This window comes from Streptomyces sp. NPDC046881, assembly GCF_040645015.1.
GTDB lineage: Bacteria > Actinomycetota > Actinomycetes > Streptomycetales > Streptomycetaceae > Streptomyces.
In genome coordinates, this window is sequence record NZ_JBEYXJ010000003.1 from 55876 (window position 1) to 113546 (window position 57671).

47 protein-coding genes and 1 pseudogene (2 of these 48 only partly in view) are annotated in these 57671 nt (G+C 73.7%); 21 read left to right on the top strand and 27 right to left on the bottom strand.

Going from position 1 to position 57671, the window contains the following annotated elements; translation table 11 throughout:
- Both ABZ923_RS02920 and ABZ923_RS02925 read right to left on the bottom strand, forming a co-directional pair.
- Positions 1 to 87: the 5' end (the start) of a cytochrome P450 gene (locus ABZ923_RS02920; RefSeq protein ID WP_361465941.1), read on the bottom strand. Its footprint begins 1179 nt before the window's first position; 87 of the gene's 1266 nt are visible here — the first part of the coding sequence; its start codon is at positions 85 to 87; its stop codon lies off the left edge, out of view.
- Complete coding sequence (locus ABZ923_RS02925; protein ID WP_361465944.1) at positions 84 to 911, bottom strand: alpha/beta hydrolase; 828 nt, start codon at positions 909 to 911, stop codon at positions 84 to 86. The genes ABZ923_RS02920 and ABZ923_RS02925 overlap by 4 nt, the downstream gene beginning before the upstream one ends.
- A gap of 152 nt (positions 912 to 1063) precedes the next feature.
- Between ABZ923_RS02925 and cyc2 the strand changes: the two genes are divergently transcribed.
- Positions 1064 to 3226, top strand: coding sequence for a germacradienol/geosmin synthase Cyc2 (gene cyc2, locus ABZ923_RS02930; RefSeq protein ID WP_361465946.1), 2163 nt, complete (start codon positions 1064 to 1066; stop codon positions 3224 to 3226).
- Positions 3227 to 3338: 112 nt separating this feature from the next.
- On the top strand, positions 3339 to 5255 hold the full coding sequence (gene phsA / locus ABZ923_RS02935) for an O-aminophenol oxidase PhsA (protein ID WP_361465949.1): 1917 nt from the start codon (positions 3339 to 3341) through the stop codon (positions 5253 to 5255).
- A 12-nt stretch (positions 5256 to 5267) separates the two neighbouring features.
- Here the strand turns inward: phsA and ABZ923_RS02940 are convergent, their stop codons facing one another.
- Positions 5268 to 5990 carry a hypothetical protein gene (locus ABZ923_RS02940; RefSeq protein ID WP_361465952.1) on the bottom strand — a complete coding sequence of 241 codons (723 nt, stop codon included), beginning with the start codon at positions 5988 to 5990 and terminating at the stop codon, positions 5268 to 5270.
- A 93-nt stretch (positions 5991 to 6083) separates the two neighbouring features.
- On the opposite strand from ABZ923_RS02940, the gene ABZ923_RS02945 reads away from it, so the two are divergent.
- The 4 genes from ABZ923_RS02945 (at position 6084) to ABZ923_RS02960 (ending at position 10092) form a co-directional block, all read left to right on the top strand.
- Positions 6084 to 6965, top strand: a complete 882-nt coding sequence (locus ABZ923_RS02945; RefSeq protein ID WP_361465954.1) for a LysR family transcriptional regulator — start codon at positions 6084 to 6086, stop codon at positions 6963 to 6965.
- Between the two features lie 138 nt (positions 6966 to 7103).
- Positions 7104 to 7661, top strand: a complete 558-nt coding sequence (locus ABZ923_RS02950) for a PDZ domain-containing protein (RefSeq protein ID WP_361465957.1) — start codon at positions 7104 to 7106, stop codon at positions 7659 to 7661.
- A gap of 312 nt (positions 7662 to 7973) precedes the next feature.
- Complete coding sequence (locus ABZ923_RS02955) at positions 7974 to 9101, top strand: aminopeptidase P family protein (RefSeq protein ID WP_361465960.1); 1128 nt, start codon at positions 7974 to 7976, stop codon at positions 9099 to 9101.
- 52 nt (positions 9102 to 9153) lie between these two features.
- The gene (locus ABZ923_RS02960; protein WP_361465962.1) at positions 9154 to 10092 is read left to right on the top strand and encodes an aminoglycoside phosphotransferase family protein; all 939 of its coding nucleotides are present in this window, start codon (positions 9154 to 9156) and stop codon (positions 10090 to 10092) included.
- A gap of 78 nt (positions 10093 to 10170) precedes the next feature.
- Here the strand turns inward: ABZ923_RS02960 and treZ are convergent, their stop codons facing one another.
- Entirely contained in the window at positions 10171 to 11916 is a 1746-nt protein-coding gene (treZ, locus tag ABZ923_RS02965; RefSeq protein WP_361465965.1) for a malto-oligosyltrehalose trehalohydrolase, read from the bottom strand.
- Between the two features lie 177 nt (positions 11917 to 12093).
- Here treZ and ABZ923_RS02970 point away from each other — a divergent pair, with 177 nt between their 5' ends.
- Both ABZ923_RS02970 and ABZ923_RS02975 read left to right on the top strand, forming a co-directional pair.
- Positions 12094 to 12645: a DUF1707 and FHA domain-containing protein gene (locus ABZ923_RS02970; protein WP_361465968.1), complete on the top strand. Its 552-nt coding sequence runs from the start codon at positions 12094 to 12096 to the stop codon at positions 12643 to 12645.
- 108 nt (positions 12646 to 12753) lie between these two features.
- Positions 12754 to 13167 carry an SSI family serine proteinase inhibitor gene (locus ABZ923_RS02975; protein WP_361465969.1) on the top strand — a complete coding sequence of 138 codons (414 nt, stop codon included), beginning with the start codon at positions 12754 to 12756 and terminating at the stop codon, positions 13165 to 13167.
- A gap of 84 nt (positions 13168 to 13251) precedes the next feature.
- On the opposite strand, the gene ABZ923_RS02980 is transcribed toward ABZ923_RS02975, so the two are convergent.
- Both ABZ923_RS02980 and lpdA read right to left on the bottom strand, forming a co-directional pair.
- Positions 13252 to 14502 carry a M14 family zinc carboxypeptidase gene (locus ABZ923_RS02980; RefSeq protein ID WP_361465972.1) on the bottom strand — a complete coding sequence of 417 codons (1251 nt, stop codon included), beginning with the start codon at positions 14500 to 14502 and terminating at the stop codon, positions 13252 to 13254.
- Between the two features lie 137 nt (positions 14503 to 14639).
- Positions 14640 to 16109 carry a dihydrolipoyl dehydrogenase gene (lpdA, locus tag ABZ923_RS02985; protein ID WP_361465974.1) on the bottom strand — a complete coding sequence of 490 codons (1470 nt, stop codon included), beginning with the start codon at positions 16107 to 16109 and terminating at the stop codon, positions 14640 to 14642.
- A 118-nt stretch (positions 16110 to 16227) separates the two neighbouring features.
- Between lpdA and ABZ923_RS02990 the strand changes: the two genes are divergently transcribed.
- A complete protein-coding gene (locus tag ABZ923_RS02990; protein WP_361465976.1) occupies positions 16228 to 17163 on the top strand; it encodes a LysR family transcriptional regulator in 936 nt (311 codons plus the stop codon).
- A gap of 9 nt (positions 17164 to 17172) precedes the next feature.
- Here ABZ923_RS02990 and treY read toward each other — a convergent pair whose 3' ends face one another.
- Together treY and glgX are read right to left on the bottom strand one after the other, a co-directional pair.
- Entirely contained in the window at positions 17173 to 19542 is a 2370-nt protein-coding gene (treY, locus tag ABZ923_RS02995; RefSeq protein WP_361465979.1) for a malto-oligosyltrehalose synthase, read from the bottom strand.
- A 144-nt stretch (positions 19543 to 19686) separates the two neighbouring features.
- Positions 19687 to 21807 carry a glycogen debranching protein GlgX gene (gene glgX / locus ABZ923_RS03000; RefSeq protein WP_361465982.1) on the bottom strand — a complete coding sequence of 707 codons (2121 nt, stop codon included), beginning with the start codon at positions 21805 to 21807 and terminating at the stop codon, positions 19687 to 19689.
- A 198-nt stretch (positions 21808 to 22005) separates the two neighbouring features.
- Here glgX and ABZ923_RS03005 point away from each other — a divergent pair, with 198 nt between their 5' ends.
- The 4 genes from ABZ923_RS03005 to ABZ923_RS03020 all read left to right on the top strand — a co-directional run bounded on the left by ABZ923_RS03005 (position 22006) and on the right by ABZ923_RS03020 (position 26395).
- Positions 22006 to 22818 (top strand): Tat pathway signal sequence domain protein, encoded by an 813-nt coding sequence (locus ABZ923_RS03005; protein WP_361465984.1) that lies wholly within the window; start codon positions 22006 to 22008, stop codon positions 22816 to 22818.
- 53 nt (positions 22819 to 22871) lie between these two features.
- Positions 22872 to 24212, top strand: a complete 1341-nt coding sequence (locus tag ABZ923_RS03010; protein ID WP_361465987.1) for a copper amine oxidase — start codon at positions 22872 to 22874, stop codon at positions 24210 to 24212.
- 116 nt (positions 24213 to 24328) lie between these two features.
- Positions 24329 to 25567, top strand: a complete 1239-nt coding sequence (locus ABZ923_RS03015) for an SAV2148 family HEPN domain-containing protein (RefSeq protein WP_361465989.1) — start codon at positions 24329 to 24331, stop codon at positions 25565 to 25567.
- 102 nt (positions 25568 to 25669) lie between these two features.
- Positions 25670 to 26395: a 3'-5' exonuclease gene (locus ABZ923_RS03020; RefSeq protein WP_361465992.1), complete on the top strand. Its 726-nt coding sequence runs from the start codon at positions 25670 to 25672 to the stop codon at positions 26393 to 26395.
- Between the two features lie 58 nt (positions 26396 to 26453).
- Here the strand turns inward: ABZ923_RS03020 and ABZ923_RS03025 are convergent, their stop codons facing one another.
- Positions 26454 to 27317: an aminoglycoside phosphotransferase family protein gene (locus tag ABZ923_RS03025; RefSeq protein WP_361465994.1), complete on the bottom strand. Its 864-nt coding sequence runs from the start codon at positions 27315 to 27317 to the stop codon at positions 26454 to 26456.
- A gap of 196 nt (positions 27318 to 27513) precedes the next feature.
- Between ABZ923_RS03025 and ABZ923_RS03030 the strand changes: the two genes are divergently transcribed.
- The 4 genes and pseudogenes from ABZ923_RS03030 to mgt all read left to right on the top strand — a co-directional run bounded on the left by ABZ923_RS03030 (position 27514) and on the right by mgt (position 31904).
- On the top strand, positions 27514 to 28437 hold the full coding sequence (locus tag ABZ923_RS03030) for a sugar ABC transporter permease (protein ID WP_361466194.1): 924 nt from the start codon (positions 27514 to 27516) through the stop codon (positions 28435 to 28437).
- Positions 28434 to 29312, top strand: a complete 879-nt coding sequence (locus ABZ923_RS03035; protein ID WP_361465996.1) for a carbohydrate ABC transporter permease — start codon at positions 28434 to 28436, stop codon at positions 29310 to 29312. Before ABZ923_RS03030 ends, ABZ923_RS03035 begins: the two co-directional genes overlap by 4 nt.
- Positions 29312 to 30592, top strand: coding sequence for an extracellular solute-binding protein (locus tag ABZ923_RS03040; protein WP_361465999.1), 1281 nt, complete (start codon positions 29312 to 29314; stop codon positions 30590 to 30592). The genes ABZ923_RS03035 and ABZ923_RS03040 overlap by 1 nt, the downstream gene beginning before the upstream one ends.
- Before the next feature lie 45 nt (positions 30593 to 30637).
- A pseudogene (gene mgt, locus ABZ923_RS03045) lies at positions 30638 to 31904 on the top strand (macrolide-inactivating glycosyltransferase).
- A gap of 149 nt (positions 31905 to 32053) precedes the next feature.
- On the opposite strand, the gene ABZ923_RS03050 reads toward mgt, so the two are convergent.
- Positions 32054 to 34297: an MMPL family transporter gene (locus ABZ923_RS03050; protein WP_361466001.1), complete on the bottom strand. Its 2244-nt coding sequence runs from the start codon at positions 34295 to 34297 to the stop codon at positions 32054 to 32056.
- Between the two features lie 427 nt (positions 34298 to 34724).
- Between ABZ923_RS03050 and ABZ923_RS03055 the strand changes: the two genes are divergently transcribed.
- The 4 genes from ABZ923_RS03055 to ABZ923_RS03070 all read left to right on the top strand — a co-directional run bounded on the left by ABZ923_RS03055 (position 34725) and on the right by ABZ923_RS03070 (position 38647).
- Positions 34725 to 35741, top strand: a complete 1017-nt coding sequence (locus ABZ923_RS03055; protein WP_361466004.1) for a 2-dehydropantoate 2-reductase N-terminal domain-containing protein — start codon at positions 34725 to 34727, stop codon at positions 35739 to 35741.
- Between the two features lie 97 nt (positions 35742 to 35838).
- Complete coding sequence (locus ABZ923_RS03060) at positions 35839 to 36510, top strand: DsbA family protein (RefSeq protein ID WP_361466007.1); 672 nt, start codon at positions 35839 to 35841, stop codon at positions 36508 to 36510.
- Between the two features lie 221 nt (positions 36511 to 36731).
- Positions 36732 to 38258, top strand: coding sequence for a hypothetical protein (locus tag ABZ923_RS03065; RefSeq protein ID WP_361466010.1), 1527 nt, complete (start codon positions 36732 to 36734; stop codon positions 38256 to 38258).
- A 65-nt stretch (positions 38259 to 38323) separates the two neighbouring features.
- A complete protein-coding gene (locus ABZ923_RS03070) occupies positions 38324 to 38647 on the top strand; it encodes a hypothetical protein (RefSeq protein ID WP_361466013.1) in 324 nt (107 codons plus the stop codon).
- Positions 38648 to 38688: 41 nt separating this feature from the next.
- On the opposite strand, the gene ABZ923_RS03075 is transcribed toward ABZ923_RS03070, so the two are convergent.
- The 17 genes from ABZ923_RS03075 to ABZ923_RS03155 all read right to left on the bottom strand — a co-directional run.
- Positions 38689 to 40026 carry a protein kinase gene (locus tag ABZ923_RS03075; protein WP_361466016.1) on the bottom strand — a complete coding sequence of 446 codons (1338 nt, stop codon included), beginning with the start codon at positions 40024 to 40026 and terminating at the stop codon, positions 38689 to 38691.
- Positions 40027 to 40977 (bottom strand): PP2C family serine/threonine-protein phosphatase, encoded by a 951-nt coding sequence (locus ABZ923_RS03080; protein WP_361466019.1) that lies wholly within the window; start codon positions 40975 to 40977, stop codon positions 40027 to 40029.
- Complete coding sequence (locus ABZ923_RS03085) at positions 40971 to 41639, bottom strand: tellurium resistance protein (RefSeq protein ID WP_361466197.1); 669 nt, start codon at positions 41637 to 41639, stop codon at positions 40971 to 40973. Before ABZ923_RS03085 ends, ABZ923_RS03080 begins: the two co-directional genes overlap by 7 nt.
- Before the next feature lie 196 nt (positions 41640 to 41835).
- Entirely contained in the window at positions 41836 to 43533 is a 1698-nt protein-coding gene (locus ABZ923_RS03090) for a hypothetical protein (RefSeq protein ID WP_361466021.1), read from the bottom strand.
- Positions 43530 to 46037: a GTPase-associated protein 1-related protein gene (locus ABZ923_RS03095; protein WP_361466024.1), complete on the bottom strand. Its 2508-nt coding sequence runs from the start codon at positions 46035 to 46037 to the stop codon at positions 43530 to 43532. The genes ABZ923_RS03090 and ABZ923_RS03095 overlap by 4 nt, the downstream gene beginning before the upstream one ends.
- Positions 46034 to 47299, bottom strand: a complete 1266-nt coding sequence (locus ABZ923_RS03100) for a hypothetical protein (RefSeq protein ID WP_361466026.1) — start codon at positions 47297 to 47299, stop codon at positions 46034 to 46036. Before ABZ923_RS03100 ends, ABZ923_RS03095 begins: the two co-directional genes overlap by 4 nt.
- Positions 47300 to 47302: 3 nt before the next feature.
- Positions 47303 to 49498 carry a hypothetical protein gene (locus ABZ923_RS03105; RefSeq protein WP_361466029.1) on the bottom strand — a complete coding sequence of 732 codons (2196 nt, stop codon included), beginning with the start codon at positions 49496 to 49498 and terminating at the stop codon, positions 47303 to 47305.
- Positions 49499 to 49643: 145 nt separating this feature from the next.
- Entirely contained in the window at positions 49644 to 50396 is a 753-nt protein-coding gene (locus tag ABZ923_RS03110; protein WP_361466031.1) for a sirohydrochlorin chelatase, read from the bottom strand.
- Between the two features lie 5 nt (positions 50397 to 50401).
- On the bottom strand, positions 50402 to 51280 hold the full coding sequence (locus tag ABZ923_RS03115; RefSeq protein ID WP_361466034.1) for an ABC transporter permease subunit: 879 nt from the start codon (positions 51278 to 51280) through the stop codon (positions 50402 to 50404).
- Positions 51267 to 52046 (bottom strand): ABC transporter ATP-binding protein, encoded by a 780-nt coding sequence (locus ABZ923_RS03120; protein ID WP_361466035.1) that lies wholly within the window; start codon positions 52044 to 52046, stop codon positions 51267 to 51269. Before ABZ923_RS03120 ends, ABZ923_RS03115 begins: the two co-directional genes overlap by 14 nt.
- A gap of 34 nt (positions 52047 to 52080) precedes the next feature.
- Positions 52081 to 53193, bottom strand: coding sequence for an aliphatic sulfonate ABC transporter substrate-binding protein (locus ABZ923_RS03125; RefSeq protein ID WP_361466038.1), 1113 nt, complete (start codon positions 53191 to 53193; stop codon positions 52081 to 52083).
- A 234-nt stretch (positions 53194 to 53427) separates the two neighbouring features.
- The gene (locus tag ABZ923_RS03130) at positions 53428 to 54762 is read right to left on the bottom strand and encodes a GTP-binding protein (RefSeq protein ID WP_361466040.1); all 1335 of its coding nucleotides are present in this window, start codon (positions 54760 to 54762) and stop codon (positions 53428 to 53430) included.
- A gap of 2 nt (positions 54763 to 54764) precedes the next feature.
- Positions 54765 to 55700, bottom strand: a complete 936-nt coding sequence (gene cysD, locus ABZ923_RS03135; RefSeq protein WP_361466043.1) for a sulfate adenylyltransferase subunit CysD — start codon at positions 55698 to 55700, stop codon at positions 54765 to 54767.
- Positions 55697 to 56233, bottom strand: a complete 537-nt coding sequence (gene cysC, locus ABZ923_RS03140) for an adenylyl-sulfate kinase (protein ID WP_358641255.1) — start codon at positions 56231 to 56233, stop codon at positions 55697 to 55699. The genes cysD and cysC overlap by 4 nt, the downstream gene beginning before the upstream one ends.
- 23 nt (positions 56234 to 56256) lie before the next feature.
- Entirely contained in the window at positions 56257 to 56976 is a 720-nt protein-coding gene (locus tag ABZ923_RS03145) for a phosphoadenylyl-sulfate reductase (protein WP_361466046.1), read from the bottom strand.
- On the bottom strand, positions 56973 to 57155 hold the full coding sequence (locus ABZ923_RS03150) for a hypothetical protein (RefSeq protein WP_361466049.1): 183 nt from the start codon (positions 57153 to 57155) through the stop codon (positions 56973 to 56975). Before ABZ923_RS03150 ends, ABZ923_RS03145 begins: the two co-directional genes overlap by 4 nt.
- A protein-coding gene (locus ABZ923_RS03155) for a nitrite/sulfite reductase (RefSeq protein ID WP_361466051.1) crosses the window boundary here: on the bottom strand, positions 57152 to 57671 show its final stretch. Its footprint extends 1181 nt past the window's final position; only the last 520 of its 1701 coding nucleotides appear in the window; its start codon lies off the right edge, out of view; its stop codon occupies positions 57152 to 57154. Before ABZ923_RS03155 ends, ABZ923_RS03150 begins: the two co-directional genes overlap by 4 nt.

Genomic DNA, 57671 nt, shown 5'->3' on the forward strand with positions numbered 1-57671 from the left:
GAGGCGGTAGTCGTCGTAGGGGACGCCGGTGGCGTACCGGCGGGGGTCGAAGACGTCCGGGACCGGCGGCGCCGCGCGCACGCTCACGCCGGCTCGCCCTCGCGCTCCCCGGCCGCCCGGTCCGGCTCTTGCGCCGCGTCCGCCGCGTCCGCCCGCAGGAAGTCCTCGACGGTACGGATCAGTTCCAGCGGGGTCTCGTCCATGGCGTAGTGGCCGGCTCCGGACAGCACGGCGAGCCGCGCGCGCGGGTACCAGCTCATCCAGGTCTGCCGCATGACCTCCGGCGACAGCGCCGGATCGAGCGCGCCGGCCACCGCGAGCGCCGGCACCTCGCTGCCCACGACGTCGGCGCTGAAGTCCTCGCCCGCCCACGAGTCCAGCCAGGCGCGGAACGCCTTGGGGTCGCTGCGCTCCAGCGAGCGCGCGACCATCCGGTCCAGCCAGGCGGCGGGCCGCCGGCCACCGGTGGTGACGTCGATGATCGCGCGCCGGTTCTCCGCCCGGTGCGCCGCGTCCGCGAACAGCGCCGCCTGCTCCCCGGCCAGCGGCATGCCCGAGGCAGGCACCGGCGAGACACCGGCGATCCGGCGCACCCGGTGCGGGGCCACGGCGAGCAGCCGCTGCGCCACCGCGCCGCCCATGGAGTGCCCGATCACCGAGAACCGCTCCCAGCCCAGCCGGTCGGCCAGCTCCACCAGGTCAACGGCAGCCTCGGCCGTCGTGTACGCGCCCGTGGCCTCCCGGGCCTCGCCGTACCCGCGCAGGTCGACCAGCGCGTAACCGAAGGATGTGCGGTCGAGGTCGGGCAGGACGGCCGCGTAGGCGGACCGGTCGGCGAACCAGCCGTGCACGGCGAACACCTTGTGGGGGCCGTCGCCGTGCACCTCATGGGGCAGCACGAAGGAGGTCATGCGCCTACCGTGGCCCCCGCGCGCGGGCACGGCAAGGGAACCAACGCCACAACCCCCCGCCGGAGTTCCTCGTCACGCGGACGGTTCACGCGATGGTGTGATCATGTACTCCCGGGCGGATGGGTGTCCGGGGCCCCGGGTAGGGCCCGGCCATGACGCAGCCGTTCGAACTTCCGCACTTCTACATGCCGTATCCCGCGCGGCTCAACCCGCATCTGGACGAGGCCCGGGCGCATTCGACCGCGTGGGCTCGGGAGATGGGCATGCTGGAGGGCTCCGGAATCTGGGAACAGGCCGACCTGGAGGCGCACGACTACGGCCTCCTGTGCGCCTACACCCATCCCGACTGCGACGGCCCCGCCCTCTCGCTGATCACCGACTGGTACGTGTGGGTGTTCTTCTTCGACGACCACTTCCTCGACATGTACAAGCGCACCCCGGACCGCGTCGCCGGAAAGGCGCACCTGGACCGCCTGCCGCTGTTCATGCCGCTCGACCCGGCCACCCCCGTACCGGAACCGGAGAATCCGGTGGAGGCGGGGCTCAAGGACCTGTGGGCGCGGACGGTGCCGTCGATGTCCGTGGACTGGCGCCGCCGCTTCTCCGTGGCCACCGAGCACCTGCTCAACGAGTCGATGTGGGAGCTGTCCAACATCAACGAGGGGCGGATCGCCAATCCGGTCGAGTACATCGAGATGCGCCGCAAGGTCGGCGGCGCCCCCTGGTCGGCCGGGCTCGTGGAGTACGCGACCGCCGAGGTGCCCGCCGCGGTCGCCGGCACCCGGCCGCTGCGCGTCCTCATGGAGACGTTCTCCGACGCCGTCCACCTGCGCAACGACCTGTTCTCCTACCAGCGCGAGGTCGAGGACGAGGGCGAGAACAGCAACGGCGTGCTCGTCCTGGAGAAGTTCTTCGGCTGCACCACACAGGAGGCCGCCGACACCGTCAACGACGTCCTCACCTCCCGGCTCCACCAGTTCGAGCACACCGCGCTGACCGAAGTGCCGGCCGTCGCCCTGGAGAAGGGCCTGACCCCCGGTGAGGCCGCCGCGATCGCCGCCTACACCAAGGGACTCCAGGACTGGCAGTCCGGCGGCCACGAATGGCACCTGCGCTCCAGCCGCTACATGAACAGGGGCGCGCGCTCCGGTTCGCCCTGGCAGCCGGGGAACGGCCCCGGCACCTCCGCCGCCGGCATCGGCGCGCTCCTCGCCTCGGCCGCCCAGGAACGCCTGCGCGCCTACTCGCACGTGCCGTACCAGAAGGTCGGCCCGTCCCGCATCCCCGACCTGTACATGCCCTACCGGCTCCGGCTCAGCCCCCACCTCGACCGGGCCCGCGGCCGCCTCGTCGGCTGGTGCCACCGGACGGGCATCCTCCAGGAGGGCGTCTGGGACGAGGACAAGCTCGCCGCGTACGACCTCGCGCTGTGCTCCGCCGGCCTGGACCCGGACGGCACGCCGGAGGCTCTCGACCTCAGCGCGCAGTGGCTCGCCTGGGGAACCTACGGCGACGACTACTACCCGCTCGTGTACGGCCACCGCAGGGACCTGGCCGCCGCCCGGCTGACCACGGCCCGGCTGTCGCAGTGCATGCCGGTCGACGGCGAGCCGGCCGTCGTCCCCGGCAACGCCATGGAACGCGGGCTGATCGACCTGTGGACACGCACCACGGCCGCGATGACCGCCGACCAGCGGCGCACCCTCAAGGCGTCCGTGGACGTGATGACCGAGAGCTGGGTGTGGGAGCTGTCCAACCAGCTCCAGAACCGCGTCCCCGACCCGGTCGACTACCTGGAGATGCGCCGCGCCACCTTCGGCTCCGACCTCACCCTGAACCTGTGCCGCATGGGCCACGGACCGGCGGTCCCACCGGAGGTGTACCGCAGCGGCCCGGTGCGCTCGCTGGAGAACTCCGCCATCGACTACGCGTGCCTGCTCAACGACATCTTCTCGTACCAGAAGGAGATCGAGTACCAGGGCGAGTTCCACAACTCCGTCCTGGTCGTGCAGAACTTCTTCGGCGTGGACTATCCGGCCGCGCTCGCCGTCGTCCACGATCTGACCACCCAGCGCATGCAGCAGTTCGAGCACGTGATCGCGCACGAGCTCCCCGTGCTCTACGACGACTTCCGGCTCTCGGCGGAGGCACGCGCCGCCATGGACGGCTATGTGCTCGGCCTGCAGAACTGGCTGGCCGGCATCCTGCACTGGCACCAGAGCGTCGACCGCTACAAGGCCGAGTGGCTCGGCCGCCGCGCCCACGGCTTCCTGCCCGACCGGGCACCCGCCGTGCCCGCCCTGGCGCTCGGCTGACGGTCGCCGAATCTTCTCGTCCGGAATCGGGCATTCAGGGAACTTCGGTGAGCCCTCGGGAGTCTTGGGGAGTAAGGGGAACAACAGATCACGAACACGGGGGTGTTCGGCCTTGACCGAGACCATCGAGAGGCTCACCGCGGAGACCACGGGGGGCGGCACAGGGGAGCAGGACAAGGAGAGCAAGAGGGCGCCCGAGGTCGCGCCCGAGGCGTACGAACTCACGCCGTACATCGCGCCGTTGACCGTGCCGCCGGTCCTGCGGCCCGCCGCCGACGACGTGCTGCGCGAGACGGAGATCGCCCTGCGCCCGGCCTGGGTGCGCCTGCACCCGCAGCTGCCACCGACCCTGATGTGGGGCTACGACGGACACGTGCCGGGCCCGACCATCGAGGTGCGGCGCGGCCGGCGGATCCGTATCGCCTGGACCAACCGCATCCCCAAGGACAGCGAGTACCCGGTCACCTCCGTGGAGGTGCCGCTGCGCACCGACGGCCGCCCGCAGGCCACCACCGAACCCGGCCGCGAGGGCGTCGAGCCGAACAAGGACGTCGCCGCCCTGCCCGCCTGGTCGGTGACCCACCTGCACGGCGCGCAGACCGGCGGCGGCAACGACGGCTGGGCGGACAACGCCGTGGGCTACGGCGACGCCCAGCTGTCGGAGTACCCGAACGACCACCAGGCGGTCCAGTGGTGGTACCACGACCACGCGATGAACATCACCCGCTGGAACGTGATGTCGGGCCTGTACGGCACCTACCTCGTGAGGGACGACGAGGAGGACGCCCTCCACCTGCCCTCCGGCGAGCGGGAGATCCCGCTCCTCATCGCCGACCGCAACCTCGACACCGACGAGGACGGCCGCCTCAACGGCCGGCTGCTGCACAAGACGGTGGTCGTCCAGCAGCGCAACCCGGAGACGGGCAAGCCGGTCTCCGTCCCGTTCACCGGCCCGTACACCACGGTCAACGGCCGTATCTGGCCGTACGCCGACGTCGACCCGGCCTGGTACCGGTTCCGGCTGGTGAACGCCTCCAACGCGCGCATCTTCGAGCTCGTCCTGATCGACGAGGACGGCGAGCCGGTGCCGGGGGCCGTCCACCAGATCGGCAGCGACGGCGGGCTGCTGCCGCGCCCGGTGCCGGTCGACTTCGACGCGGAGCTGCCCGCCCTCACCGCCGCACCGGCCGAGCGCTTCGACCTGCTGGTCGACTTCCGCGGGCTGGCCGGGCGGACGCTCCGCCTGGTGAACAAGGGCCCCAACCAGCCGGCGGGCGTGCCCGACCCGGCCGGTGACGTGCCCTACCCGGCCGTACTGGAGTTCCGGGTCGGCGAGAGCTGTGAGGAGGACACCTTCGAACTGCCCGAGGTGCTCTCCGGCTCCTTCCGCCGCCTCACCCACGACATCCCGCACGGCCACCGCATGATCCTGCTCACCCCGCCCCCCACCACAGGCGGCGGCGGGCACCCGGAGATATGGGAGATGACCGAGGTCCACGACACCGCCGGCCTCCAGCTCCCGGCCGACGGCATCGTCCAGATCACCGGACCCGACGGCACCACGAAGACGTACCGGCGTACCGCGCGGACGTTCAACGACGGGCTCGGCTTCACGATCGGCGAGGGCAGCCACGAGCAGTGGAGCTTCCTCAACCTCGCGCCCATCGTGCACCCCATGCACATCCACCTGGCCGACTTCCAGCTGCTGGGCCGGGACGCCTACGACGTCTCCGGCTTCGACCCGGCGGTCGGCGGCACCCGCACCCCCATCCGCCACGACGCGGGGACGGCGATCCCGCTCGCACCCAACGAGCGCGGCCTCAAGGACGTCTTCCGGGTCCCGGGCAGCCAGATGCTGCGGGTCATGGGCCGCTTCGACGGCGCGTACGGCCGGTTCATGTACCACTGCCACCTGCTGGAGCACGAGGACATGGGCATGATGCGGCCCTTCGTCGTCATGCCGCCCGAGGCCCTGAAGTTCGACCACGGCGGGGCGCACGGCGGCCACGGCGAGGGCCACACGGGCTGAGGCCGGCCGGGGTCACACCGGCAGGGCGGCCCGGGCCGCCGCGTGCTCGACCGCGGCTCGCGCCAGCGCCCGGATCATCGGGTGCGGGCGCGAGCCGTCGCCGGCCAGCTCGGGCTGGAACAGCGAGGCCAGGAAGAACGGATGGCCGGGCAGCTCGGCCATCCGGACATGGCCGTCCTCGTCGTGGCCGGAGAACCGCAACCCGTGGGCGCGGAGCGTGTCGAGGTGGCGGGAGGGACCGTAGGAGCAGAAGTACCGCTCCACCGTGCGCGCCGAGCCGATCACCGACGCGGCCAGCGAGCCGGGTTCGACCGTCACCGCCGCCTCGTGGCCCACCAGCGAGCAGGCCAGCGGCTCGATGAGCGGGTCCGCGGCGTCGGGGTCGTTCTCGGCGTGCGCGACGCCGGTCAGCCCGCACGCGTTCCGGGCGTACTCCAGCAGCGCGTGCTGGAAGCCGCCGCACGTGCCCAGGAAGGGAATGCCCTCCTCGCGCGCGGTGCGCACGGCGGCGAGGACGCCCGCCTCGCTGCGGTACGGGCTGCCCGGCAGCACCCACACGGCGTCGAACCCGCGCACCGCGCCCTCGGCCTCGGCGTCCTCCGAGGGGATCCAGTACGCGTCCAGGACCAGCCGGTCGCGGGCGGCCAGGGCGTCCAGCAGGAGCGGGACGCGGGTGTGCGAGACGACGTGCGGGGAGCGGTCCCCGACGAGGGCGAGGGTGGCGGTGTTCGTCATGGGCACCATCCTCGGTACGGCGGGACGTTCACGTCCAACGATGGTTTGTGCACGATCGATAAGCATCGCTGATGCAGTGGGATGCTGGGCGGCATGGACCCGCATCTGCTGCGCACGTACGTCACCGTGGCGCGTCTCGCCTCCTTCTCGGAGGCCGCGCGCGAGCTGGGCTACACCCAGTCCGCGGTCTCCCAGCACATCGCCGCCCTCGAACAGGACCTGGGCGCACCCCTGCTGACCCGCCGGCCGGTCGCGCCCACCGCGGCGGGCGAGCGGCTGCTGGAGCACGCGGGCCCGCTGCTGCTGCGGCTCGAGGCCGCCCGCGCCGACGTCGTCCGCATGGCCGCCGCGCCCCAGCACGGCCTGACCCTGGTCACCACCGCGACCGCGCTCGGCCCCGCCGTCCTCGGCGCGCTCCCGCCGGCCGGCGTCACCCTGCGCGTCCTCACCCGCGCGGAGATCCCCGCCGCCGTCGCCACCGGCACCGCCGACCTGGGCCTCGTCGACGGGCTGGCCGCGCCGAGCGATCCGCTGCGGCTGCCCGACGTGGCGCCGCTGACCACGTACGGCGTCGCCGAGGAGCCCGTCAGCGTCCTGCTGCCCGCCGGGCACCCCCTCGCCGGACGCCCCGGCCTGCGCCTCGGCGACCTCCGCGACGCCCGCTGGCTCGACGCGCCCGACGCATCCCTCCCGCTGGCGCACCTGCGCGCCGCGACCGCCGGCGGGGCCTTCCGGTCCGCCCTGCGCTACGAGGGCACCGACGTCCGCACCCTCACCGCCCTCGCGGCCGCGGGACACGGCCTGACCCTGCTGCCCCGCTCGGCGGCCACCACCCACCCCGGCACGACCGCCGTCCCCCTCACCGCCCCCCGCCTCGTCCACCGCACGGAACTCCTCCACAGCGGCAGCCCCGGGGGAGCGGCGGAGGAGGTGATGCGGCTCCTGGTCCGGCGGCGCAGCCCGGTGGTGCCGTGAGGGCCGGCCGCCGCCCGCCGGTGCCGCAGTGGCGTGCGTCCATGGCTACCCTCCGCCACCCTTCGGCCATTCTCACTCGTTCGTGTCTCGTCGCGGACCGTCGCCCCGGGTAGAGCACCAGCCGGAGGCGAGCGAACCATGGAACAGACTGCGTTGCGGCCCAAGCCGATGCCAGGTCAGGACCGGCGGGAGGACGGCACCCCGGCCCCCGCCCGCCGGCCGCATGCCGCGCCCCGGCGCGGACGGCGGCTGCGCACCCTGCTGTGCGGCCTGTGCGCGGGCATCCTGCTGGTGCTCTCGGGCGTCGGCATCGGCACGGTCGGCGCCACGGTGATCGGCATGAGCAGACTCGCCGAGCTGCAGCGCAAGGCCACGCCGCCCGCCCCCTCGGCCGACGCCACCCCCACGGCCGCCCCCGCCCCGGCGACGCCCGGCGCGGCACTGGGCGTGGAGGCCGTCGACGCCGAGAAGGCGGGCGCGCTGGTGGTGGGCGTGCACGTGCCCGGCCCCGGCTACGCGGCCGGCCTGGTCCGGGGGGACGTCGTCCTGCAACTCGGCGCGGCCCGCGTCGACACCGCCGCCGACCTCGCCCGCGCCGTCACCCGGGCCCGCCCCGGAAAGGCACTGCTCCTCACCGTGCGCCACAGCAGCGGCGGCTACCAGCAGTTGACGGTGACCACCGCGGCGGTGATCTGACCGGGCCGCGCCCCGGCCAGGGCCGAACCGCCCCCGCAGGACCGGGCGCCGAGGCGAGGGCGACACCGGGAATCCGGCCGCGGGCCCGTGACCCCGGCGGCGGCCCGCCAAGGCCCCCGCCGTCTCGTACACGCCGGGAAACCCGCTGGTCACCGCCCGTCCCGCGCGTCATCATGGGCCCATGCCGAGCCGCTTCCCCACGGACCGCGGGGCACCGGTTTCCGGGACCGGCTCGCGTCGTCCCGCCCGGGCGGGCAGGATGCTGCCCGAGACGCCGTCGCCCCGTTTCCTCACCCGTGCCCGGAGGCCCGGATGACCGGTACCACGCCCGCGCCCTTCACCGCCGCCGACTACCGCGCCCGCATGGAGCGCGCCGCGCGCGCCGCCGCCGACGCCGGCCTCGCCGGGCTGCTCGTGGCCCCGGGACCGGACATGGTGTGGCTCACCGGCTACACGCCCACCGCGGTCACGGAACGGCTCACCGTGCTGGTCCTCGCCCCCGGCCGGGACCCCGTGCTCGTCGTGCCCACCCTGGAGGCCCCGGACGCCGAGCACGCGGCCGGCGCCGCCGCGCTGACCCTGCGCGACTGGACCGACGGCAAGGACCCCTACGCCGTCACCGCCGGCCTCCTCGACGACCGCGGCCGGTTCGGCATCAGCGACAACACCTGGGCGATGCACCTGCTGGGCCTCCAGCGGGCCCTGCCCGACACCTCCTACGCCTCCCTCACCGACGCCCTGCCCATGCTCCGCGCGGTGAAGGACGCGGCCGAGCTGGAACTCCTCGCAGCCGCCGCAGCGGCTGCCGACGCAACGTTCGAGGCGATCCGGAAGGTTCCCTTCGCCGGCCGCCGCGAGTCCGACGTCGGCCAGGACCTCGCGAGCCTGCTGCGCCGCTTCGGCCACTCCCAGGTCGACTTCACCATCGTCGGCTCCGGCCCGAACGGCGCCAACCCGCACCACGAGGTGGGCGACCGCGTCATCCGGCCCGGCGACATGGTCGTCCTCGACTTCGGCGGCCTGAAGGACGGCTACGGCTCCGACACCACTCGCACGGTCCACGTCGGCGAGCCGACCGAGGAGGAGCGCCGGGTCCACGACGTCGTGCGCGCCGCCCAGGAGGCCGGCTTCCGGGCCGTACGCCCGGGCGTGGCCTGCCAGGAGGTCGACCGCGCCGCCCGCGCGGTGATCGCGGACGCCGGGTACGGCGAGTACTTCGTCCACCGCACCGGGCACGGCATCGGCGTCACCACGCACGAACCGCCGTACATGATCGAGGGCGAGCAGCAGCCGCTGGTGCCCGGCATGTGCTTCTCCGTGGAGCCCGGCATCTACCTGCCCGGCCGTTTCGGGGTGCGCATCGAGGACATCGTCACGGTGACCGAGGACGGCGGCCGCCGCCTCAACGACACCACCCGTGAGATGGTCATAGTGGACTGAGAGGCCCGAGGAGACCACTCTCGACGACACCCGGAACGGCGACGCGCGACCCATGACCCAGGCACCGACACCCACCGCGGACACCGTCCGCAGACTGGTCCGTTCGCTGCTCAAGGAGGGCGGCGGCGACGGCACCGGGGGACCCGACGTACGGCCCGTGACGGAGGACCGCGAGCACACCTGGTGGATCGGCGACCGCCATGTGCTGCGCCTCGCGCCCGACCGTGAGGCCTCCGTCCGCCGCCGCCGGGAACTGCGCCTGCGCGACCTGGTCCGCCCGCACGTGCCCGTCGCCGTGCCGACCAGCGTCGCGCACGGCGACTGGGCGCCCGGTCTCGCCTACACGCTCGACACCCGGGTGCCCGGCGGCACGGCCGACGAGCACGACGTCTCCGCCGTCGGCGAGGCCGATCTGGCCGGGCTGCTGAGCGGGCTGCGCGAGGTGCCCGCACGCCAGGCGGAGGCGCTCGGCATGCCGCGTACCGCGCCGCGCTCCCTGGAGGCGCTGCGCCGGATGGCCGTGCACGCGGCCGAACGGCTCGCCGCCGCCGACGAGTTCGACGCCGCCCGGCTGCACCAGCTGACCCCGCCCGGCGCGGCCCAGCTGGCCGCGCAGCCCGGCACCGCCGTCCTCACCCACCACGGGCTGACCGGCGCGCACGTGGTGGTCAGCGCCGACGGCCGGGTGCGCGGCGTCCTGGACTGGACCGCGGCGACCCTCGGCGACCCCGCCGAGGACATCGCCGGACTCGCCGTCGCGGTCGGCTCCCCGGCGGCCGTGCGCGCCGCCACCCTGGCCGGCTACGGCGCCCGCCCCTGCCTGCGCGGCCTGTGGCTGGCCCGCTGCGACACCGTCATCCGCCTCACCGACCACCTGGAGGGCCGCGCGGTCGGCTCCCTGCCCCTGCTGCGCACCCAGCTGCGGCGCGCCTGGGAGCCGATCCTGCTGGAGCGGGTCACGGACTTCCAGGAGGACGAGCCGGAGCCCTGACGCGGCCGCAGGGCCCCTCGGGGACCCGTCCGCGCCCACGGAGACCCTCAAGGGCTCCGCGCGGCCCCACGGGGCGCCTCAGGGCTGTGTCAGCACCACGCACGACTCCCCGGGCACCTGGAGGAGTCCGTCCCGGCCCGGCGCCTCGACCGGGTCCCAGGCGGCGAGGACCTCCACCCGGCCGGTGCCCAGCGGGATCGCCGCCTCCTGCCCGCCCAGGTTCACCGCCACCCGTACGTCCCCGCGCCGGAAGGCCAGCCAGCGGGCGTCCGCGTCGTACGCCACCTTGGTGTCCGCGAGGTCCGGGTCGGTGAGGTCGGGCTGTTCCCGGCGCAGCGCGACGAGCCGGCGGTACCAGGCCAGCACGCGCGCGTGGGGCTCGTGTTCCGGCTCCGACCAGTCCAGGCAGGACCGCTCCCGGGTCGCCGGGTCCTGCGGGTCGGGTACGTCCTCCTCGGCCCAGCCGTGCGAGGCGAACTCCCGCCGCCTGCCCCGCCGTACCGCCTCGGCCAGTTCGGCGTCGGTGTGGTCGGTGAAGAACTGCCAGGGCGTGCTCGCCGCCCACTCCTCGCCCATGAACAGCATCGGCGTGAACGGCGCGGTCAGTGTCAGCGTGGCCGCGCAGGCCAGCAGGCCGGGGGAGAGGCGGGCGGAGAGCCGGTCGCCCTGGGCGCGGTTGCCGACCTGGTCGTGGGTCTGGCTGTAGCCCAGCAGGCGGTGCCCGGCCACCCGCGCGCGGTCCAGCGGCCGGCCGTGGCTGCGGCCCCGGAAGCTGGAGTACGTGCCGTCGTGGAAGTAGCCGCCGGTGAGCGTCTTGGCGAGCGCGCCGAAGGGGTCCCGCGCGAAGTCGGCGTAATAGCCCTGCGACTCGCCGGTCAGCGCGGTGTGCAGGGCGTGGTGGAAGTCGTCGTTCCACTGCGCGTGCAGGCCGAGGCCGTTCTCCGCGCGCGGGGTGATGAACCGCGGGTTGTTCAGGTCCGACTCGGCGATCAGGAACAGCGGCCTGCCCACCTCGTCGGCCAGACCGTCCACGGCCGCCGACAGCTCCTCCAGGAAGTGGCACGCGCGCGTGTCGTACAGGCTGTGCACCGCGTCCAGCCGCAGCCCGTCGATCCGGTAGTCCCGCAGCCACGCCAGCGCGCTGCCCAGGAGGAACGCGCGCACCTCGTCCGAGCCGGGCGCGTCCAGGTTCACCGCCGACCCCCACGGGGTGGTGTGCGTGTCCGTGAAGTACGGCCCGAACCGCGGCAGATGGTTCCCCGACGGGCCCAGGTGGTTGTGCACGACGTCCAGGACGACGCCCAGCCCGAGCTCGTGCGCCCGGTCGACGAAGCGCTTCAGTGCCTCGGGGCCGCCGTACGGCTCGTGCACCGCCCACAGCGACACGCCCTCGTACCCCCAGCCGTGCCGGCCCGGGAAGGGGCACAGCGGCATCAACTCGACGTGTGTCACGCCCAGTTCCACCAGGTGCTCCAGCCGGGCCGCGGCGGCGTCCAGGGTGCCCTCACGGGTGTACGTGCCCACGTGCAGCTCGTACAGCACCGCGCCCGGCAGCCCGCGCCCCGGCCACTGCGCGCGCCAGGTGTGGCGCCCGTGGTCCACGACCGCGCTCAGCCCGTCCGGGCCGTCCGGCTGGCGGCGCGAGCGCGGGTCGGGCAGTACCGGCCCGTCGTCCAGCGCGAACCCGTACCGCGCGCCGTCCTGCGCCTCCGCCTCGCCCGTCCACCACCCCTCGCGCGCGGGATCGCGCGCCAACGCGCGCGTGGTGCCCTCGCAATGGAGCGTCACCCGGTCTGCCTGCGGTGCCCACACCTCGAACTGCACGGACGGTTCCCCTTCGTCTGCTCACCGTGATGTCCCGCGTGTCCATCGTGCCGTCCCGGACGATCAATCCGCTTTCGAATCCGCCCTTTGCCGGCAGGTGTCGCGGAAGTGCCGGTGCACCGGCACCGATTCCGCGTTTTCTGGACACTCGGGGTTCACTGCCCGACAATCACCTGCGTGACGTCGTCCTTCGAGTTCTCCACCTACCCCGCGCGCCTGTCCGACGCGGAGCGCGACAAGGCGCTGCAGGTGCTGCGCGACGGCGTCGCCATGGGCCGGCTCTCGCACGACACGTTCGTCCGCCGCATGGAGCTGGCGCTCGTCGCGCGCCGCTCCGACGAACTCGCCGCCCTCGTCGCCGACCTGCCCCGGGAGAACCGGTTCTCCCGCGCGGTCCTCGGCACCGTGGAGGCCGTCTCCGGGTTCACCGTGCGGCTGCGCCGGGCCTGGCAGGCCGAGCGGCTGCCCAAGCTGCTGCTGCCGCACCCGTCGCACACCCATCCGCTGCGCATAGGCCGCGACCCCGCGAACGGGCTGCGCCTGAACCACGAGACCGTCTCCCGCGTGCACGCCGAGCTCCGCCGTCAGCACGGCCTGTGGATCCTCAGGGACCTGGGCTCCACCAACGGCACCACCGTCAACGGCCGCCGGGTGACCGGGGCGGTCGTCGTCCGCGAGGGCGACCAGGTCGCCTTCGGCCGGGCGGCGTTCCGGCTCGCGACCGGCTGACCCCGCCCGGCCGGTTCCGTTCGAACGGGCGCCCGGTCACGCGCGCGTGCCCTCCCGATCGGGTGAGCCGCACTGCGGAAGCCGGGCCGCCGTGCCGATGGAACGGGCATGACGTACCTCACCAGAGCGGCAGCGGCGGCCGGTGCCCTGCTGGCCGCCGCCGGCCTCCTCACCGCGGGCCCGGCCCGCGCGGCCTCCCGCGACGTCCTCCCGGACACCTGGCTCTACCTGGCCGTCACCAAGGGCGACGCCCGGTCCTCCGACACCCGCGGCACGCTGCTGCTGTGCGACCCGCCCCTGGGCCACGCGCACGCCTCCGAGGCGTGTGCCGACCTGTCCGCCGCCGGGGGAGACATCGCCCGCATCCCGGCCGCGAACGTCTTCTGCCCGATGATCTTCGCGCCGGTGACGGTCCACGCGCGCGGGCGCTGGCACGGCCGGTCGGTCGACTTCCAGGAGACGTACACCAGCATGTGCGTCATGAGGGCGCGCACGGGGTCGGTCTTCACCCTGGACGGCTGACGGGCGCGCCACGGCCGGGCGGCGCGGGCCGGTGCACGGGTGGCGGGGAGCCGGTGCTCCGGCCGGCGTGGGACGGACGGCGGCTCACCACGCCTGCTCGCGCGCCTGCTGCGCCGCCACCAGCACCGTCCGGGACTGGTGTTCCACCTGGTGCTCCAACGGCACCCAGCGGGCCCTGAACCGCTCCGCGAAGGCATCGCACCACGTCGCGACGAGCTGCTCCAGGCGGGGCGCCGCCCGGTCGTCCGTCTCCCGCAGCACCCGCAGCAGCATCGCCGCCGCCCGCAGCGGCAGCCGCCGTCCGAAGGCGTCCACGCTGCCGACGTAGGCCATCGTCGTGGCCGCAGGGGACGTGTGGGTCCAGTCCTCGGCCAGGCCCGGGATCAGCTCCAGCGCCCACCGGGCGGCACGCAGCAACGGCCCGTCCACGCCCTCCAGCCGGGGCAGCGCCTCGGCCAGGATCCGCTCCACCTCCCGGGCGTCCCGCAGCAGCCGCGCGGCCAGCCGCCGCATGGCCGCCTCCGGTGCCGGGTGCGGCGCCGGGTCGTCCACCAGGTCGCTGGCCCACATCGGCACCTCCACCACGGCCGTCAGACCGCCGTACCGGTGGGCGTGGTACCAGGTGCTGTGCCGGGCGTCGTCCGGCATGCTCGGATAGGCCACGCCGGACTCGGGACCGGGCATCACGTGCACCCCGGGGCCGGAGGCCGGCCAGCCCGCCGCGTCCGAGGCCCCCGTCTCCACCGGAATGTGCAGTTCCGCCGCGGACTTGGCGAACGGCTCGGCGAGGCCCGGCACGTCCTTGGTCAACTGCACCCAGCTGCCGCCCAGATCGGTGCCGTGCAAGGTCACCTGGAGGTACGGGCGCAGCTCGTCGATCACCCCGGTCAGCGCCCGCGTCTCGGGCGGCAGCCGGTCCGGCGGCAGCACCGAGGGCGACCACTCCGGCTGCTCCGCGCCCGTCGGCCGGTAGAAGCCGAGGTGGTAGTCGAGCAGACTGCGCGGGGCCGGGGTGACGTGCAGACTCGCGCCGTCCGGGTCCGCGCACAGCAGGAAGTGCCAGGACGTGCCCGCGCGCAACTCGGGCTCCGCCAGCACTCTTTCGGCAAGCACCCGCAGGGTGGAGCCGCCCGTCGGCTCGTTGGCGTGCGCGCCCGCCACCACGAGCACCGCACGGCGGGCGTGCCCCACCGACAGCAGGTGCAAGGGTCTTCCCGCGCGCGAGACGCCCACCTGACGCAGCGCGCACAGCCCGGGTTCCTGCCCCGCCAACGCCTGAGCGGAGGCGACCAGTTCGGGAACGCTGGGATAGCGCAGCTCCGGCAGTGGACTCACCCCCGACTTGTCCGCCCGGCTTCGCCCTCCAAGTCCCGCACGCGCGCGGGCAACTGTCAAGCATGCGGCGGGGGAGGCTCCCGGGGGCGCCCGGACGCAGGGGCCCGCCCCCGTACGGGTCACTGCGTTCCGTGGGTTCACTGCTGGTGCAGACCGCGTCCCGCGAGCGTCAGGAACACCTCGCCCACCGCCTCCGACAGGGTGGGGTGCGGGTGCACGTGCCGGGCGACGTCCGCGGGCTCGGCGTCCCAGCCGACGATCAGCTGGCTCTCGGCGATCATCTCCGACACGTGGGGGCCGACCAGGTGCACGCCGAGCACCTGCCCGCCGCCGGCCTCCGCCACGACCTTCACCAGGCCGCCCTGCCCGTGCACCATGCCCTTGGCGACGGCGGTCAGCGGCATCGTGTCGACGTCGACCTCGTGCCCACGCCCGCGTGCCTCGGCCTCGGTCAGTCCCACCGAGGCGGTCTGCGGCGCGGAGTACGTCACCCGGGGCACGGCCGCGTAGTCCACCGGCGCCGACGGCAGCCCGGCCAGCGTCTCGGCCACCAGCAGGCCCTCCGCGAAGGAGGCGTGGGCGAGGCCGAGCGAGGGCGGCGGCAGCAGGTCGCCGACCACGTGCACGCCCGGCACGGCCGTCTCCAGCCGGCTCCAGTCCGCCGGTACGACGAACCCCCGCTCGTCCGTCGTCAGCCCGGCCGCGGCCAGGCCCAGCTCCTCGGTGACCGGCGCCCGGCCGACGGCCACCAGCAGCCGGTCCGCCGCCACCGTCCGGGTCTCGCCCCGCGCGGTGCGCACGCGCGCGCGTACGCCGTGCTCCAGCAGCTCCGCGTCCAGCAGCCGGGCGCCCGCCTGCACGTCGATCCCGCGCTTCTTCAGGCCGCGTGTCAGATGCCGGCTCACATCGGCGTCCTCCAGCGGCACGATCCGGTCGGCGGCCTCCACCAGGGTGACCTCCGCGCCCATGGACCGGTGGAAGGAGGCGTACTCCACGCCGATCGCGCCGCCGCCCAGCACCAGGACGGACGCCGGGAGCCCCGGCGCGAACAGCGCGTCGTCACTGGTCACCACGCGCCGCCCGTCCGGCGCGAGCCCCGGGAGCGTGCGCGGCCGCGAGCCGGTCGCGAGGACGATCCCGCGGCGCGCCGCGAAGTCCTGCACGCCGGGTGGCAGACCACCGGGTGCGCTCGGCGCGGTGTCCGCGCGCACCCCCTCCACCCGCACTGTGCGGGCCCCTGTCAGCCGCGCGCTGCCCCGCACCACCCGCACGCCCGCGTGCGCGAGATGCGCCTCCACGCCCTTGTGGTTGCGCGCCACGATGTCGTCCCGTGTGGCCACCAGCGCCCCCCAGTCGACGGAGTCCACGGTCGCCTTCACCCCCCAGCGCTCGCGGGCCTCGGCGATCCCGTCGACCAGCTCGGCGGCGTGCAGCATCGCCTTGCTCGGGATGCAGCCCCGGTGCAGACACGTCCCGCCGACCTTGTCGCGCTCGACCAGGACGACGTCCAGGCCGAGGGCGGCGGCGCGCAGGGCGGTGCCGTAGCCACCGGTGCCGCCGCCGATGACGATCACGTCGGATGTATGGATGCCCGTATCGATGGTCATGGCATCCACCTTCCGTCCACCCATTGTCATGAGTCCAAGGCAATGTTGTTGTAGAATCCATGCACGGTCTTTATGGGTGGACCATGCGGACGGAGAGTACGGAGAAGGGGAAGCGGAGTTGAGTCTGCGCCAGATGGAGTACTTCGTGACGGTCGTCCACGAGGCGTCGTTCACACGCGCGGCGGACGCCCTGCACGTCACCCAGCCCGCGCTCTCGCACCAGATCAAGGCGCTGGAGAAGTCGGTCGGCGGCGCCCTGCTGGAGCGGCTGCCCCGGGGCGTGCGCCTCACCCCCATGGGCCGCGCCTTCCTGCCGCACGCCGAACTCGCCGTCCGCAGCGCCGCGCAGGCCCGCCGCGCGGCCCGCGCCACCGTCGGCGCCGAGGGCGGCGAGCTGCACGTCGCGGCCCTGCACTCCATCGCCGTCGGCGCCCTGCCCGACGTCTTCGCCCGCTGGCGCACGGCCCACCCGAGGGTCCTGCTGCGCCTGCACGAGTACGCCACCGCCGAGGCCCTGGAGGAGGCCGTGCAGCACGGCACCGCCGACCTCGCCGTCGGCCCCGAGCCCGCCGGCCGGTCCGGCACCGTCGTGCCCGTCGGGGAGGAGGAGGTCGTCCTCGTCGTGCCCTTCGACGACCGCCTCGCGGGCCGTACGACGGTCACGCTCCCGGAACTCGCCGACCACCCGTGGATCCGCTGTGCCATGGAGCCCGTCGTGCACGGCGAACGCTTCCTCGACTGGGCCTGCGGGAAGGCCGGGTTCCGGCCCCGGACCGCCGTGTGGACCGAACACACCTCCACGGCCGTACGGATGGCCGCCGCCGGCGTCGGGGTGTGCGCCGCGCCCGCCCACATCGTGCGCGGCGCCGTCGGCGAGGACTGCGTGGTCCTCACCCCCGACCCGCCCTGGAAGCGCCCCCTGGCCGTCTACGCGCGCGTGCCGCCCACCGGGGCCGCCGCGGCCTTCGTGGACCTCCTGCACGCCTCCTGGCCGCCCCTGCGGACCCCCGGGCCGTACGACGACTGCGAGCTGCCCGCCGCACCGGCCACCTGACCCGGCCCCTCAGTCCTCCGCGACCCGCTCCAGCAGCGCCACCGGCAGCCGGTCCAGGAGGTCCGCCACACGCGCGTGGCCGGTGAACTCCCGTCCCGGGGTGAGCACGTCCGCCCAGCGGCCGGGCGGCAGCGGCAGCCGCGTCTCCCGCCAGCCGCCCGCCTCCGCGAGCCGCAGCGACAGCCGGGTCACCGCCGTGACCACCTCACCGGAGCGCGCGAAGGCCAGGCAGTGCTCGGCCGCCGGGCCCTCGGCGGCCAGCGGGTCGTACGACGCGTCCGCGCCGAACACGTCCGGCCGCCGGGCGCGCAGCCGCAGCGCCGCCGCCGTCAGCGCGTCCTTCTCGCCGGACGCCTCCGGCGGGAACGCCGCCGGCCGCCGGTTGTCCGGGTCCACCAGCGCCCGGTACTCGCCCTCCGAGCCCTGGTAGACGTCCGGCACCCCCGGCATCGTGAGATGGACCAGCGCGGTACCGAGGACGTTGGCCCGGATCTGCGGCTCCAGGGCCTTGCGGAACGCGGCCACGCGCTGGCCGGACGGCCCGCACGGCCCGGCCGCGACGAACGCCGCCACCGCCTCCTCGTACGGCGGCTCCTGCTCCGTCCAGCTGGTGTACATGCCCGCCTCGCGCACGTGCTTCAGCAGCGCCTGCCCAACCCGGTCGTCCGCGGCCTGGCCCAGCCCGAAGACCGTCTGCCAGGCCGCCCAGGCCAGCTGCCCGTCCGGCGCGCCCTCCTCGGCCAGGCTCACCTCGGCGAGCAGCGCCGACCAGCGGTCCGGGCACTCGGTGAGGACGGCGAGCGCGGCGCGCACGTCCGCGCTGCGCTTGGTGTCGTGCGTGGAGACGACCGTGCCGGTGAGCGGCCAGTCGCGCTGCACGCGCGCGCAGTACGCGTGGAACTCCTCCGGTGCCACGCCCGGACTGCCCGGATCGCCGCCCACCTCGGCCGTCGACAGCAGCGGCACGTAGCGGTAGAACGCCGTGTCCTCCACCGACTTGGCCCGCAGTGCCGAGGCGGTCTGCGCGAACCGGGTGCGGAACTCCACCCGGTCGGCGTGGTCCGGCGCCGACGGGTCGCCGGGCGGCTCGACCAGCAGCCGGCGCACGATGCCGACGGCCTCGGCCTCCTCGGGCACCACGAACGCCAGCCGGGCCTCCTCGGCCGCCTCCTCGGTGATCACGGCGGAGGCGTCACCGGAGGCGTACGGCCGGTAGACCCGCATCCGCACCAGCAGCTCCTCCACGGCCGTGCGCAGCGCCCAGGGCGCGCGGTCGCGCAGCGACAGGTCGGGCGAGGCGGCGCACAGCCGGGCGGCCACGCGGGTGAGCCGGTCCGTCTCGGTGGCCAGCTCGTGGGTGAGCACCTTGTACGCGGCCCGCCGCACCGTGGCCTCCCAGTTGCCGCCCCGGTCGGTCTGCGGCGCCGCGAACGCCCGGTACCGGCCCAGCAGTTCGTACGCCCCGGTACGGTCCGTGAACAGGCCGTCGACGTGCCGCAGGGCGTCGTAGCCCGTGGTGCCCGCGACGGGCCAGGAGGCCGGCAGGTGCTCGCCGTCGGCGAGGATCTTCTCCACGACCGTCCAGCGCCCGCCGGTCGCCTCGTGCAGCCGCGCCAGATAGCCGTCGGGGTCGGCGAGTCCGTCGGGGTGGTCGATCCGCAGCCCGTCGACCACGCCCTCCGCCAGCAGCCGCAGGATCGTGCCGTGGGTGGCCTCGAACACCTCCGGGTCCTCCACCCGCAGCCCGATCAGCTCGGAGATGCTGAAGAACCGCCGGTAGTTCAGCTCGGTACGGGCCAGCCGCCACCACACCGGGCGGTACCACTGGGCGTCCAGCAGCTCGGGCAGCGGCAGGTGCCCGGTGCCGGGGCGGAGCGGGAAGACGTGGTCGTGGTAGCGCAGCACGTCGCCGTCGGCCACCAGGTGCGCCAGCTCCGAACCGATCGGGCCGCCGAGCACCGGCAGCAGCACCCGGCCGCCCTGCGCCTCCCAGTCGATGTCGAACCAGCGTGCGTACGGCGACGCGGGCCCCTCGCGCAGCACCTCCCACAGGGCGCGGTTGTGCCGGGGCGACACCGCCATGTGGTTCGGCACGATGTCCACCACCAGGCCGAGGCCGTGCTCCCGCGCGGTGCGCGCCAGCGCGCGCAGCCCCTCCTCGCCGCCCAGCTCCTCGCGCACGCGCGCGTGGTCCACGACGTCGTAGCCGTGCACGGAGCCCGGGACGGCCTCCAGGACCGGGGACAGGTGCAGGTGCGAGACGCCGAGCGACGCCAGGTACGGTACGGCCGCTTCGGCGGCGGCGAACGGGAACGCGGGCTGGAGCTGCAGCCGGTAGGTGGCCGTGGGCACCCCCGGTCCGGGTCGCGCAGAAGTCATGGGAACCTACGTACCCCGCTCGCCGTCTTTTGTGTCATCACCCCCCGTACGGACCCACGCGCGCGGGCGCACGCAGCCCCGGCACACGCGCGTGCGGGACGCGCCGTCCCGTCGGGGCGGCCGCGTCGTCCCGCCGCACGCCCGCTACGCCGGTCGTTGCAGCACCGTCAGACTGCGGTCCGGCAGGGTGAGGCGGTCTCCGGCCGCGACCTTCTCGCCCGTCCCCGGCGGCACGCCCTCCGGGCGGGCCGTGTCGACCACCACCTGCCACTGCCGGCCGTGGTCGACCGGCACCAGGAAGTCCAGCGGCTCGGGTGAGGCGTTGAACATCAGCAGGAAGGAGTCGTCGGTGATGCGCTCCCCACGCGGACCGGGCTCGGAGATGGCGTTGCCGTTCAGGAACACCGTCAGCGCGGACGCCTGCGCCGAGTTCCAGTCCCGCTGCGTCATCTCACCGCCCTCCGGGGTGAACCACGCGATGTCGGACAGCTCGTCGTGCGTGCCCTCCACCGGACGGCCGTGGAAGAAGCGGCGCCGGCGGAAGACGGGGTGGTCGCGGCGCAGCCACACCATCGCGCGCGTGAACTCCAGCAGGCCGTTCTCCGGCGACTCCGGCGACTCCGGCCAGTCCAGCCACGACAGCTCGTTGTCCTGGCAGTAGGCGTTGTTGTTGCCGCGCTGGGTGCGGGCGAACTCGTCGCCGTGGCTGATCATCGGCACGCCCTGGGACAGCATCAGCGTGGCGATGAAGTTCCGCATCTGCCGGGCGCGCAGCCGCAGCACCTCCTCGTCGTCGGTGTCGCCCTCCACCCCGCAGTTCCAGGACCGGTTGTGGCTCTCGCCGTCCCGGTTGTCCTCGCCGTTGGCACTGTTGTGCTTGTCGTTGTACGCCACGAGGTCGTGCAGCGTGAATCCGTCGTGGCAGGTGACGAAGTTGATGGAGGCGAGCGGCCGGCGGCCGTCGTCCTGGTAGAGGTCGGAGGAGCCGGTCAGCCGGGAGGCGAACTCCGCGAGCGTGCGCGGCTCGCCCCGCCACAGGTCCCGTACGGTGTCGCGGTACTTGCCGTTCCACTCGGTCCACAGGGGCGGGAAGTTGCCCACCTGGTAGCCGCCCTCGCCCACGTCCCACGGCTCGGCGATCAGCTTGACCTGGGAGACCACCGGGTCCTGCTGCACCAGGTCGAAGAACGACGACAGCCGGTCCACCTCGTGGAACTGCCGGGCCAGCGTGGCCGCCAGGTCGAAGCGGAAACCGTCGACGTGCATGTCGGTGACCCAGTACCGCAGCGAGTCCATGATCAGCTGGAGCACGTGCGGGGACCGCATGAGCAGGGAGTTCCCGGTGCCCGTGGTGTCCATGTAGTAGCGGGGATCGTCCGCGAGCCGGTAGTACGACGGGTTGTCGAGGCCCTTGAAGGACAGCGTCGGGCCCAGATGGTTGCCCTCGGCGGTGTGGTTGTAGACCACGTCCAGGATGACCTCGATGCCGGCCTCGTGCAGCGCCCGGACCGCCGACTTGAACTCCAGCACCTGCTGGCCGCGGTCGCCCCAGGAGGCGTACGCGTTGTGCGGGGCGAAGAAGCCGATGGTGTTGTAGCCCCAGTAGTTGTTCAGGCCCATGTCGACCAGCCGGTGGTCGTTCACGAACTGGTGGACGGGCATCAGTTCGAGCGCCGTCACCCCGAGCTTGACCAGGTGTTCGATGATCGCCGGGTGGGCGAGGGCCGCGTAGGTGCCGCGCAGCTCCTCGGGCAGCCCCGGGTGGCGCATGGTCAGGCCCTTGACGTGGGCCTCGTAGATCACGGTGTGGTGGTAGTCGGTGCGCGGGGGCCGGTCGTCGCCCCAGTCGAAGTACGGATTGATCACCACGGAGGTCATGGTGTGCGGCGCCGAGTCCAGGTCGTTGCGCCGGTCCGGCGCGCCGAAGTGGTAGCCGTACACCTCCTCGCCCCACCGGACCGAGCCGCTGACCGCCTTCGCGTACGGGTCGAGCAGCAGTTTCGCCGAGTTGCAGCGCAGCCCGCGCCCGGGGTCGTACGGGCCGTGCACCCGGAACCCGTACCGTTGCCCCGGCATCACGCCCGGCACGTACGCGTGCCGCACGAACGCGTCGCTCTCGCGCAGTTCCACCGCCGTCTCCGAGCCGTCGTCGTGCAGCAGACACAGCTCTACTCGGTTCGCGGCCTCCGTGAAGACCGCGAAGTTGGTTCCGGCGCCGTCATAGGTGGCGCCGAGCGGATACGCCTCTCCAGGCCAGACCTGCATGAATACGACTCTCCCAGGTGTGCCGTCCGGGTGGGGCCGAGTCGGCCCCGCGTCTCGTCCGAAAGTGAGGCAACCTCCCGTGGCTCACCCGCCCTCTTGTTCAGTGACCAGTGCGCACGGCGGTTCTGGTACCCGCCGTACGCCGAACCAGCGGGGCAGACACGCAATCCCGGGGACCAAGGGGAGCAGGGGGAGGATGTGCGCGAGAAAGTCCACCGCCATCTGGGCAAAGTACTGACCGGTGCGGCTCTGGCCGCGGCGGGGACCGCCGCCATGGTCGCGGTCACCCTGCCGGGGACGGCGGGTGCGGACGACTCCGGAGGGGCCGGCGGCGGAACGCGGGCCGCGCGGCAGGCCGGGCAGGGCCAGGACGCCGCACCGCCCGGCGTCGTCGAGCAGCCACCCGCCGAGGCGAAGCAGGGCACCGGACGTGATCCGCTGACCGACGACGAGATCCGGCGGGTCGAGAAGATCGCCGAGGCCGGACGGCTTTCGGCCACCGGCCGGGACGTCGCCGGAGACCGCGGACCGCAGCGGCTGAGCACCGACCTCGCCGAACCGGGGGCCGCCGAGGCCGACGACCCGGACGCGCCGCGGCGGGCCGACGTGACCTTCTACGACTACCGGAACGACACACTCGTCACCAGGACCGTCGACCTCGCCACCGGCAAGGTCGAGCACACCGGCACCCAACGCGGTGTCCAGCCACCGCCGGCCCGCGCCGAGAGCGCGGAGGCGGCCCGGATCCTGATCGCCGACGGGCTGGGCGCGGGCCTCAAGGCGGACTACAAGGACGCCACCGGCAAGGAACTCACCTCACCGGACCAGCTGGAGCTGAGCGGCGGGATCTACCAGGCCTCGCCGGGCGCCCAGCCCGCCGTGCTCGACCGGTGCGGCGAGCACCGGTGCGTGCGGCTGTTCACCAAGGTCCGCAACGGGCCCTGGATCGACACCAGAGACCTGGTGATCGACCTGAGCACCCGCAAGGCCGCCGCCCTCGACCGCGGCTGACCGGCCGCCGCCCGCCTTTCCCACGGAACCTCCGGCAAGGGAGTCACCTCTTCATGCCCGAAAAGCACCCGGCCGGCGGCACGTCCGGCCTCGGCCGTGCCGCCCGCAAGAGCGCGGCCGTCGCCCTGTCCCTCGCCGCGCTGGCCGCCGGCGTCACGACGGCCGCCGGCCCGGCCGCGGCCCGGCCCCGGACCGCGCCCGCGGCGGCCCCCGGCTGCAGCGCCGCCTACACCATCGAGCAGAAACTCACCACCGGCACGACCTGGCGGATGTGCTGGCGCTACGACAGCAAGGCCGGCCTCGTCCTGGAGGACGTCTCCTACCAGCCCAAGGGCGAGAACAAGCCGATCAAGGTACTCAACAGCGCGAGACTCGGCCAGATCCACGTCCCGTACGACGACGGGAAGCACGAGTACTACGACCTGACGGGCCAGACCTTCGCCCAGGACCTGATGGAACTCTCACCCGGCGAGTGCCCCGGCGGCACCATCAAGACGGTCAAGGTCCCCGACGGCGACCCGCGCCACCCGAACGTCAACGGCCTGTGCACCACCACCCGGTCGCGTGGTCACGCCTACCGGATGCACGACCTCCTCCAGCCGGACAGAACCTACCAGCAGCAGGGCAAGGACCTGCTGGTCTACACCGTCAACCAGGTCGGCTGGTACGAGTACATCAGCGAGTGGCGCTTCCAGGACGACGGCACGATCACCATGAACGTCGGCGCCACCGGCAGCCTCTCCTTCGAGGACTACAACGCCCAGGACGGCCGCGGCTGGCCCATCGGCAAGGGCGCCCGGGACTACTCCACCAGCCACAGCCACAACGTCTTCTGGCGGCTGGACTTCGGACTCGACGGCTCGTCCGGGACGAAGGTCGAGCAGTACGACTCGACCGTCAGCGCCCCCTCCGGCTCGCGGGAGGGCCCGACCGCCAGGACCACCCGCACCAAGGTCACCAAGGAACTCGCGGGCGACTACAAGGCCTACCGCTGGTGGCGGGTGGTCAGCGCGACCGGCAGGAACAAGGACGGGCACGCCCGTTCGTACGAGCTGGTCCCCGGGCCCACCACCAGGTACCCGGGGCGCGACTTCACCAGGCACGACATGTACGTGACCGAGTACGACAAGTGCGAGCTGTTCGCCAACGACAACCCCGCCTGCGCCGGCGGGCACCCGAAGTCCGTCGACAAGTGGGTCAACGGCCAGAGCCTCACCCACCCGGTGGTCTGGATGAACGTCGGCTTCCACCACATCGCCCGCGACGAGGACCAGCAGCCCATGCCCGTGCACTGGCAGGGCTTCTCCATCGCCCCGCGGGACGTCACGGCTATGAATCCGCTCACTCCGCAGGAGCTGGCATGGCAGAACGGACACTGGGAACCGCGTAGTTGAGCCGAGAGGACGGGAAACCGACCTGTCCATCCGGCTGCACCGCCGACCGCTCGCGGAGTACCCTTCCTTGATCGTTGAGACGGGAAAGGCCCGGGGGAGCGGAAGGCGGTGCACGGGTGGGCTCGGGAGGGCTGGAGCTGCCTCCTGGTGACGAGGGTCACGAGGGGAACTCCACAGACGTCCCGCCCGGCGCGGTGTCCCTGGCCCGGCCGATGGACGCGGGATCCATCGGGCCGGAGCTGGACTGGGACGCCGACGCCTGGCGTGAGGTGCGCACCCGCGCCCAGCGGGCGGGCCGGGCCTACATCTGGCTGAACCTCGTCGAACAGCGGCTGCGCGCCGTCGTGGCGGCCGTACTGCGGCCCATCTACGAACCCGTCCACGGCGACGAGTGGGTGGTGGCCGCGGCCGGCCCGGCCGGACAGGAGTGGGTGCAGCGCGCGGTCGCCGTGCGCGAGGTCAGCCGACGCAAGGGCTACCTGCTCGACCCGGCCGACGACAACGTGCTCAGCTTCCTCACCCTGCCGCAGCTGCGTGAACTGGTGGTGCAGCACTGGCCGTGCTTCGAGCCGTACTTCGACGAACGCCGGGACCTGGAACTCGCCCTGGACGAGCTGGAGGTGACGCGCAACGTCGTCTCCCGCAACCGGGCCCTGTCCGAGGCGGTCCTCGGCCAGGCCGAGCGGGCCTCCGCCCGGCTGCTGGAGATGCTCGGCGCGGGCGGGGACGTCCCCTCGGCACGGCGGCTGCCCGTGGACGCGGTCGAGGACCTGGTCGGCGACCGGTACGCCGACGTCGTCGCGGTCCACGCCGACCGGGTGCGGCTGCTGCGCCAGTTCCCGGCCGAGGACATCTTCGGCGGAGCCCGCCGGCTCGACGCCATCGGCATCGGCCTCAACCTGCTGGTGCAGAACTTCTCCGGGCGGCGTCTGGTCCGGCTCGCCGAGTCCGGCTGCCGGGTGCGGCTGCTGTTCCTCAACCCGGCCTCCAGCTCGGTCAAGCGCCGCGAACGGGAACTCGGGATGAAGCGGGGCGAGCTGAGCCGCTCGGTCGAGATGAACATCCTGCACATGCGCCGGGTGCGGTCCCGGCTGCGCGACCCGGGCGCGTTCGAGATCCAGGTGTACGACGAGACGCCCCGCTTCACCGCCTACCTGGTGGACGGCGACGGTGCCGACGGGATCGCCGTGGTGCAGTCCTACCTGCGCGGGGCGCGGGGGATGGAGTCACCGGTGCTGGTGCTCCGCAACGGCAGCAAGCTGGTCAAGTCGGACGACGTGAACGAAGCCGGACTCTTCCCGACATACCGCGAGGAATTCGAGCTGACGTGGGCGGATTCGCGCCCGGTGTCCTGAACTGTCCGTGACGGCAAGCGGAACGCAGTCCTCGGATTGTCAGTGCCGCGTGCGATGGTGGAAACCACTGGGGGAAAGCACCACCAAGAAGGGGGGCCGCCCATGGGCTGGCACCGGGAGCTGCTGATCGGCTTCGACCTGGAGACGACCGGGACCGATCCGCGTGCGGCGCGCATCGTCACGGGTGCCGTGATCGAGGTCAGGGCCGGCGAGCCCATGGGACGCCGGGAGTGGCTGGCCGATCCGGGCGTGGAGATCCCGGCCGACGCGGTCGCCGTCCACGGCATCAGCAACGAACGCGCGGCGGCCGAGGGCCGCCCGGCCGACCAGGTGGCCGACGCCATCGCGGACGTCCTGGTCGCCTACTGGAAGACGGGCGTCCCGGTCGTCGCCTACAACGCGGCCTTCGACCTCACCCTGCTCTCAGCCGAACTGCGGCGGTACGAGCTGCCCTCGCTGACCGACCGGCTCGGCGGCGCCCGCCCCGCCCCGGTCATCGACCCGTACACCATCGACCGCTGGGCCGACCGCTACCGCCGCGGCAAACGGAACCTGGAGGCGGTCTGCGCCGAGTACGGCATAGTCCTCGGCGCGGCCCACGACGCCACCGCCGACGCCCTCGCCGCGGCGCGGCTCGCCTCCGCGATAGCCGAGCGCCACCCGAAGATCGCCTCCCTGGGCCCGGCCGAACTGCACCAGCGGCAGATCGAGTGGTACGCGGACTGGGCGGCCGACTTCCAGGCGTTCCTGCGCCGCAAGGGGGAGACGGACGCGGTGGTCGACGGCACGTGGCCACTGCGCGAACTGACGGAGGGCCAGCCCGCCTAGCCGCTCCTCTTCCGCTGGCGCGGGGCGCTCTCACGCGGCCCGCCTGCGACGGGCACCCTCAGAAGGGGTACCACCGCACCGTCGCGTCCCCGTCCCGCAGTGACGCCACCCGGCGCTCGAACTCGGCCAGTGCCTTGGGGTTGCTCGGAGCGTGCTGGGCCACCCAGGCGCAGCTCGCCGTCTCCCGGGCGCCCCGCAGCACCGCACAGCCCTCCCACTCGCGCACGTCCCAGCCGTACGCCTCGGTGAAGGAGTCGTACGCCTCGGCGGGCAGCCCGTAGCGGTCGCGGGAGAGGGCCATGACCACCAGGTCGTGCTCGCGCAGGTCGGCGGAGAAGGTCTCCAGGTCGACCAGGACCGGCCCGTCCGGCCCCACGTGGACATTGCGGGGCAGGGCGTCGCCGTGGACCGGACCCGGCGTCAGGTGCGGGGTCAGCGCCGCCGCCTGGGCCGCGAAGCCGTCGCGGCGCGCCCGCAGATAGGCCGCGTCCCGCGGGTCGATCGCGTCGCCCGCGAGCCGCAGCCAGCGCTCCACACCGCCCAGCAGGTCGCGGGGCGGCAAGCCGAAGGGAGGAGAAGGCAGTGCGTGCACCCTGCGCAGCAGTCCGGCCAGGTCCCGCGGCTCGGCGGGCCGTACGGGATCCGGCAGCCGGTGCCACACGGTCACCGGACGGCCGTCCACCAGCAGCGGCTTCGGCTCGGCCGCCCGCACCGCCGGCACACCGGCCTCGGCCAGCCACCCGGCGACGGCCAGCTCGCGCTCGGCCCGCGCCAGCAGTTCGGCGTCCCGGCCCACCTTCACCACCAGATCACCGGCCGCGAACACCGCGTTCTCGCCGAGGGCCAGGAGCCGTGCGTCCCGGGCCGGGCCCGGCAGCACTCCCGCCGCGGCCAGTACGTCCCGTGCGCGTGCCTCGTCCATCCTCGTGCCTCCGTGCCGTCTTCCCGTGCCGTGCCGTGCCTGTCCGGTCCGCGGTCCTCGTCCTCGTCCTCGTCCTCGGCCAGTCTCGCATTCGCACAGGTCGGCCGCCGTGCGCGGGCTCTTGACGAGGTACCGGGCCTTCACGACCATGAACACGCCAACCGGTGCAGGCAAAGGGGCTGGTTCCGTGACATCAGTGGCCGAGGCGCGGACACCACCGGCAGCGGCACGAGGGCCGGCCGGCCGCCGGGTCGCCGATCACGGTTCCTGGTTCCTGGTCCTGCCCGCCCTCCTCCCGATCCTCCTGCTGAGCGTCGGCCCGCTGCTCTACGGCATCCTGCTGGCCTTCACCGACGCCCAGTCCGGCCGGACGGCCGCCACCCGGTGGATCGGCGCCCTCAACTTCCGGGACCTGCTGCACGACACCCTCTTCTGGGAGTCCTTCCGGATCGGACTGGTCTGGGCGGCCGGCGTGACCGTGCCGCAGTTCCTGCTGGCGCTCGGCCTGGCCCTGCTGCTGAACCAGGACCTCCGCCTGCGCGGCCTGGCCCGCGCCCTCGCGATCGTGCCCTGGGCGATGCCCGAGGTCGTCGTCGGCATCATGTGGCGGCTGGTCTACAACCCGGACGCCGGTGTCCTCAACGAGACCCTGCGCGACCTCGGTCTCGGCGCCGGCCGGGACTGGCTGAGCGGCCTGGCCACCGCGCTGCCCGCCGTGATCGTCGTCGGCGTCTGGGCGGGCCTGCCGCAGACCACGGTCGCGCTGCTCGCCGGACTGCAGAACGTCCCGCGCGAACTCCACGAGGCGGCGGCCGTCGACGGCGCGGGCGCCTGGCGCCGCTTCCGCGCCGTCACCTGGCCCGCGCTCCGGCCGGTGGCCCTCGCCGTCACCGCGCTCAACCTCATCTGGAACCTCAACTCCTTCGCCCTCGTCTACGTGCTCACCAGCGGCGGGCCCGGCGGCAGGACCCGGCTGCCGATGCTCTTCGCCTACGAAGAGGCCTTCCGCTACGGCCAGTTCGGCTACGCGGCGGCGATGGGCTGCGTCCTCGTCGCGGTGGTCTCGGTCCTGCTCGCGGTGTTCCTGGCCGGCCGGCTGCGAGGCGGTGACACCGCATGAGGACGGCACTGACCCCCCGCACTCCCCGCTCTCCCCGGGCCTCGCGGGCTCGCCGCGCCGCCCGCGCCGGACAGTACACCGCCCTCCTCGGCTACCTGCTGTTCCTCGCCTTCCCCTTGCTGTGGCTGCTGTCCACCGCGCTGAAGTCCCCCCGGGAACTGGGCAGTCTGCACCCGGCCTGGATCCCGCGCGACCCGACCCTGGCCAACGTCCGGCAGGCCTTCGCCCAGCAGCCGCTGGCGCACGCCGCCCTCAACTCGCTGCTGGTGGCGTTCTGCACCGCCGTCGTCGCCGTACTGATCGCCACCCCGATGGCCTACGTCATGGCCCGCCACCGCACCCGGCTGGCCCGGGCCGCCACGGGGTGGGTGGTGGTCAGCCAGGCCTTCCCCTTCGCGCTGGTGATCATCCCGCTGTTCCTGGTGCTGAAGAACCTGCGCCTGATCGACTCTCTGACCGGACTGGTGCTGGTGTACGTGGTGTGGGCGCTGCCGTTCGCGCTGTGGATGCTCGTCGGCCATGTCCGGGCGGTGCCCGTCGAGTTGGAGGAGGCGGCGGCCGTCGACGGCGCCGGGCGGCTGAGAACGCTGGTGTCGGTGACGGCACCGCTGCTCGGCCCCGGCATCGCGGCGACGGCCCTGTTCGCCTTCGTCACCGCGTGGAACGAGTTCTTCTTCGCGCTGGTGCTGCTCAAGAGCCCCGGCAAGCAGACCCTCCCGGTCGTCCTCACCCACTTCATCGGCGCGGAGGGCGTGGCCGACCTCGGCCCGCTGGCCGCCGCCGCGTTCCTCGCCACCCTGCCCTCCGTGGCCGTCTTCGCGCTCGTCCAGCGGCGGATCACGGGCGGCCTGCTCGCCGGGGCGGTGAAGAGCTGATGCGCACCGCACTCGCCACGGCGCTCGCCGCCCTCGTGCTCCTCCTCGCGGGCTGCTCCCCGGGCGGCCGCACGGACGGCGGCCCGGTCACCCTGCGCTTCCAGTCCCTGGCCTGGCAGCAGGAGTCCGTCGCCGCCAACAAGGAGCTGGTGCGGGAGTGGAACGCCACCCACTCCGACGTCAAGGTCGAGTACGTCCAGGGAAGCTGGGACAGCGTGCACGACCAGCTGCTCACCTCCTTCGAGGGCGGCGAGGCCCCGGACGTCATCCACGACGCCTCCGACGACCTGGCCGACTTCGCCTACGGCGGCTACCTCGCCGACCTGACCGGGCTGCTGCCCGCCCGGCTGCGGTCCGACATCCCGCGCTCCGGCTGGGCGACGGCCACCTTCGGGCACGGTGTCTACGGCGTGCCGTTCCTCCAGGAGCCCCGGGTGCTCATCGCCGACGCCGACCGGCTGCGCGCGGCGAAGGTGCGCATACCGACGCCCGGACACCCGTGGAGCTGGGCGGAGTTCCGGCAGGTCGCCAAGCGGCTGAGCGGGCCGGGGCGGTACGGCGTGGCCTGGCCGCTGAAGGAGCCCGTCTCCGCCACCCTCAACCTGTCCCTGTCGGCGGGCGGGCGGCTCTTCCACCGGGGCGCGGACGGCAGGGTCACCGTACGGTTTACGGCCGGGGACGCGGTCGTCCCGCGCACCATCCGCGACCAGCTCGTCCTCGACCGCAGCGCGCCCGCCTCGACGCTCGGCAGCGGTGGCTCGGACACCCTGCCCGGCTTCTTCGCCGGCCGGTACGCGATGGTCCCGCTGGGCTTCTCCTACCGTCAGCAGATCGTGCAGCAGGCGCCCGAGGACTTCCGCTGGACGGTCCTGCCGGCCCCGGCCGGAGCCGACGGGCTCGCCCAGGGCGTCAGTCCGCAGACGCTGTCCGTGTCCGCCGACTGTCCGCACAAGAAGGAGGCGGTCGCGTTCATCGACTTCCTGCTGCGGCCGCGGAACATGGTCCGTCTCGCCCTCGGCGACTGGATGCTGCCGACCGGCACCCGGGCGCTGAAGGACCCGGCTCTGCACACCGCCGAGTACGGCTGGGCCACCGGCACCGCCCTCGCGGCCCGGCTGCGCCCGGCGCCCGCCCAGTCCGTGCGTGGCTACCCGGAGTGGAAGGACAAGGTGGCCACCCCGGCCTACCAGGAGTACTACAGCGGCGCGATCGGCCTCGAAGAGCTGCGCCGGCGCCTCGAACGGGACGGCAACCTGGTGCTGGCGCGCTACCAGCGCTGAGCGGTCCCCTCCGGCAGGAGCCGGGTGCAGGGACGAGAGCCAGAGGTGCACGGAAAAGAGTTAGACGAGACGTATCGTCTCGCCTAGTCTCGGCGATATGCCTTCTACGACCCCGCCCGCCCATATCGCCATGTTCTCCATCGCCGCCCACGGCCACGTGAACCCCAGCATGGAGGTGATCCGCGAACTCGTCGCCCGTGGCCACCGCGTCACCTACGCCATCCCGCCGGCCTTCGCCGACAAGGTGGCCGCCACCGGCGCCCGGCCCGTGCCCTACACCTCCACCCTGCCCGGACCCGACGCCGACCCCGACGCCTGGGGGACCACCCTGCTCGACAACGTGGAGCCGTTCCTGGCCGACGCGATCCAGGCGCTCCCGCAGCTCGCCGAGGCCTACGCCGGCGACATCCCCGACCTCGTCCTGTACGACATCACCTCCTACCCGGCCCGCGTCCTCGCCCACCGCTGGGGCGTCCCGGCGATCTCCCTCTCCCCGAACCTCGTCGCCTGGGAGGGGTACGAGGAGGAGGTCGCCGAGCCGATGTGGCGGGAGCCGCGGCGGACCGAGCGCGGGCGGGCCTACTACGCCCGGTTCGAGGCGTGGCTGGCCGAGAACGGGATCACCCTGGACCCGGACTCCTTCGCGGGCCGCCCGGACCGCTCCCTGGTGCTCATCCCGAGGGCACTCCAGCCGCACGCCGACCGGGTCGACGAACGCGTCCACACCTTCGTCGGCGCCTGCCAGGGCGACCGCGCCGGCCAGGGCGACTGGCAGCGCCCCGCGGACGCGCGGAAGGTCGTCCTGGTCTCCCTCGGATCGTCCTTCACCAAGCAGCCCGCCTTCTACCGGGAGTGCGTGCGCGCCTTCGCGGACCTGCCCGGCTGGCACGTCGTCCTCCAGGTGGGCCGGCACGTGACCCGGGACGAGCTGGGCGACGTACCGGACCAGGTGGAAGTGCACAGCTGGGTGCCGCAGTTGGCGATCCTGCGGCAGGCCGACCTGTTCGTCACGCACGCGGGTGCCGGCGGCAGCCAGGAGGGGCTCGCCACCGCCACGCCGATGATCGCCGTACCGCAGGCCGTCGACCAGTTCGGCAACGCCGACATGCTCCAGGGGCTCGGGGTCGCCCGGCACCTGCCCGCCGAGGAGGCCACCGCCGACCGGCTCCGCGAGGCCGCGCTCGCCCTGGTGGACGACCCGGAGGTGGCCCGCCGCCTCAAGGAGGTGCAGGCGGAGATGGCCCAGGAGGGCGGCACCCGGCGGGCGGCCGACCTCATCGAGGCCGAACTGCCCGGCCGCGCCCGGAGGTAAGCGGTCGCCGGAGCGGTACGGGCCTCGCGGACGACCGCGGGTGGGGGCCGCCGGAGCGGTACGGGCCTCGCGGACGACCGCGGGTGGGAGCGCGGCAGGGCCCGCCGGTCCCCACGGGGAACCGGCGGGCCCTGCGCCGACGGGCGGAATCAGACGGTCAGCCGCTCGCCCCGGTCGGGCACCGGCGAGGCGGCCTGCTCCGGCGCCTCGTCGTGGGTGAGGTCCGGCAGCCGGTGCAGCCACTTCGGCAGGTACCAGTTGCGCTCGCCGAGCAGCGCCATGACCGCCGGCAGCAGCACCCCGCGGATGACCGTGGCGTCGATCAGGACCGCCGCGGCCAGGCCCACGCCCATCTGCTTCATGGACTGCATGGACAGCGTGCCGAAGATGGCGAACACGGCGACCATGATCACGGCGGCGCTGGTGACGACCCCAGCCGTGGTGACCACGCCGTGCCGGATCGCGTCCTTCGTCGTCCGGCCGCGCATCCGCGCCTCACGGATCCGGGAGACCACGAACACGTGGTAGTCCATCGACAGTCCGAACAGGATCACGAAGAGGAACAGCGGCAGCCAGGTGACGATCGCGCCGACCCCCTCCGCCCCCACCAGCGAGGCACCCCAGCCGTGCTGGAAGACGGCGACGAGGATGCCGTACGCGGCGGCCACCGACAGCAGGTTCAGCACGATCGACGTGAGCGCGACCGTCAGCGAACGGAACGACAGCAGCATCAGCAGGAAGGCGAAGACGACCACGAACGCGAAGACCGGCACGACGGAGCCCATCAGCTGGTCGTTGAAGTCGTGGTTGCCCGCGACCTGCCCGGTGATCGGCGCCTGCACACCGTCGGCCTTGCCGAGGGTGGCGGGCCGCACCTCGTCGCGCAGCTTCTCCAGGCTCTTGGTCGCCCGGTCCATGTCGGAACCGCCGACCAGCGGCACGGAGACCAGGGCGACGTTCTGCGCGTCGTACAGCTTGACCTCGACCGGGCCGCGCGAGGCGCCCGAGGCGATGGCCTGCTTGCGGAAGTCGGCCAGCGCCTGGCGCACGCCGGGGGCGTTGATGTCGTCGGCCTTGACGACGACCTGGGCCGGCTCGCTGCCGCCCGGGAAGGCCTCGTTGAGGTGGTTGTACGTCTGCACCATGGGCAGCGAGTCGCCGAACTCCTGGTCCAGGGTGAGCTGCTGGGTCTTCATGCCGAGCGCGGGCGCGGCGATCGCCAGCAGCGCGCCGGCCGCGACGACGACCGAGACCAGCGGCTTGGCGAGCACACCCCGCAGCACGGCCGACCAGAACCGGCTGTCCCCGTTCCCCTTGCGCCGGCGGCGGCCCAGGAACGGGAGGCGGCCCTTCTCGACCCGCTCGCCGAGCAGCGACAGCAGCGCGGGCAGCACGGTGACCGAACCGACCATGGCGACCGCCACGACCATCAGCGAGGCCAGACCCATCGCCTCGAACTCGGCGAGCCCGGTGAACAGCATGCCCGCCATCGCCACGCACACGGTCACACCGGAGACGACGATCGCCCGGCCGCTGGTGGCGGCGGCGATCCGCAGCGCGGTCCCCGCGTCCCGGCCGGCGGCCCGCTCCTCGCGCTCGCGGCGCAGGTAGAACAGGCAGTAGTCGACGCCGACGGCCATACCGACCAGCAGCATCACGGAGTTGGCCGTGTCGCTCATCGGCTGGAGGTGGCTGACCAGACCCATCAGGCCCATCGTCGCCATGATCGCGGTGATCGCGAGGGCCACCGGCAGCAGCGCGGCCACCAGCGCGCCGAACGCGATCAGCAGGATGCCGAGGGCCACCGGCACCGCCGAGTACTCGGCCTGCTGGAAGTCGTCCCCGAAGGCGTCCTTGTACTGCTTCTGCATGCTGGCGCCGCCGATCTCCTCGATCCGCAGGCCCGCGTGGTCCTTCTGCACCCCGGCGACGGCGTCCAGCACCGGCTCGATCCGGTCGGCGGCCGTCTCCGCGTCACCGCGCAGGTCGAACTGGACCAGTGCGCTGCGCCCGTCGCGGGAGATGGTGTGCGTGTCGTACGGCGAGGTGACGCCCGTGACCTTGCCGGTGCCCTCGACGGCCTTGACGACGTCGGCGACGGCCGCGCGGAACTCGGCGCCGGTGGCCTTGACGGCACCGGTTCTGCCCTGGATCAGCACGGTCTCGCCGGCCGGCTCCTCGATCCCGGCATCCTCGATGATCTTCGCGGCGGTGTGGGTCTCGCCCTTGAGCTGGTCGCTCTGGTCCACGTCGACCCGGCCCGCCGCGGAGCCGAGCCCCATCGCCAGCACCACGAACAGCACCCATATGCCGACGGCCGCCCAGCGATGCCGGGCGCTCCAGCCGCCGGCGCGGGCGGCCAGCCCCCGCACCCGCACCTCTGTGTTCCCCATGACGGGCCTGCCCCCCTCGTGTGCGGTGACGGCCCCCTGCCGTCACCTCTGTGCGTGTTCGATTCGACGGTAGGGCCCGGATAAGGACGGCTCGTCGTACTGGCCGGTGAACTGCGAGGTGGCCGGATCACCACTGGGGAGGACAACGGCCCCTTACATCTATCGCCGGTTCTCGGGGACGGCGCTCAGGGCCCCGGTGTCCGATCCGCCGCCAGGGCTCCCGGTTTGTCATTGCGAAAGTTTGTTGAACAAGTCACAGCTGTGTGGAGGAGTTGATCCACACCCCGTTGATCGGCGAGAGTTTCGCGCAACCCGGCCCACGCCGGGCGCGGCCGTCGTGCCCGCCCCCACGGGGCACGGCGGCCGCACGGCACGGCGCCGGACACCGGGCACCACGGGACCGGCCGCGTGTGCGAGGCTCGGCGGCATGCGCTACATCATCATCGGAGCCGGCGCGGTCGGCGGCACCGTCGGCGGCCGGCTGGCCCAGGCCGGGCGCGAGGTCGTCCTCGTCGCCCGCGGCGCCCACCTGGCCGCCCTCCGCGAGCACGGGCTGCGACTGCGGGTCCCGCAGGGGGAGTCGACGCACCGGCTGCCCGCCGTCGACGGGCCGGGACCGCTCGGCGAACTGCGCCCCGACGACGTCCTCGTGCTCGCCGTGAAGACCCAGGACACCGTGGCCGCCCTGGAGACCTGGGCCGGCACACCCGTCGCCGGCGGCGGCACCGCGGCCGAACGGCTGCCGCTCGTCTGCCTGCAGAACGGCGTCGAGAGCGGCCGGCTGGCACTGCGCCGCTTCCGGCGCGTGTACGGCGTCTGCGTCTGGCTGCCCTCCACCTTCGTGGAACCCGGTGTCGTCTCCGCCGCCGGTGCCCCGCTCACCGGCGTGCTGCACCTCGGCCGCACCCCGCACGGCACCGACGACACCGCCCACCGGATCGCCGCCGACCTCACGGACGCGCACTTCGAGGCGCCGGTCGTGCCCGACGTGGCCCGCTGGCAGTACGCCAAGCTGCTCGGGAACCTCGGCAACGCGCTGGAGGCGGTCAGCGGACCCGTGGCGAGCGAGCCGGCCGAGGCGCTGTTCGCGCGGGTCCGGGCGGAGGGCGAGGCGGTGCTCGACGCCGCCGGGATCGCGTACGCCGGTGCCGGGGAACAGCGCGCGGCCCGCGGCGACAAGGTCACCCTGGTCCCGCTGGACGGGGCCCCGCGCGGCGGCGGCTCCTCCTGGCAGTCGCTGGTCCGGGGCACCGGCACCATCGAGGCCGACTACCTCAACGGCGAGATCGTCCTGCTCGGCCGGCTGCACGGCGTCCCCACCCCGCTGAACGAGCTGCTGCAACGCCTCGCCAACGAGTTCGCGCGCGAGGGCCGGCCGGCCGGTTCGCTGCCGGTCGCCGACCTGGTGCGGCTGGCCGACGAGGTGGTACGGCAGGGCGGCTGACCGGCCGAACCGGCCACGGGGGTGCGCCGATTGGGCCAGTCACAAGGTGGACGATTGGGCCGGGACCACGGTCCACCCGGGCACTAGCGTCGCCGTCATGACGCACAGCAGCACCGCCGCCCCGCCCCGCACCGCCGCCGGCCCCACCCGGATCGACTTCTTCTTCGACCCGGCCTGCCCGTTCGCCTGGATCACCTCCCGCTGGCTGCTGGAGGTCGAGCGGTTGCGCCCGCTCGACCTCCGGTTCCGGGTGATGAGCCTCCACCTGCACAACACCGGCAACGACCTGCCCGACTGGTACCGGGACCTGGTGGACCGCTCGATCGGCCCGGTGCGGGTCGCCGCTGCCGCCGCCGAAGCGCACGGCGACGGGGTGCTGCGCGACCTGTACACCGCGTTCGGCACCCGCATCCACGACCACGGTGTCAAGGACTTCGACACGGTGGTCACCGAGTCGCTGGCCGAACTCGGCCTTCCCGCAGGCCTGTCGGCCGCGGCCCACGACCCGGCGTACGACGACGCCGTCCGCCGCAGCCACACGGCCGGCGCCGAACCGGAGACCGGCGGCTACGTCGGCACCCCGACCCTGCACCTCGACGGCACCGTGTGGTTCGGACCCGTGCTGCGCGCCGTGCCGTGCGGCGCCGAGGCGGCCGAACTCTTCGACAGCTTCCGGGTGCTGGCCCGCCACCCCGACCTCTTCGAACTGAAGCGCACCCGCACCGGCGCGCTCCGGTTCGACCGACCAGGAGGCGGGAGTGGCCGATAAACGCCCCTGTGACGGGCCGGCCGCGGCGCACGTGTGACACGGCGGCCCCGGCCGACGCAGAACCAAGAGCCGTCGCGGTCCGACGTCGCAGGGGAGCGCCGGACCGCGGCGACCGTTACCACACGCCCGCCTCCCGGCGCCGTGCCTCGCCGAACCACGGGACAAACCCACGGAGTTGTCCCTAGGGTGAGGCGCGCGAAAGGCCTGAGGGGGACGGACGGATGAGTGTGACCGGCAGACCGCTGCCGTCGTTGCCGCAGTACCGCAAGGACGGGGTGACCCGGCGCCTGAGCGCCTCGGTGCACCTCGACGACGACTTCGCCCTCTACGTCGACCGGGTCCTCACCGGGGACCGGCTCAACGCCCTCGGGCTGAGCCTGAACGTCAACTTCCTCGCCCTCGCCCGGCACGCGCGCGTGGCCACCCGCCGCCGCGCCGCCCTCGACCGCCGGCTCGCCTGCCTCCAGACCGCCGTACCCCTCGCCCTGCTCGTCGGACTCTGGGGACTGGTCAACAGGCACCCGTCACTCGGATGGGTGGCGATTTTCGGCCCTCTCGGCGCCTACGCGGTCGCCTGGGGGCTGGTCCGCCACGCCGAGGCCCGCAGCCGCGACACGGCCCGGGAGGTGTTCCTCTCGAACGACAGACCCGAACGGACGGCACCCCCCGTGGAACCGGAGGCCGAGGCCGCGCTGCAGGACCTCAAACGCGCCAACGTCCTGCCGTACGCCGACGCGGCCGCCTACACCACGCCGTTCGTCGGCAGCGGCGAGAAGATCAAGGAAGTCGTCTGGCAGCCCATCGACATCAGCAGACCCGCCGAGGCACCCGGCGGCGGGAAACTCCCGCTGCGCCCCTTCGACGTCATCGACCTGCACACCTACGTGGCACGGCACATGGAGAACATATCCGGGCTCCAGGGCCTGCGGGCCAGGAACCGGCTCTACGTCCGCGGCAGCAACGTCCACCTGATCCCCGAACTGCTGCCCGACCCCACCCGCCTGCCCCGGGCCCAGATACCCAAGCAGCTCGTGCAGGCCGGCCTCCGGACACCGGGGGCGGGCATGCGCACCCACCTGTGCCTGGAACGCGTCGGCGAGGGCGGCCGGGTCATCGTCTCCATGTACCTGCGGGCCATCCTCCAGCCGCCCAGCCTCACCTGGGAGGTCGCCGCCTACGCGATACCACCGCTGGACGGCCGCTTCCACCGCGTGGACCGGCTCCCGGTCGCGCCCCTCGAACGCTGGTGGGACCTGGTCCGCCACGCCACCCGCCGTACCGGCCCGGAACTGCGCGGCGCCCTCGGCCGCATCCTGCGCCGCCACCGCTGGCAGCGCGACCGCGAACGCGCCCTGGCCAGGACCCGCCGGGCCATCACCCGGCAGCACGTCCGCCACGACTACGGCGCCACCGGCAGCCTCCGCGAGGACCTCGGCGCCTGGGACGAGGCCGGCTACATCGAACGCACCGACGCGCAGGACTACTTGTTCCGGCTCCAGCAGGGCGTGCTGACCGCCACGGAACGCTTCCTGCGGGACCACCACATCGACACCAGTTCCTTCGACAAGGCCGTACAGGTCATCAACACGCAGACGTACAACATCGGTAACGTCAGCGGTCCCAGCAACTTCGGCGCCCACGGGACGGTTCTCCTGGGCGGGCAGCAGGGGCCCGGCCCCCACGGCGGCCCGGGAGCCCAGGGCGGACCCGGGCCCGCGGGATCCGGTCCGCCCGCGCCGAAGCCCTAACCCCAGCCATCCGACGGCTCCTCCGGCCCGGAACCGGGCCGGAGGAGCACAAGCGAGGACAGGACATGAGCTCCTACAACATCGGCAACGTCAACGGCCCGGCCAACTTCGGCGACCACGGGCGGATCCAGATCAACCACGCCCACCCCGACCTGCCGACCATGATGGACCTCGCCGCGCGGCTCACCGAGACGCTGCGGGTCGAGTACCCGCAACTGGTGCGCCAGGGCGAGATCATCCAGGCCCAGTTTCAGGAGTCCGCCGAGGACGGCCTGCCGCCGAACCGGGGCCGGATCCGCTCCGCCCTGGAAACGATCGCCATCGCGGCCTCGGCCGGCACCGGCAGCCTCGCCTTCACCCAGCAGCTCCTCACCGCCCTGGGGCTGTGAGCGGCCGGAGCCCTGCCGCCACAGGGCTCCGGCCACGGACGTCACCGCGCCCGCACCACCGCCCGGACCCCGCCGCCGAGGTCCAGGTCGAGACCCGACCGCAGCGGCACCGTCTGACCGGGCTCGACCGTCTGCACGGTGCCGTCGGAGCGGGTGCCCGTCCAGGTCTCCCGTGAGCGGTTGGCGAGCCCGAACCGCCCCGGCTTCTTGGGGTGTTCGACCAGCTCCGCCACGAGCGCCGCGTCCGAGCAGTCGTGCCGCGTCGGCTCCGGCAGCAGGTGATGGGCCTGCACCCGGGCGGCGCGGCGCAGCCGGATGTGGTGCTCGGTGCGGGGCGGGGGAGTGGTCACCGTCAGCCGCGGCGGCAGCACCAGCCGGGCCCCGCACCCCCAGCAGTCCCGCGGCGGCGGGTTCTCGCCGGGCTCGGTCATGTTCTGCCGGCCGCACGCGGCACACTCGACGACCGCGTCCAGCACCGCCCGCAGGGCGTCCCGCCACTCCGACTCCCGCACCCGGGCGGCCGGATCGCGCAGCCCGGTCGTGAACGACCGCCGGAACAGCTCCCGCAGTCGCTCCGCCGCCGCCTCCCAGGTGGCCAGGACGGTCGCGTGCTCCAGCGGGTCGGGCGCGTTGGCGTCGTCCGCCGGGTCGAACACGAACAGCGGGCTCCTGCCGTACAGCTTGCGCTCCGCCGCCTCGTCCAGGCAGTGGATGCCCAACTCACGTCGTCCCTTGAGCGGGTGATGGTTCATCAGCAGCATGAACAGCAGCACGGCGAGCGAGTGCAGGTCGGACTGGGTCCCGGGACGCGCCCCCGGATCCGCGCGCACCAGCTCCGGCGCCATGAACTCCATCGTCCCCGAGATACCGCTCGCGTCACCCTCCACCACGGCGTTGTCGTTGTCGCAGACCAGCACGTCACCGGTGTCCGGGTCGAAGAAGATGTTCCCCCACGAGATGTCCCGGTAGGCGATGCCCCGCGAGTGCAGCGCCTGGTACGCCTCCACCGTGTACAGGCAGGCCGTCAGCAGCGCGCGCGGGCTGGTGCGCAACTGCCGCCGGAACAGCGCCGGCAGACCCTTGTAACGGTCCGGGCGCAGCCCCATCAGATAGCCGAACGAGCCACGGTGCTCCGGCACGAAGGCCTCCGGCCACAGGAACCGGTCGTCGGCGAAGTCCCGGGTCACCAGCTCTCGTACGATCACCTCCTGGTCCGGGGTCGCGCAGGTCGGGTAGTACCACTTCAGGGCCCGCTCACCGTCCGGCGTCCGGACCCGGTACACCTCCCCCTGGCCGCCGGCGCCGAGGAAGCCGAGGATCTCGACGCCCTCCCCGTTCTCCGCCACGAGGCGCGTCCCGCCATCGAGCATGCCGCTCATCTACGTCTCCGTCTTCCGTTCCGTGTCCACGTCACCACCGGCCGGCCCGGGCGCGGTCCGCGGGTCCGGCGGGCCCGCGGTCTCCTCGGGCGCCGCATCCTGTTCCCGCGGGGTCTCGGGGTGGCGGACCGCCGCTGTCAGGGTCGTGTCGTCGCCGGAGTAGCGGGAGGCCTCGGCGAGCCAGGCCGGGAGGGACGCGCGCACGCCGCTGCCGCCCTCCTCGGCGAGGCGGCCGGCCAGCCCGCGGACGAACTCGGCGTACCCGTCGGCCGACGCGAAGCTCTTCGACAGGCCGTCCGTGGAGAGCACGACCAGCCGCGGGGCCCGCGCCTCCTCGAACACCGGCGCCCAGTGCATCCGCATCGACCGCCACGCCTCCCGCCCGCACAGCGACTCGGTCTCGTCGCCCAGGTCCTCCACGGCCGGCGCGAGCGGCCGGCCGAGCGTGCCGTCGTGCTCGACCACCGCGAGGTCCCCGTCGCCGATCTGCCAGGCCACCAGCAGCCACGGGGTGAGCACCGCACCGATCAGCGTGGTGCCGTACAGCACCAACTTCTCCTCGGGCCGCGGCTCCCGGGCGGCCTCCTCCACCACCGGCCGGTTCCGGTCCCAGTGGCCGAGGGCCTCCTGCCGCCACTCGTGAACCAGGGCCCGCGGGAAGTCGTCCCGGGCGTAGGTCATCAGCCGGGTCAGCCGCCCCGGCTCATGGCAGTCGTGCGCCGCCCGCCCGAAGGCGGTGGCCAGCGCCAGGAACCGGTCCACGGCGAACCGCGCACCCAGCGCGCTGCGCGCGTGCACCGCCGAGCCGTGCCCGTCGGCCACCGCCAGCACCAGCGGATCCGTGCCGGACCCGCTGCCCCGGCAGTCGTACCAGTCCTGGTTGTGCCGCTTGCCCACGCCCTGGACGCTGTCGGCCAGGGTCTCCCACCGTCGCACCCCGAGCGTCACCACACGTCGTCGTCATCGTCGTCGTCCAGCACCGGCGGCGCGTACGGCTGCTTCACCGTGGTCACCGCGGAACCGTCACCGGCGACCGGCTGGGAGGCCGCCTTCACGGCCGCCGTCGACGCCCAGCGGATCGCCGCCGCGAGCTGCTTGGGGCTGTTGGCGTCCAGCGGCTGCAGCTCCGGGTTGCCGAGGAACTCCTGGAGCACCCCGCGGTCCGCGTCCGCGCCGATCGCGATGGCCACCCGGACGGCCTTGCGGCCCCACGGGGTGGCGTCCACCGCCTTCAGACCCGCCTTCCAGTCGTCGGTGGGCACCCCGTCCGACACCAGCGCGAGCACCGGCTTCAGCGCCCGCTGCGGCATCGGCGGGGTCTGCAGCTCCCGGGCCACCAGGTGCAGCGCCTCACCGAGGTTGGTCATGCCGTCGACCTGCACGTCCTGCCAGGTGAAGTCGTCCACCGGGACCGGGGTCTGGTGGAGCCACTGCGCGGTCGTGGAGAAGGTGACCGTGCGCAGCAGCAGTTGTGCCGCGGGGTTGTCGTGCGCCACCGACCGCATCTCCGGGACGGCCTCCCTGATGGCGTAGTTGAGCTTGGCGATCTTCTCGCCCTGCATCGAGAACGAGCAGTCGAGCAGCCAGATGAAGTGGACCGGCCGGTTGGCCATCGGCCCGCCGGGAATGTCGCTCACGCCGCGGTTCCTTTCGCGTCAAAGGGGCTGGGGGGTGTGGGGGGAGTCGAATCGGATCAGGCCAGCAGCAGCCAGATCGTGCAGGCGAGGGCGGCCGGCGCCAGCAGCAGGGCGGTGACGAACAGGCCCGCCATCACCCGCCGGGCCCGGCCGACGGACGGGGTCACATGGTTCATGCCGGGCGGCGACCGCCTTCCCTGTCGGCTTTCGTGTCGGCTTTCGTGTCGTGGTGCGGCCGGCGGGGCCACGGCACCCGGCCCGGCCCGCCCTCCGACCGACCGGTCAGCGGGCCGGTGCGCAGCCCGGAGGCCGCGAGCAGCCACAGCACCGGTTCGGCGGCCCGCCGCTGCTCGCTCTCCAGCGGCCCGGTGCCGGTGGCCGCGTGCGCGCTGACCGCCCAGTAGCGGGCCGCCCGGAAGTCGTGGCCGAGGGCCCGGACCAGCGCGCCCAGGCCGATGTCGCCGAGCCAGGTGTCGATCCGGGCGTCGCCGGGCGCCGGCAGGGAGGACAACTGGTCCAGCACGTCCCGCTTGGTGACGACCGCGGCCACCGGCAGCCGGCGCCGGCGTCCGGTCAGCGCGGCGAGTTCACCGGTCAGCCGCTCGTACGTCGTCCGCGGGCCCTGTGCCGAGGGCCGCGCCCGGTCCGCCCGCTCGGCGTCCGCCGGGCCGAGCCGGGCGCGGACCGTGGGATCGGCGAGCACGTCGGCCACCAGGACGAGCCCGTCCGCGTGCGCCAGGTACCGCTGGGCCCGCACGCGTTCGGCGTCGCTCACCGACTCGCCCATCGGGTCGTACAGGTACAGCAGCCGGCGCCGGCGTCCCCGGGACACCGTGAGCATGAGGGCGCGGGGCGGGCCGCCGGTGGTGGCGTGCGCCCAGCCCGACCGGTTCAGCTGCTGGTTGATCCCGGTGTGGGAGCTGCGGTCGGCCACGGTGGCGTACTCGACCCGCAGCCCGCCCTCCCGGGCCCACGCGTGCAGGCCCTCCACCATGGCCGCCATCAGCATCGTCTTGCCCGAGGACGTCCCGCCGACCAGCGGTGTGTGCACCACCCGGGTGGTGGCCACCGCCGCCGGCAGCACCTGTTCGCAGCCCGGGCAGAGCGCCGACAGCCGGCCCCGTCCGGTGAGCCGGGTGGCCGGCAGCCGGCGTCCGCAGCCGCACACGTGCCAGAGGGCGCCGTACCGGCCCGGCCGCAGCTCGGCATGGCGGGCCGGGCAGCCGGGGCAGCGGTGCACGGCCAGCGGCACCGGCGCGTAGCAGCCCGGGTGGGGGCAGGTGGTGCGCAGACCGCGCAGCAGCGCCCAGCCCCGCTCCACCCCGCGCAGCAGGGGCACGCCCGCCGCCCAGCCGAGCCAGACCACGCCCAGCAGCAGGGCGAAGACCAGCAGGGCCCAGCCGAGCAGCACGGTGGCGAGTACCGCGCCGATCAGCGCCCCGGCCGCCGTGCCCGGGGCGATCAGCGTGACCAGCAGGAACCGGGCGAACGGCACCGGCACCCAGCGGCCCGAGGGCCGGCGGCCGCGGAACAGGTTCCGCACGGTCCGGTCCAGCCACGGGTCGGTGAGCGCCCGCCACAGCATCCGCACACCGTCGCGGCCGGCGGACGCCGCGTCCGTCCACGACTGCCGCCACCAGTAGGCGGGTTCGGCGGGCTCCGCACCGCCGGCACCGGGCAGCCGCGGGTCCAGCCGGCCCGGCTGCCAGGGCCCGAGGCTGCGCCACACCGCGCGCACGCCCCGGCCCAGGAACTCCCAGAGCGTCCGGAACAGGCACACCGCGACGGCGACCAGACCGGCCCAGCCGAACAGGACCAGCAGCACCTGCAACGCCAGGTGCAGATCCGAGGCGCCGTCCGCGGAGTTCACCGGGCACCTCCGCCGGCGGGCGGCCGGACGTCCCCGGGCCAGTTCGTCCGGCCCTCGTCGCGGCGGCCGCGCCCGGTCAGCCGGCCCGCCAGCCGGCCCAGGGCGCCCGGCCGGTTCCACGCGCGGTACGCGTCCAGCCGGCCGCGGCCCGTGCGCCGCAGCTCCTCCTCGACCGCGGCCCGGTCCTCCTCGGGCAGCGCCCGCACCACCGGTCGCAACACCTTGGCCAACAGCGTCGTACGCGTCGCCTCCCAGCCGGGATCGGTGTCCTGGTAGGCACTCCAGTCGCAGAAGCGGGCGGCCACGTACGACGGCGCCGTGCGCAGCCGCTCGGCCACCGCGGCACCGCGCGCCGCCCGCTCGTACGCGGCCAGCAGCTCGGTGTCGCCCGAGCGGGCCAGCGCGTACAGCTCGCTCTCCGGCACCGGCACGGTCAGCAGCCGGCAGGCGACGGCGTCGTACACCCGCCGGCTCACCTGCTCGGGCACGGGCTCGACCGCGCCGTCGCGCAGCGCCCGTACCCGCTCCACCCAGTTCTCGCCCTCGCCGTCGGTGCCGAGCAGCGCCGCGAACTCCAGCAGGAGCAGCGGCGCCCGGTGCGCCGGGGCCAGCTCCGCGGTGAAGCAGCGCAGCAGGCCGGCGGCGAGCAGCGGGGCGGCGGCGTCCTCGGCCGGGGCGGCGAGCGCGGCGGCCACCAGCAGGTCCCGGGTGCCGGCCAGCCGGTGCGCGTCCGAGCCCAGCTCGTTCAGCAGCAGGCTCGCCTCCTCGCCGGTCGGCGGCTCGTCGGGCCACACCAGGCGGAACGCGGTCCGCAGGACGGCCGGTTCGGCGTGCGGCGAGACGCCGGCGGTGTGCAGTACGGCGCGCAGCCGGGCCCGCCGGTCACCGCCGGCCGGGCCGGTCGCCGCGTCGCCGAGGACGCACATCCGCAGGTGCGGGAAGCCCGGGTCCAGCGCCACCGGCAGCCCCGACCCCGCCAACCGCCCGGCCACCACGGCCGGCTCGGCCGCCGCGAGCGCGTCCAGCGCCCCGAACAGGGCGGCCCGCAGCGCGGGGTGGCCGTGTACGGCGTCCAGGAGGGCGGCACCCGGTGCAGCGCCCGCCGGCTCCGTGCGCACCAGCTCCCGCGCGACCCGTCCCGCGAACTCCGGCAGCAGGTCCGTGCAGTCGACGTCGAGCAGGTCGGCGAGGTGGAGCAGCGCCAGGGGACGGCCGGTCGGCGGTTCGGCCGGGTCGGCGACGGCGTGCCGCAGGGCCGGGGCGAGGTCCCGGGCCAGTGCGCCCCGCACCTCGGGGGTCAGCGAGCCCGCGCCCAGCGTGGGCACCGGGCCGCGACGGCGGACCGCCAGGGTCAGCACCCGCGCGGCGAGCGGTGCCGACACGACCGTGGGCACCTGCCCGTCGAGCCGGGCCAGCAGCGCGGCCAGCGCCGCCGGTTCCCCGTCCCCGGCGTCCCCTCCGTGCGCGTGGGGCGCGTTCCCGTCGTCCTCACCGGTCGCCCGCGCCAGCTCCCCGAGCAGCGCCGTCAGCGTGGGCTCGGGCAGCTCGGCGGCGTGCTCCGCGGCCCAGCGGGACGCCGCCGCGCGGGCGGCCGCGGGCAGCGCGACGCCCTCGGCGAGCGCCGCCACGGCGAGGCGGCCGGCCTCGCCGGCGGTGTCACCGACGTCGCGGGCGGTGTCGCGGAACAGCTCCGGCCGCCCCGCCGTCCAGATCCGCGCGCACACGTCCGCCCAGACGTCCGCCACGGGCTCCCCGGCGGCCCGGCCGGTGCAGTCGTGCACCCGGAACCGGTGGTCGTGCCCGACCGGCTCCGACGAGGGCAGCGCCCCGACGATCTGCTGGCGGGCCTGTTGCGGCCGCCGGGTGTACGTCGTGAAGGTCAGCCGGTGCGCCTGCTCGCGCGGCAGGACGGTGCAGGCCAGCGCGATCCACTGGGCCACGTCCGCGCTGTCCCGTTCCACGAGCACGATCTGCCGGACGTCACTGCCGTCGGCCAGTGCCCGCAGGTCGGCGAAGAACGCGGCGAGCCGGTCCGCGCGGGACCGGGCGAACGCCACGAGCCCGTCCCGGCGCAGCAGCCCGGACGGCTCGAACCGGTCGACCGGCTCCGGCCGCCCGCCCGGCGGAGTCGTATCCGCCCAGCGCGGCGACTCCCAGGCGGTGATCGGCAGCACCCCGTCCGGCAGCCGGGTGCCGGGCGGCAGGTGCACCGCGTGCGCGTGGAAGTTGCCCCACCGCCCGCTGTAGTCCGCGCCGGTGTACACCGAACGGCACAACAGCAGCCCGCCGTCCGAGAGTTCGGTGCAGGAGAAGGCCTTCGGGAAGGACTTCAGCTGCTCGGTGTCCGGCCGGTCCGGCAGGTCCCGCGGCGGCTCGTACCCGACGAGCTGCTCCGCCTCCCGCAGCAGCGTGGCCGGCACGCCGGCACTGACCGCGGTGAACCGGAAGCCGGACCCGTCCGGGCCGGGCGGGGCCGAGGTGTAGTGCAGCTGGGCGAGGCTCACCGGACCCGCTCCTTCCCGGACCTGTCCTTCGCGGCAGTGCGCACGGGCAGCAGGCCGCGCAGGGACAGCAGCCACAGCAGGGGGTCCTCCACCCGCACCGGCTGCGGTCCCGACTTCGGTACGTCCGCCGGCGCGTTCGCGGGCGGCGGCGCACCCAGCGCCGACAGACCGAACAGCGACAACCGGTCGAAGTCGTGCTCCAGTTGGCGCAGCAGCGCGCCGGAGTCCCAGTCGGTCAGCAGGCTGCGCAGTTCCTCGTGGACGGCGAGCCGGTCCTCGGCGTCGTAGGCGCCGCCGGAGTGCGGGGCGTTGCGCAGCAGCGGGGAGTGCGGATCGAGCAGGGGCCCCAGCATGTCCGTCTTGGTGACGGCCACCGCGATCGGGGTGGTGACCCGGCCGCCCGCCCTGCCCTTGCCGTGGGTGCGCAGCTGGGCCGCGAGGTCGGCGGCGATCTGCCGGGGCGAGGTCTCCACCACGGGCAGCGGCGGCCCGTCGTGCACGGGCAACCGGTCGCGCACCGAACCGAGTTGCAGCGGGTCCACCAGCAGAACGATGCCGTCGGCGGCGCTCAGGTAGCGGGTGTAGCGGTCCATCGCCTCGGCGTCCGCGAGGTCCTCGCCGGCCGCGTCGAAGAAGACCAGGGTGGTGTGCCGGGTGCCGGAACCGCCCAGCAGCCCGCGCCGGGGCAGGCTGAGCCGGTACAGCAGCGGGTCGTTGAAGCCGAGCGCGGCCGGGCGGGTGGCGGCGGGCAGCCGCAGCCGCTCGTACAGGTCCTCGGCCATCTCCCTGTCCCGGGCCTGCGTGTGCTGCCCCATCGCGGCCAGCGACGCGTGATAGGCCTGCCCGACCCGGTGGTCCAACTCGTTGCGCAGGACGGCCACATAGGTGCTCTTGCCGGAGGCCTTGGCGCCGACCAGGGCGATGATCCGGCTGTCCTGGTCGCAGTAGTCGCTGGGCAGATCGCTGTGGCAGGACCCGCACACCCGCACCGGCGTCGGCACCCCGCAGTCGGGGCAGGGCACGCTGCTGCCGGTGCCGCCGGGCCCGGCCAGCCCGGCGAACCGGCGCGCCGGGGTGAACACCGGCCCGCGCATCCGGGCCGCCGGAGGCACCCCGGGCCCCATGAACGCGGCCCAGGCCTCGTCGGGTTCGGGCCCGCAGGGCGCACCGCCGCGCACCCCGTTCGGGGTCATCAGACAGCGGTACGGCAGCCGGGCCGCCGGCGCGCGGGTGAAGCAGTAGGGGCAGATCACGGTCGTCATGGCTCAGCGCACCACCAGGCTGGCGAGAGAGGGTTCTTCGAGTCGGACCGAGGCGGCGTGCTCCCCGAGCAGGAAGCAGCGCAGCGTGTAGGGGGCCGGGCACGGGGCGGGCGGCAGCTCCCGTTCGAGGCTGCCGTGCCGGGCGAGTTCGGGGCCGGGTATCCGCAGCAGGGTCGTACCGTCGGCGGCGTTGCGCGGGCGCAGGGTGCCGCCGCGCGCGACGCACACGAACTCCGGGGCCTGCGCGAGCCCGCCGGGCGCGGTCAGCACGACCCGCAGCCGTGGGCGGCCCCGGCCGAGCAACCTGCGCTGCGCCCGCACCAGTTGGTAGGAGACCGTCGCGTCCGCCGGCACCAGCACCTCGGCCGTGCCGGGCACCACGGCCACCGCGCCGGGCACCCGGGGCACCGACGCGGCGCGCACCCGGACGGCGCCCGGCCCGACGGGCAGGCGCAGCCCCCCGCGCCGGTAGGCGTGCGCGGTGACGGTGCGTTCCCCGCCGCCCGCGGACCCCACCGGCGTCCAGCCGACCACCAGGTGCCCGACGTCCTCGGGCCAGTCCAGCACGATCCGCGCTTGCCCGTCCGGCAGCCGATGGGCGGCCAGCCCGGGCACGGGCCGTACGGCCTCCACGCCGACCGCAGGCCCCGCGAGCGCCCGGTCGCCACGCACGGCCACCGCGGCGACCTCGGTGTACGTGCCGGGCGGCGGGCACAGGGCGTCCGCGGGTCCGGGCCAGTCCAGCGGGGGCGGCAGCTCGTCGGCGCGCAGCTCGGTGCCGGGACGCGGGGCGCCGCCGGGCCAGGTCACCAGCCGGACCTCGGCGTCCTCCGCCCCGGTCCAGTCGAACCGTACGGCACCCTCCGCGGGCCGGGCGGTCAGCGTGCGCACCGGCTGCGGCCACGGGTGCACGGTGGCGGTCGTGCGGAGGCCGGGGGAGGAGACCGTACGGCCGTCGGCGGTCCGGTAGTGGCACACGACACGGAAGGCGTGGTCGCCGGCCGGCAGCCCGCGGGCGGTGAACCCGTCGGCGCGCACGGCGAGCCGGCCGGCGTGGCCGTCGGGGCCGGTGTGCTCGACCGTGACGTCGGCGGCACCGGGCGGCCGGTGCCAGGTGCAGTCGATCCGCTCCGGTCCGTCCGTCAGCACCGGGCGTTCCACCTCGGGGGCGACGAGCAGCGGCCGGGACACCAGCGGCGGGCCGTCCGGGCGGCCGTCGCGCAGCGGCAGCGCCGCGTACCGGACCGTGGTGCCGGGCTCGGCGTCCGGGTCCCGTGCCGTGCCCGCGCCGGCCGTGGCGGCACCGGGGACGGCGCGTACGGCGGGCCTGCCCCCACCGTCCCGGTACAGCCGCAGCAGCCGCCACTCGCCGGGCGCCGGCCGGGGCTCCTGCCAGCTCAACGCGACGTGATCCGCGTGCAGTTCGGTGCCGAGTGCGGGGCGGCGGCCGTGCACGCGGACCAGTCCGCGCAGCGCGCGCCGGTCGTCGCAGGCGGCGCGCAGCGCCGCCAGGTACCCGGCGCTCGCCGCCTCCCGGTCGCCCCGCTCCTCGGCCCTCCGCCCGGCCCGCAGGGCGTCCTCGGCGGCGCGCAGCCCGTCGGCCGCCTCGGTCCGTACGGCGGTCAGCGCCGGGTCGGCGCCGTGCGCGGGGAGCCGGTCGAGCAGGGCGCGCAGCCGGTGCAGCCGCCCCTGCGCCCGGGCGTCGGCCAGGGACTCGGCGGCGTCCCGCTGCCGCCGGTCGAGCGCGGGGCGTATCCGGGCCGCCGCCAGCAGACCGGCCGCCTCGTCCTGGTGCACGCCCCACCGGGCAGCGCAGGCGGCGCGTTGGTGCTCGGGTTGCTCCTGGAGCAGGTTGATCAGTTGGTAGAGGACGATCCGGCGGGGTGCCTGCGGGTCGGCGCGGTGCAGCTCGGCCAGCCGCGCGGCGAGCGGGGCGAGAGCGGGGCCCGAGGATCCGGCCAGCCCCTCCAGCAGCGGCGCGTCCACCCGGCGCCGGCCGCGCGCCCCCGCGGGCACGTACAGCCCGTCCAGCACCCGTAACCCGCCGGGACCGGCCCCCAGTACCTCGCCGAGATGGCGCAGGCCCGCCGCGTGCTGGGCGGCGACGAGGGTGCCGTACCCCGGCACGAGCGGGCTGAGCGGCAGACCCGACAGGGCCCTGGGCAGCCCCAGGTGATGCCCGAACTCCCGACCGGCCACTGAACCGTTCTCCCCCGATAGTGCTCAGGGGTCCATCCCAGCAGATCCAGCCCCACCCGGGAGCGCTTTTCGGGGAAACCGCCTGCTGAGACGGCTGGGCCGGCCTAGGGGCTTGCGACGACCCACCCCTCGGCCGGACCGGTGGTCACGCCCCGAGAGCCGTCAGAGCGGGCCGGCAGGCCCCTTCGTACCGTTCCACGAGCACCCGGGCCACCTCGGGCGCCGCACCCAGCACCTCGCCCAGGACATCCGCCCCGGCCGCGCCGCGCGCGATGCGGTCCGGCAGGAAACCCGGCGCCAGGACGTACGGCGCCACCGCCACCCGTGCGCAGCCGAGCGCGCGCAGCTCCCGTACCGCGTCCTCGGTACGGGGAAGGGATGCGGAGGCGAACGCAGGCCGCACGGCGCACCAACCGGTGTGCCACCACTCCCGCGCGATGTCGGCGATCACTGCGATCGCCTCCGGGTCGGAGGACCCCGCCGAGGCCAGCACGACCCCGGTCGAGGACTTGTCGGCGGGGAACAGCCCCGCCTCGTACAGACGCCGTTCCAGGGCGGACAGGAGCAGCGGCGACGGGCCGAGCACCTCCGCCTGGCGGATGCGCAGCTGCGGCGGCGCGTCCCGCAGCACGGCGGGGATGTCCGCCTTCGCGTGGAACGCGCGCGTCAGCAGCAGGGGGAGGGCGACGACGTCACGGACGCCCTGCGCCGCCAGCGACTCCAGTACCCCGTGCACGGACGGGACGTTGAAGTCCAGGAAGCCGGTCTCGACCCGCACGTCCGGGCGCAGCGCGCGCACCCGGCGGACCAGGGCGTGCACCGTCGCGGCATGGCGCGGGTCGCGGCTGCCGTGGGCGATGACGACGAGGACGGGACGGACCGGCTGCACGGGGCGCATGGGACTCAGCTCTTCACCAGCAGGCCGCGGCTGCGCAGCACCCACCGCTCCAGCGGGCTGAAGATCAGCAGGTCGATCGCTATGCCGACGAACAGGATGAGCAGGATGGCGAGGAAGACCGTCGCCATGCTGCTGTTGGTGCGGCCCACCTCCAGCAGCTGGCCCAGGCCCATGCCCATGTCCGGAGACTGGGCGATGATCTCGGCGGCCATCAGCGAACGCCAGGAGAAGGCCCAGCCCTGCTTCAGCCCGGCCACGTACCCGGGCAGCGCCGCCGGCATCACGATGTGCCAGGTGCCGCGCAGTCCGGTCGCGCCCAGCGTGCGGCCCGCGCGCAGGAACAGCGGGGGCACCTGGTCGACACCCGACACCAGACCGTTGGCGATCGATGGGACGGCACCGAGCAGGATCACGGTGAACATCACCGAGTTGTTCAGGCCCAGCCAGATCACCGCCGGCGCGACCCAGGCGACCGAGGGCAGCGACTGCAGACCGGACAGGATCGGGCCGATGGCCGCGCGCACGAACCTCACCCGCGCCACCAGCAGGCCCAGCGGCGTACCGATGGCCAGCGCGAGCAGGAAGCCCAGCAGGCCGCGGGAGACGCTGCCCCAGATGTAGTCGAGCAGGCTGCCCTTGAGCCACTGGTCCTCGACCTCGGCCCACACGTCCTGGGGGGAGGGCAGCTTCGACGGGTCGTCGACGACCGGGTAGAGCAGGCTCCACGCCACCAGCACCACGACGACGGCGATGACGGGCGGCAGGATCTTGTTCTTGAGGGTCTGGCTGAAGGGCGTACGGCCGGTGGCCGTGGTCTCCAGCGCGTCGAGGCCCGCCTCGACGCTTCCGGCGTCCTGGGCCGGCGTCGTCTCAGTGCTGGCCATGACGGCGGATCTCCCCACGCAGTACATCAGTGATCTCAAGGGACAGTTCGGCCACGGGCGCGTCCTCGATGCGCCGCGGCTGCGGGATGTCGACCGTCCACTCGCGCGCGATCCGGCCCGGGCGCGAGGACAGCAGCACGACCCGCTGGGCGAGCCGCACCGCCTCGCGCACGTTGTGCGTGACGAAGAGGACGGACAGGCCCGTCTCCGCCCAGATGCGGGTCAGCTCGTCGTGCAGCACGTCCCGCGTGATGGCGTCCAGGGCCGCGAACGGCTCGTCCATCAGCAGCAGGTTGCTCTCCTGGGCGAGCGCGCGGGCCAGCGCCACGCGCTGGCGCATACCGCCCGACAGCTCGTGCACCCGCTTGCCGTACGCGCCCTTCAGACGGACGAGTTCGAGCAGCTCCTCGGTCTTGCCGCGGCGGTCGTTCTTCGGCACCCCCCGGAGCTTGAGGGCGAGTTCGATGTTCTTGCCCGCGGTCAGCCACGGGAAGAGGGCGTGCTCCTGGAACATCAGGGCGGGGCGGCCGTCCGTCCCGATGGAGCCGGCGGTCGGCCGGTCCAGGCCCGCGACCAGGTTGAGCAGGGTGGACTTGCCGCAGCCCGAGGCCCCCAGGAGGGTGACGAACTCGCCGGGCGCGACATCGAGGCTGATGTCGTCCAGGACGAGCTGCTGCCCGCCCGGTCCTGCGAAGGACTTCGAGACGTGCTCAAGGCGGGCGGCGTACTCCACCGACTCCCGGGCCTTGGCGAGGGTCGTTGCCATGGTCGTCACCTCCTGGGAACTCATCGGGCGGGAATCAGCTGGCGCCGAGACCGGCGTCGTCGACCGTGTTCGCGCCCTCGGCCTTGAGGACCTTGTTGAGGATCGTCAGGTCGTAGATCCCCTTGAGGTCCGGCTTCTCCAGCAGGCCGGCCTTGACCGCGTGCTTCGCCTCGGTGTCGAGGGTGGCGGCCAGCGGGTCGTCGGTGAACTGGATGGACTTCCACGCCGGGTCCAGGACCTTGGGCGACAGCGCCTTGCCCGAGTCCGCCTCGAGCTGCTTGTTCGCCACGGCCTTCGCCTGGTCGGGGTTGGCGTTGATCCACTTGTTGGCCTCGACCGAGGCCTTCAGCACGGCTTCGACGGCCTTCGGGTGCTCCTTGAGGAAGGCCTGGCGCACGATGATGTTCGTGATCACGAACTTCTTGTCCGGCCACAGCGAGGCCTCGTCGAGCAGCACCTTGCCGCCCTCGGCGACCAGCTTGGACGCGGTCGGCTCCGGCACCCAGGCGCCGTCGATGGCACCGGACTTGTAGGCGTCCGGGGTGATCTTGTTGTCGGTGCGGACCACCGACACATCGCCCTTGCCGGTGTTCGCGTCGACCTTCCAGCCCTGGTCGGCGATCCAGTTGAGGAACGCCACGTCCTGCGTGTTGCCGAGCTGCGGCGTCGCGATCTTCTTGCCCTTCACGTCCTTCAGGGACGTGACCTTCTTCGGGTTGACGACGAGCTTCACGCCGCCGGAGGCCGAGCCGCCGATGATCCTCAGGCCCTTGCCGTTGGACTTGACGTACCCGTTGATCGACGGGGACGGGCCGATCCAGCCGATGTCGATGGAGCCCGAGTTGAGCGCCTCGATCTCCGAGGGACCGGCGTTGAAGATCTGGTAGTCCGCCTTGGTGGCGCCCAGGGCCTTCTGGAACAGGCCCTGCTGGCGGGCGACGAGCGCGGTGCCGTGGGTCAGGTTGCCGAAGTAGCCGATCTTGACGGATCCGAGGCCGTCGATCTCGGACGAGCCGGCGGCGACCTTCTCCTTGGCGTTGTCGGTCGTGGACTTGGACCCGTAACCGCAGGCGGCGAGCGTGAGGAGGGGAAGCGCGGCCGCCACGGCGACGCCGCGGCGCAGGAACGATGAGCGGATGGCAGGCACGGGAGGGTTTCCTCTCGTTGGCCCGGCGGTCACGGGCTTTCAGGTCGTGGCCGGGAGTTCGGCAAAGGTCTTCGTCTCGTCCGGGACGTCGGGTGGGGGGACGGGGCGCGCAAGCGGTGCGCGTACGTCACCGCACACATCGCGCCACGCCGCCCTGCCCGCTGCCGAGGGCGCCGCTGCCGATGCGGCCGCCCTCCTTCGCGAACGTCGAGTAGAAGTCGGTGGAGTTCATGCTCAGAAGTCCCAGCCGTCGTCGTCGGCCTCGTCCTTGACCGGCTCCGGGGCGGCGAACGACTCGCCGACCATGCCGGCGGTGAGCGTGGTGCCGTCGGCGGGGTCGATCAGGATGAACGAGCCCGTGCGGCGCGAGTCGGCGTAGGAGTCGACCGGCAGCGGCTCGGCGGTACGGATCTTCACCCGGCCGATGTCGTTGGCGACGAGCTGTCCCGGGTGCGGGTGCAGGGACAGGTCGTCGAGCGTCAGCCGGGACGGGATGTCCTTCACGATCGCCTTGACCGTGCGGGTGCCGTGCTTGAGCAGCACCCGGTGGCCGACCGTCAGCGGGGCGTCGGCGACGTGGCAGACGGTCGCCTCCACGTCCTGGGTGGTGGCGGGCGCGTCCTTCGTCGGCACGATCAGGTCACCGCGCGAGACGTCGATGTCGTCCGCCAGCAGCACCGTCACCGACTGCGTCGTCCAGGCCACGTCGACCGGCTCGCCCAGCAGGTCGATGCCGGCGATGGTCGTCGTACGGCCGGACGGCAGGACGGTGACCGGCTCGCCCACCCGGAAGGAGCCGGCCGCGATCTGGCCCGCGTAGCCACGGTAGTCCGGGTGCTCGGCGGTCTGCGGCCGGATCACGTACTGCACGGGCAGCCGCGCGTGGCAGTGCGCCAGGTCGTGGCTGACCGGCACGGTCTCCAGGTGCTCCAGCACGGTCGGGCCGCCGTACCAGTCCATGTTCGCGGACGGCTCCACCACGTTGTCACCGGCCAGCGCCGAGATCGGGATCGCGGTGACCTCGGGGACGCCCAGCTCGGTGGCGTACGCCGTGAACTCCTGGGCGATCGCGGCGAACACGGACTCCGCGTAGCCGACCAGGTCCATCTTGTTGACGGCGAGCACCACGTGCGGGACGCGGAGGAGGGCGGCGATGGCCGCGTGCCGGCGGGTCTGCTCGACCACGCCGTTGCGGGCGTCGACCAGGATCACCGTCAGCTCGGCCGTGGAGGCGCCCGTCACCATGTTGCGGGTGTACTGCACGTGACCGGGCGTGTCGGCGAGGATGAACCGGCGGCGCGGGGTCGCGAAGTAGCGGTAGGCGACGTCGATGGTGATGCCCTGCTCCCGCTCGGCACGCAGGCCGTCGGTGAGCAGCGCGAGGTCCGGGCCCTCCTGGCCGCGGCTGGCGGAGACGCGCTCCACGGCCTCCAGCTGGTCGGCGAGGACCGACTTGGAGTCGTGCAGCAGCCGTCCGACCAGCGTGGACTTGCCGTCGTCGACGGAGCCGGCGGTGGCGAACCGCAGCAGGGTGGTGGCCGAGAGCGCCTCGGTCGTGGTCGTGCTCATGCTTAGAAGTACCCCTCGCGCTTGCGGTCTTCCATCGCGGCCTCGGACATCTTGTCGTCGGCGCGGGTCGCGCCCCGCTCGGTCAGCCGCGACGCGGCGATCTCGGCGATGACGGCGTCCAGCGTGGTCGCGTCGGAGTCGACGGCGCCCGTGCAGGACATGTCACCCACCGTCCGGTACCGCACCAGCCGCTTCTCGACGCTCTCGCCGTCCTTCGGGCCGCCCCACTCGCCGGCCGTCAGCCACATGCCGTTGCGCTGGAACACCTCGCGCTCGTGCGCGAAGTAGATCTCCGGCAGCTCGATGCCCTCGCGGGCGATGTACTGCCAGACGTCCAGCTCGGTCCAGTTCGACAGCGGGAAGACACGGACGTGCTCGCCGGGGGCGTGCCGGCCGTTGTACAGGTTCCACAGCTCGGGGCGCTGACGGCGCGGGTCCCACTGGGAGAACTCGTCCCGCAGCGAGAACACGCGCTCCTTGGCCCGGGCCTTCTCCTCGTCGCGGCGGCCGCCGCCGAAGACCGCGTCGAACTTCTCCGACCGGATCTTCTCGGTGAGGGGGAGCGTCTGGAGCGGGTTGCGGGTGCCGTCGGGGCGCTCCTTGAGCACACCGCGGTCGATGTAGTCCTGGACGGAGGCCACATGGAGACGCAGCCCATGGGCGGCCACCACACGGTCCCGGTACTCAAGGACTTCCGGGAAGTTGTGTCCCGTGTCCACATGCAGCAGCGAGAAGGGAACCGCGGCCGGCGCGAACGCCTTCAGCGCGAGGTGCAGCATGACGATGGAGTCCTTGCCACCGGAGAACAGGATCACCGGGTTCTCGAACTCGCCCGCCACCTCGCGGAAGATGTGCACCGCCTCGGACTCCAGAGCGTCCAGGTGCGACAGGGCGTACGGGCTCGCCGTGCCCTCGTTCACCGTGGCGACCGTGGTCATGCCAGTCCCCTCTCGCTCAGCAGCGCGTACACCGACCCGGCGGACTCCTGGACCGTCTGGTGCTGCGACTCGATCCGCAGATCGGGGGTCTCGGGCTCCTCGTACGGGTCGTCGACCCCGGTGAGCCCGGTCAGCTCGCCCGCCGCCTGCTTGGCGTACAGGCCCTTCACATCGCGCACGCTGCATACCTCGACCGGGGTCGCCACGTGGATCTCCAGGTACGGCGTCCCGTTCTCCTCGTGCCGCTTGCGGACGGCGTCCCGGCTGTCGCCGTACGGTGCGATCACCGGCACCAGCGCCTTGACGCCGTTACGGGCCAGCAGCTCGGCGACGAAGCCGATGCGCTGCACGTTGGTGTGCCGGTCCTCCCGGGAAAAGCCGAGGCCCGCCGAGATGAACTCGCGGATCTCGTCGCCGTCGAGCACCTCGACACGGTGGCCCTCGGCACGCAGCCGGTTCGCCAGCTCGTACGCGATGGTGGTCTTGCCGGCGCTCGGCAGACCCGTGAGCCAGACGGTGGCTCCGGTCGTCACGTCAGTCTCCTGATGGTTCGTCGTCATCCGTGCAGTCCGCACTCGGTCTTGGCGCGGCCCGCCCAGCGGCCGGCCCGCGCGTCCTCGCCCTCCAGGACCCTGCGGGTGCACGGGGCGCAGCCGACGGAGGCGTAGCCGTCCATCAGCAGCGGGTTGGTGAGCACGCCGTGTTCGGTGATGTACGCGTCCACGTCGTCCTGGGTCCACCGGGCGATCGGCGAGATCTTGACCTTCTGCCGTTTCTCGTCCCAGCCGACGACCGGGGTGTTCGCCCGGGTCGGGGACTCGTCGCGGCGCAGGCCCGTCGCCCACGCCTGGTAGCCCTTGAGGCCCTCTTCCAGCGGCTGCACCTTGCGCAGCCTGCAGCACAGGTCGGGGTCGCGGTCGTGCAGCTTCGGGCCGTACTCCGCGTCCTGCTCGGCGACCGTCTGCCGCGGGGTGAGGGTGATGACGTTGACGTCCATCACGGCCTCCACGGCGTCCCGGGTGCCGATGGTCTCCGGGAAGTGGTAGCCGGTGTCGAGGAAGATCACATCCACGGGGGCCTCACCCTTCTGCACCCGCGAGGCGAGATGGGCGACCACGGCGTCCTCCATGGAGGAGGTGACGCAGAACTTCTTCCCGAAGGTGTCCACCGCCCACTGGAGGATTTCCGGCGCGGAGGCGTCCTCCAGGTCACGGCCCGCCTGCTCGGCGAGTGCCTTCAGCTCCTCGGTCGTACGCTCCTGCTGAGCCGTCGTCATATCCGCTCGTCCCCTCCGTTGTCGGCTCGCTGCAGCCCCCGGGCGAGCAGCCCGAGGAACTTCAGCTGGAATGCGCGGTTGCACGCCCCGCATTCCCAGGCGCCGTGGCCCTGCTCGTGCGGACGCAGGTCCTCGTCACCGCAGTAGGGGCAGTAGAAGGGTGCCGCACGCTCGCTCACGACAGCGCCTCCTCGGAAGCCCGCGAAGCCCAGGTGGCGAACCGTTCGCCGTCCTCGCGTTCCGCCTGGAACCGCTTGAGCACCCGCTCGATGTAGTCGGGCAGCTCGTCCGCGGTGACCTTCAGGCCGCGCACCTTGCGGCCGAAGCCCGCCTCCAGGCCGAGGGCGCCGCCCAGGTGTACCTGGTAGCCCTCCACCTGCTCGCCCTGGTCGTTCAGGACCAGCTGGCCCTTGAGACCGATGTCCGCGACCTGGATGCGCGCACAGGCGTTCGGGCAGCCGTTGAGGTTGATGGTGAGCGGCTCGTCGAAGTCGGGCAGCCGGCGCTCGAGTTCGTCGATCAGCGTCGAGCCGCGCTGCTTGGTCTCCACGATGGCGAGCTTGCAGAACTCGATGCCGGTGCAGGCCATCGTGCCGCGCCGGAAGGAGGACGGCCGCGCGGTGAGGTCCAGCGCCTCCAGGCCCTCCACCAGCGAGTCGACCCGGTCCTGCTCGACGTCGAGGATGATCATCTTC

Excerpts from the sequence above, each read along its gene's own strand:
- glgX (WP_361465982.1), bottom strand. The coding sequence starts at position 21,807 with ATGCAGGTCTGGCCTGGAGAGGCGTATCCGCTCGGCGCCACCTATGAC.
- ABZ923_RS02940 (WP_361465952.1), bottom strand. The coding sequence starts at position 5,990 with ATGACGAACACCGCCACCCTCGCCCTCGTCGGGGACCGCTCCCCGCAC.
- ABZ923_RS03055 (WP_361466004.1), top strand. The coding sequence starts at position 34,725 with ATGCGCTACATCATCATCGGAGCCGGCGCGGTCGGCGGCACCGTCGGC.
- treY (WP_361465979.1), bottom strand. The coding sequence starts at position 19,542 with ATGACTTCTGCGCGACCCGGACCGGGGGTGCCCACGGCCACCTACCGG.
- ABZ923_RS02960 (WP_361465962.1), top strand. The coding sequence starts at position 9,154 with ATGACCCAGGCACCGACACCCACCGCGGACACCGTCCGCAGACTGGTC.
- ABZ923_RS03020 (WP_361465992.1), top strand. The coding sequence starts at position 25,670 with ATGGGCTGGCACCGGGAGCTGCTGATCGGCTTCGACCTGGAGACGACC.
- ABZ923_RS03065 (WP_361466010.1), top strand. The coding sequence starts at position 36,732 with ATGAGTGTGACCGGCAGACCGCTGCCGTCGTTGCCGCAGTACCGCAAG.
- ABZ923_RS03130 (WP_361466040.1), bottom strand. The coding sequence starts at position 54,762 with ATGAGCACGACCACGACCGAGGCGCTCTCGGCCACCACCCTGCTGCGG.
- cysD (WP_361466043.1), bottom strand. The coding sequence starts at position 55,700 with ATGACCACGGTCGCCACGGTGAACGAGGGCACGGCGAGCCCGTACGCC.
- ABZ923_RS03035 (WP_361465996.1), top strand. The coding sequence starts at position 28,434 with ATGAGGACGGCACTGACCCCCCGCACTCCCCGCTCTCCCCGGGCCTCG.
- ABZ923_RS02955 (WP_361465960.1), top strand. The coding sequence starts at position 7,974 with ATGACCGGTACCACGCCCGCGCCCTTCACCGCCGCCGACTACCGCGCC.
- ABZ923_RS03050 (WP_361466001.1), bottom strand. The coding sequence starts at position 34,297 with ATGGGGAACACAGAGGTGCGGGTGCGGGGGCTGGCCGCCCGCGCCGGC.
- ABZ923_RS03075 (WP_361466016.1), bottom strand. The coding sequence starts at position 40,026 with ATGAGCGGCATGCTCGATGGCGGGACGCGCCTCGTGGCGGAGAACGGG.
- ABZ923_RS03100 (WP_361466026.1), bottom strand. The coding sequence starts at position 47,299 with ATGACGACCGTGATCTGCCCCTACTGCTTCACCCGCGCGCCGGCGGCC.
- ABZ923_RS02975 (WP_361465969.1), top strand. The coding sequence starts at position 12,754 with ATGACGTACCTCACCAGAGCGGCAGCGGCGGCCGGTGCCCTGCTGGCC.
- ABZ923_RS03060 (WP_361466007.1), top strand. The coding sequence starts at position 35,839 with ATGACGCACAGCAGCACCGCCGCCCCGCCCCGCACCGCCGCCGGCCCC.
- ABZ923_RS03145 (WP_361466046.1), bottom strand. The coding sequence starts at position 56,976 with ATGACGACGGCTCAGCAGGAGCGTACGACCGAGGAGCTGAAGGCACTC.
- ABZ923_RS03120 (WP_361466035.1), bottom strand. The coding sequence starts at position 52,046 with ATGGCAACGACCCTCGCCAAGGCCCGGGAGTCGGTGGAGTACGCCGCC.
- ABZ923_RS03025 (WP_361465994.1), bottom strand. The coding sequence starts at position 27,317 with ATGGACGAGGCACGCGCACGGGACGTACTGGCCGCGGCGGGAGTGCTG.
- ABZ923_RS03115 (WP_361466034.1), bottom strand. The coding sequence starts at position 51,280 with ATGGCCAGCACTGAGACGACGCCGGCCCAGGACGCCGGAAGCGTCGAG.
- lpdA (WP_361465974.1), bottom strand. The coding sequence starts at position 16,109 with ATGACCATCGATACGGGCATCCATACATCCGACGTGATCGTCATCGGC.
- ABZ923_RS03010 (WP_361465987.1), top strand. The coding sequence starts at position 22,872 with ATGCCCGAAAAGCACCCGGCCGGCGGCACGTCCGGCCTCGGCCGTGCC.
- cyc2 (WP_361465946.1), top strand. The coding sequence starts at position 1,064 with ATGACGCAGCCGTTCGAACTTCCGCACTTCTACATGCCGTATCCCGCG.
- ABZ923_RS03070 (WP_361466013.1), top strand. The coding sequence starts at position 38,324 with ATGAGCTCCTACAACATCGGCAACGTCAACGGCCCGGCCAACTTCGGC.
- ABZ923_RS03110 (WP_361466031.1), bottom strand. The coding sequence starts at position 50,396 with ATGCGCCCCGTGCAGCCGGTCCGTCCCGTCCTCGTCGTCATCGCCCAC.
- ABZ923_RS02945 (WP_361465954.1), top strand. The coding sequence starts at position 6,084 with ATGGACCCGCATCTGCTGCGCACGTACGTCACCGTGGCGCGTCTCGCC.
- ABZ923_RS03040 (WP_361465999.1), top strand. The coding sequence starts at position 29,312 with ATGCGCACCGCACTCGCCACGGCGCTCGCCGCCCTCGTGCTCCTCCTC.
- ABZ923_RS03085 (WP_361466197.1), bottom strand. The coding sequence starts at position 41,639 with ATGGCCAACCGGCCGGTCCACTTCATCTGGCTGCTCGACTGCTCGTTC.
- ABZ923_RS02950 (WP_361465957.1), top strand. The coding sequence starts at position 7,104 with ATGGAACAGACTGCGTTGCGGCCCAAGCCGATGCCAGGTCAGGACCGG.
- ABZ923_RS02925 (WP_361465944.1), bottom strand. The coding sequence starts at position 911 with ATGACCTCCTTCGTGCTGCCCCATGAGGTGCACGGCGACGGCCCCCAC.